Origin of the sequence: Acinetobacter variabilis (assembly GCF_000369625.1) — a bacterium.
GTDB lineage: Bacteria > Pseudomonadota > Gammaproteobacteria > Pseudomonadales > Moraxellaceae > Acinetobacter > Acinetobacter variabilis.
Genome location: NZ_KB850111.1, coordinates 474,065 through 531,069, shown reverse-complemented (window position 1 = coordinate 531,069; position 57,005 = coordinate 474,065). Strand labels below are relative to the sequence as shown.

At 44.1% G+C, this 57,005-nt stretch carries 56 protein-coding genes and 3 pseudogenes (1 of these 59 cut by a window edge); 31 read left to right on the top strand and 28 right to left on the bottom strand.

Annotated elements, in window-relative coordinates; genetic code table 11:
• Positions 1 to 152: the 3' portion of a hypothetical protein gene (locus tag F897_RS02505; RefSeq protein ID WP_034170274.1), read on the top strand. 58 nt of this gene lie to the left of the window's left edge; only the last 152 of its 210 coding nucleotides appear in the window; its start codon lies beyond the left edge, outside the window; the stop codon is at positions 150 to 152.
• A gap of 53 nt (positions 153 to 205) precedes the next feature.
• Here F897_RS02505 and F897_RS17665 read toward each other — a convergent pair whose 3' ends face one another.
• The 5 genes from F897_RS17665 to ubiG form a co-directional block, all read right to left on the bottom strand.
• On the bottom strand, positions 206 to 361 hold the full coding sequence (locus F897_RS17665; protein ID WP_004781372.1) for a hypothetical protein: 156 nt from the start codon (positions 359 to 361) through the stop codon (positions 206 to 208).
• A gap of 183 nt (positions 362 to 544) precedes the next feature.
• Positions 545 to 964, bottom strand: a complete 420-nt coding sequence (locus tag F897_RS02500; RefSeq protein ID WP_004781373.1) for a hypothetical protein — start codon at positions 962 to 964, stop codon at positions 545 to 547.
• 226 nt (positions 965 to 1,190) lie between these two features.
• Positions 1,191 to 1,937 (bottom strand): YciK family oxidoreductase, encoded by a 747-nt coding sequence (locus F897_RS02495; RefSeq protein ID WP_005232812.1) that lies wholly within the window; start codon positions 1,935 to 1,937, stop codon positions 1,191 to 1,193.
• A 49-nt stretch (positions 1,938 to 1,986) separates the two neighbouring features.
• Positions 1,987 to 2,676, bottom strand: a complete 690-nt coding sequence (locus tag F897_RS02490) for an HAD family hydrolase (protein ID WP_005232806.1) — start codon at positions 2,674 to 2,676, stop codon at positions 1,987 to 1,989.
• Positions 2,673 to 3,401 carry a bifunctional 2-polyprenyl-6-hydroxyphenol methylase/3-demethylubiquinol 3-O-methyltransferase UbiG gene (gene ubiG, locus F897_RS02485; RefSeq protein ID WP_005232805.1) on the bottom strand — a complete coding sequence of 243 codons (729 nt, stop codon included), beginning with the start codon at positions 3,399 to 3,401 and terminating at the stop codon, positions 2,673 to 2,675. Before ubiG ends, F897_RS02490 begins: the two co-directional genes overlap by 4 nt.
• Before the next feature lie 226 nt (positions 3,402 to 3,627).
• Here ubiG and F897_RS02480 point away from each other — a divergent pair, with 226 nt between their 5' ends.
• A complete protein-coding gene (locus F897_RS02480) occupies positions 3,628 to 4,245 on the top strand; it encodes a thiol:disulfide interchange protein DsbA/DsbL (RefSeq protein WP_005232804.1) in 618 nt (205 codons plus the stop codon).
• Between the two features lie 99 nt (positions 4,246 to 4,344).
• On the opposite strand, the gene F897_RS02475 is transcribed toward F897_RS02480, so the two are convergent.
• Positions 4,345 to 4,974 carry a TetR family transcriptional regulator gene (locus F897_RS02475; protein WP_005232803.1) on the bottom strand — a complete coding sequence of 210 codons (630 nt, stop codon included), beginning with the start codon at positions 4,972 to 4,974 and terminating at the stop codon, positions 4,345 to 4,347.
• Positions 4,975 to 5,168: 194 nt separating this feature from the next.
• Between F897_RS02475 and rph the strand changes: the two genes are divergently transcribed.
• On the top strand, positions 5,169 to 5,885 hold the full coding sequence (gene rph, locus F897_RS02470) for a ribonuclease PH (protein ID WP_004781384.1): 717 nt from the start codon (positions 5,169 to 5,171) through the stop codon (positions 5,883 to 5,885).
• Between the two features lie 149 nt (positions 5,886 to 6,034).
• Positions 6,035 to 6,157: a hypothetical protein gene (locus tag F897_RS18025; protein WP_005232802.1), complete on the top strand. Its 123-nt coding sequence runs from the start codon at positions 6,035 to 6,037 to the stop codon at positions 6,155 to 6,157.
• An 87-nt stretch (positions 6,158 to 6,244) separates the two neighbouring features.
• Here F897_RS18025 and nadC read toward each other — a convergent pair whose 3' ends face one another.
• Positions 6,245 to 7,090 (bottom strand): carboxylating nicotinate-nucleotide diphosphorylase, encoded by an 846-nt coding sequence (nadC, locus tag F897_RS02465; RefSeq protein ID WP_005232800.1) that lies wholly within the window; start codon positions 7,088 to 7,090, stop codon positions 6,245 to 6,247.
• A gap of 181 nt (positions 7,091 to 7,271) precedes the next feature.
• Here nadC and ampD point away from each other — a divergent pair, with 181 nt between their 5' ends.
• Both ampD and murJ read left to right on the top strand, forming a co-directional pair.
• Positions 7,272 to 7,844: a 1,6-anhydro-N-acetylmuramyl-L-alanine amidase AmpD gene (gene ampD, locus F897_RS02460; protein ID WP_005232799.1), complete on the top strand. Its 573-nt coding sequence runs from the start codon at positions 7,272 to 7,274 to the stop codon at positions 7,842 to 7,844.
• A 77-nt stretch (positions 7,845 to 7,921) separates the two neighbouring features.
• The gene (murJ, locus tag F897_RS02455) at positions 7,922 to 9,472 is read left to right on the top strand and encodes a murein biosynthesis integral membrane protein MurJ (protein ID WP_171065436.1); all 1,551 of its coding nucleotides are present in this window, start codon (positions 7,922 to 7,924) and stop codon (positions 9,470 to 9,472) included.
• 83 nt (positions 9,473 to 9,555) lie between these two features.
• Here the strand turns inward: murJ and F897_RS16850 are convergent, their stop codons facing one another.
• Positions 9,556 to 9,714 carry a DUF1328 domain-containing protein gene (locus F897_RS16850; RefSeq protein ID WP_004647174.1) on the bottom strand — a complete coding sequence of 53 codons (159 nt, stop codon included), beginning with the start codon at positions 9,712 to 9,714 and terminating at the stop codon, positions 9,556 to 9,558.
• A 192-nt stretch (positions 9,715 to 9,906) separates the two neighbouring features.
• Here F897_RS16850 and F897_RS02445 point away from each other — a divergent pair, with 192 nt between their 5' ends.
• Positions 9,907 to 10,359 (top strand): YcgN family cysteine cluster protein, encoded by a 453-nt coding sequence (locus tag F897_RS02445; RefSeq protein ID WP_005232797.1) that lies wholly within the window; start codon positions 9,907 to 9,909, stop codon positions 10,357 to 10,359.
• A gap of 43 nt (positions 10,360 to 10,402) precedes the next feature.
• Here F897_RS02445 and F897_RS02440 read toward each other — a convergent pair whose 3' ends face one another.
• Positions 10,403 to 12,535 carry a putative bifunctional diguanylate cyclase/phosphodiesterase gene (locus F897_RS02440; protein ID WP_171065435.1) on the bottom strand — a complete coding sequence of 711 codons (2,133 nt, stop codon included), beginning with the start codon at positions 12,533 to 12,535 and terminating at the stop codon, positions 10,403 to 10,405.
• A gap of 267 nt (positions 12,536 to 12,802) precedes the next feature.
• Here F897_RS02440 and F897_RS02435 point away from each other — a divergent pair, with 267 nt between their 5' ends.
• Positions 12,803 to 14,077, top strand: a complete 1,275-nt coding sequence (locus F897_RS02435) for a replication-associated recombination protein A (protein ID WP_005232795.1) — start codon at positions 12,803 to 12,805, stop codon at positions 14,075 to 14,077.
• Positions 14,078 to 14,344: 267 nt separating this feature from the next.
• Here the strand turns inward: F897_RS02435 and purC are convergent, their stop codons facing one another.
• Genes purC through dapA form a run of 3 tightly spaced genes read right to left on the bottom strand, consistent with a single transcriptional unit; the run spans position 14,345 to position 16,619 of the window.
• Positions 14,345 to 15,064, bottom strand: a complete 720-nt coding sequence (purC, locus tag F897_RS02430) for a phosphoribosylaminoimidazolesuccinocarboxamide synthase (RefSeq protein WP_004781395.1) — start codon at positions 15,062 to 15,064, stop codon at positions 14,345 to 14,347.
• Positions 15,065 to 15,101: 37 nt separating this feature from the next.
• Positions 15,102 to 15,707, bottom strand: coding sequence for a hypothetical protein (locus tag F897_RS02425; RefSeq protein ID WP_004781397.1), 606 nt, complete (start codon positions 15,705 to 15,707; stop codon positions 15,102 to 15,104).
• 12 nt (positions 15,708 to 15,719) lie between these two features.
• Positions 15,720 to 16,619, bottom strand: coding sequence for a 4-hydroxy-tetrahydrodipicolinate synthase (dapA, locus tag F897_RS02420; RefSeq protein WP_005232794.1), 900 nt, complete (start codon positions 16,617 to 16,619; stop codon positions 15,720 to 15,722).
• Positions 16,620 to 17,348: 729 nt separating this feature from the next.
• Between dapA and mhpT the strand changes: the two are divergent.
• From mhpT to ppk1, 4 genes and pseudogenes are all read left to right on the top strand, one after another.
• Positions 17,349 to 18,533, top strand: a pseudogene (mhpT, locus tag F897_RS02415) (3-(3-hydroxy-phenyl)propionate transporter MhpT).
• 233 nt (positions 18,534 to 18,766) lie between these two features.
• Positions 18,767 to 19,396 carry a bifunctional nicotinamidase/pyrazinamidase gene (pncA, locus tag F897_RS02410; RefSeq protein ID WP_005232771.1) on the top strand — a complete coding sequence of 210 codons (630 nt, stop codon included), beginning with the start codon at positions 18,767 to 18,769 and terminating at the stop codon, positions 19,394 to 19,396.
• A gap of 107 nt (positions 19,397 to 19,503) precedes the next feature.
• Positions 19,504 to 20,451 carry a bile acid:sodium symporter family protein gene (locus F897_RS02405; protein WP_005232770.1) on the top strand — a complete coding sequence of 316 codons (948 nt, stop codon included), beginning with the start codon at positions 19,504 to 19,506 and terminating at the stop codon, positions 20,449 to 20,451.
• A 177-nt stretch (positions 20,452 to 20,628) separates the two neighbouring features.
• Positions 20,629 to 22,692, top strand: coding sequence for a polyphosphate kinase 1 (ppk1, locus tag F897_RS02400; protein WP_005232769.1), 2,064 nt, complete (start codon positions 20,629 to 20,631; stop codon positions 22,690 to 22,692).
• Between the two features lie 95 nt (positions 22,693 to 22,787).
• Here the strand turns inward: ppk1 and F897_RS02395 are convergent, their stop codons facing one another.
• Complete coding sequence (locus tag F897_RS02395; RefSeq protein ID WP_005232768.1) at positions 22,788 to 24,041, bottom strand: hypothetical protein; 1,254 nt, start codon at positions 24,039 to 24,041, stop codon at positions 22,788 to 22,790.
• Between the two features lie 77 nt (positions 24,042 to 24,118).
• Between F897_RS02395 and serB the strand changes: the two genes are divergently transcribed.
• The 3 genes from serB (at position 24,119) to F897_RS02380 (ending at position 26,711) form a co-directional block, all read left to right on the top strand.
• Positions 24,119 to 25,339, top strand: a complete 1,221-nt coding sequence (serB, locus tag F897_RS02390; protein WP_004781413.1) for a phosphoserine phosphatase SerB — start codon at positions 24,119 to 24,121, stop codon at positions 25,337 to 25,339.
• Positions 25,340 to 25,755: 416 nt separating this feature from the next.
• Positions 25,756 to 26,091, top strand: coding sequence for a ciprofloxacin tolerance protein AciT (aciT, locus tag F897_RS02385; RefSeq protein ID WP_005232767.1), 336 nt, complete (start codon positions 25,756 to 25,758; stop codon positions 26,089 to 26,091).
• 140 nt (positions 26,092 to 26,231) lie between these two features.
• Positions 26,232 to 26,711, top strand: coding sequence for an SCP2 sterol-binding domain-containing protein (locus tag F897_RS02380; RefSeq protein WP_005232765.1), 480 nt, complete (start codon positions 26,232 to 26,234; stop codon positions 26,709 to 26,711).
• Between the two features lie 101 nt (positions 26,712 to 26,812).
• Here F897_RS02380 and dtd read toward each other — a convergent pair whose 3' ends face one another.
• A complete protein-coding gene (gene dtd / locus F897_RS02375; RefSeq protein ID WP_005232760.1) occupies positions 26,813 to 27,253 on the bottom strand; it encodes a D-aminoacyl-tRNA deacylase in 441 nt (146 codons plus the stop codon).
• Positions 27,254 to 27,480: 227 nt separating this feature from the next.
• On the opposite strand from dtd, the gene F897_RS02370 reads away from it, so the two are divergent.
• The 5 genes from F897_RS02370 to asd all read left to right on the top strand — a co-directional run bounded on the left by F897_RS02370 (position 27,481) and on the right by asd (position 32,918).
• Positions 27,481 to 28,995, top strand: coding sequence for a catalase (locus tag F897_RS02370; protein ID WP_005232753.1), 1,515 nt, complete (start codon positions 27,481 to 27,483; stop codon positions 28,993 to 28,995).
• Between the two features lie 186 nt (positions 28,996 to 29,181).
• A complete protein-coding gene (locus tag F897_RS02365; protein ID WP_005232750.1) occupies positions 29,182 to 29,709 on the top strand; it encodes an ankyrin repeat domain-containing protein in 528 nt (175 codons plus the stop codon).
• 128 nt (positions 29,710 to 29,837) lie between these two features.
• Positions 29,838 to 31,043 (top strand): nicotinate phosphoribosyltransferase, encoded by a 1,206-nt coding sequence (pncB, locus tag F897_RS02360; protein WP_005232748.1) that lies wholly within the window; start codon positions 29,838 to 29,840, stop codon positions 31,041 to 31,043.
• Between the two features lie 178 nt (positions 31,044 to 31,221).
• Complete coding sequence (locus F897_RS02355) at positions 31,222 to 32,070, top strand: sulfurtransferase (protein WP_034580384.1); 849 nt, start codon at positions 31,222 to 31,224, stop codon at positions 32,068 to 32,070.
• Entirely contained in the window at positions 32,067 to 32,918 is an 852-nt protein-coding gene (gene asd / locus F897_RS02350) for an archaetidylserine decarboxylase (RefSeq protein ID WP_005232744.1), read from the top strand. Before F897_RS02355 ends, asd begins: the two co-directional genes overlap by 4 nt.
• Before the next feature lie 163 nt (positions 32,919 to 33,081).
• Here asd and F897_RS02345 read toward each other — a convergent pair whose 3' ends face one another.
• Entirely contained in the window at positions 33,082 to 33,696 is a 615-nt protein-coding gene (locus F897_RS02345) for an SPOR domain-containing protein (protein WP_005232743.1), read from the bottom strand.
• A 313-nt stretch (positions 33,697 to 34,009) separates the two neighbouring features.
• Complete coding sequence (gene argS, locus F897_RS02340; RefSeq protein ID WP_005232742.1) at positions 34,010 to 35,800, bottom strand: arginine--tRNA ligase; 1,791 nt, start codon at positions 35,798 to 35,800, stop codon at positions 34,010 to 34,012.
• A 253-nt stretch (positions 35,801 to 36,053) separates the two neighbouring features.
• Between argS and F897_RS02335 the strand changes: the two genes are divergently transcribed.
• Complete coding sequence (locus F897_RS02335) at positions 36,054 to 36,341, top strand: DUF2798 domain-containing protein (protein WP_005232741.1); 288 nt, start codon at positions 36,054 to 36,056, stop codon at positions 36,339 to 36,341.
• Positions 36,342 to 36,428: 87 nt separating this feature from the next.
• Here F897_RS02335 and F897_RS02330 read toward each other — a convergent pair whose 3' ends face one another.
• Genes F897_RS02330 through F897_RS02320 form a run of 3 tightly spaced genes read right to left on the bottom strand, consistent with a single transcriptional unit; the run spans position 36,429 to position 38,892 of the window.
• Positions 36,429 to 37,730 (bottom strand): DUF445 domain-containing protein, encoded by a 1,302-nt coding sequence (locus tag F897_RS02330; protein WP_005232740.1) that lies wholly within the window; start codon positions 37,728 to 37,730, stop codon positions 36,429 to 36,431.
• Positions 37,731 to 37,741: 11 nt separating this feature from the next.
• The gene (locus F897_RS02325) at positions 37,742 to 38,311 is read right to left on the bottom strand and encodes a CC0125/CC1285 family lipoprotein (protein ID WP_005232738.1); all 570 of its coding nucleotides are present in this window, start codon (positions 38,309 to 38,311) and stop codon (positions 37,742 to 37,744) included.
• A gap of 41 nt (positions 38,312 to 38,352) precedes the next feature.
• On the bottom strand, positions 38,353 to 38,892 hold the full coding sequence (locus tag F897_RS02320; RefSeq protein ID WP_004781435.1) for a DUF924 family protein: 540 nt from the start codon (positions 38,890 to 38,892) through the stop codon (positions 38,353 to 38,355).
• A gap of 212 nt (positions 38,893 to 39,104) precedes the next feature.
• Between F897_RS02320 and gshA the strand changes: the two genes are divergently transcribed.
• Positions 39,105 to 40,682 (top strand): glutamate--cysteine ligase, encoded by a 1,578-nt coding sequence (gene gshA, locus F897_RS02315; RefSeq protein WP_004781436.1) that lies wholly within the window; start codon positions 39,105 to 39,107, stop codon positions 40,680 to 40,682.
• 18 nt (positions 40,683 to 40,700) lie between these two features.
• Positions 40,701 to 41,228, top strand: a complete 528-nt coding sequence (locus tag F897_RS02310) for a disulfide bond formation protein B (protein WP_004781437.1) — start codon at positions 40,701 to 40,703, stop codon at positions 41,226 to 41,228.
• Between the two features lie 88 nt (positions 41,229 to 41,316).
• Here the strand turns inward: F897_RS02310 and F897_RS02305 are convergent, their stop codons facing one another.
• On the bottom strand, positions 41,317 to 42,648 hold the full coding sequence (locus F897_RS02305) for a PGAP1-like alpha/beta domain-containing protein (RefSeq protein ID WP_005232730.1): 1,332 nt from the start codon (positions 42,646 to 42,648) through the stop codon (positions 41,317 to 41,319).
• Positions 42,649 to 42,895: 247 nt separating this feature from the next.
• Here F897_RS02305 and F897_RS02300 point away from each other — a divergent pair, with 247 nt between their 5' ends.
• Together F897_RS02300 and parE are read left to right on the top strand one after the other, a co-directional pair.
• Positions 42,896 to 43,489, top strand: a complete 594-nt coding sequence (locus F897_RS02300; RefSeq protein WP_005232728.1) for a YqiA/YcfP family alpha/beta fold hydrolase — start codon at positions 42,896 to 42,898, stop codon at positions 43,487 to 43,489.
• Between the two features lies 1 nt (position 43,490).
• The gene (gene parE, locus F897_RS02295) at positions 43,491 to 45,371 is read left to right on the top strand and encodes a DNA topoisomerase IV subunit B (protein ID WP_005232726.1); all 1,881 of its coding nucleotides are present in this window, start codon (positions 43,491 to 43,493) and stop codon (positions 45,369 to 45,371) included.
• Between the two features lie 62 nt (positions 45,372 to 45,433).
• Here parE and F897_RS02290 read toward each other — a convergent pair whose 3' ends face one another.
• From F897_RS02290 to F897_RS17660, 5 genes and pseudogenes are all read right to left on the bottom strand, one after another.
• Positions 45,434 to 46,162: a hypothetical protein gene (locus F897_RS02290; RefSeq protein ID WP_005232724.1), complete on the bottom strand. Its 729-nt coding sequence runs from the start codon at positions 46,160 to 46,162 to the stop codon at positions 45,434 to 45,436.
• A gap of 119 nt (positions 46,163 to 46,281) precedes the next feature.
• Positions 46,282 to 46,785, bottom strand: a complete 504-nt coding sequence (locus F897_RS02285) for a GNAT family N-acetyltransferase (protein ID WP_004781446.1) — start codon at positions 46,783 to 46,785, stop codon at positions 46,282 to 46,284.
• 97 nt (positions 46,786 to 46,882) lie between these two features.
• Positions 46,883 to 47,617, bottom strand: coding sequence for an outer membrane protein OmpK (locus tag F897_RS02280; protein WP_004781448.1), 735 nt, complete (start codon positions 47,615 to 47,617; stop codon positions 46,883 to 46,885).
• A gap of 193 nt (positions 47,618 to 47,810) precedes the next feature.
• Positions 47,811 to 48,631: pseudogene (locus tag F897_RS16845) on the bottom strand (IS5 family transposase).
• 62 nt (positions 48,632 to 48,693) lie between these two features.
• On the bottom strand, positions 48,694 to 48,837 hold the full coding sequence (locus F897_RS17660; RefSeq protein ID WP_155757201.1) for a hypothetical protein: 144 nt from the start codon (positions 48,835 to 48,837) through the stop codon (positions 48,694 to 48,696).
• A gap of 241 nt (positions 48,838 to 49,078) precedes the next feature.
• On the opposite strand from F897_RS17660, the gene F897_RS02265 reads away from it, so the two are divergent.
• The 4 genes from F897_RS02265 to dsbD all read left to right on the top strand — a co-directional run bounded on the left by F897_RS02265 (position 49,079) and on the right by dsbD (position 52,772).
• Positions 49,079 to 49,447: an HPF/RaiA family ribosome-associated protein gene (locus F897_RS02265; RefSeq protein ID WP_005232722.1), complete on the top strand. Its 369-nt coding sequence runs from the start codon at positions 49,079 to 49,081 to the stop codon at positions 49,445 to 49,447.
• A gap of 128 nt (positions 49,448 to 49,575) precedes the next feature.
• A complete protein-coding gene (locus F897_RS02260; RefSeq protein WP_004781453.1) occupies positions 49,576 to 50,118 on the top strand; it encodes an ankyrin repeat domain-containing protein in 543 nt (180 codons plus the stop codon).
• Between the two features lie 24 nt (positions 50,119 to 50,142).
• Positions 50,143 to 50,910, top strand: coding sequence for a transporter (locus tag F897_RS02255; protein ID WP_005232720.1), 768 nt, complete (start codon positions 50,143 to 50,145; stop codon positions 50,908 to 50,910).
• A gap of 17 nt (positions 50,911 to 50,927) precedes the next feature.
• Positions 50,928 to 52,772: a protein-disulfide reductase DsbD gene (gene dsbD / locus F897_RS02250; protein ID WP_004781456.1), complete on the top strand. Its 1,845-nt coding sequence runs from the start codon at positions 50,928 to 50,930 to the stop codon at positions 52,770 to 52,772.
• 55 nt (positions 52,773 to 52,827) lie between these two features.
• Here the strand turns inward: dsbD and F897_RS02245 are convergent.
• Positions 52,828 to 54,017, bottom strand: a pseudogene (locus F897_RS02245) (GGDEF domain-containing protein).
• Positions 54,018 to 54,284: 267 nt separating this feature from the next.
• Between F897_RS02245 and F897_RS02235 the strand changes: the two are divergent.
• Positions 54,285 to 54,854 (top strand): FMN-dependent NADH-azoreductase, encoded by a 570-nt coding sequence (locus tag F897_RS02235; RefSeq protein WP_005232710.1) that lies wholly within the window; start codon positions 54,285 to 54,287, stop codon positions 54,852 to 54,854.
• Between the two features lie 71 nt (positions 54,855 to 54,925).
• Here F897_RS02235 and F897_RS02230 read toward each other — a convergent pair whose 3' ends face one another.
• Entirely contained in the window at positions 54,926 to 55,837 is a 912-nt protein-coding gene (locus tag F897_RS02230; RefSeq protein ID WP_005232708.1) for an alpha/beta hydrolase, read from the bottom strand.
• A gap of 155 nt (positions 55,838 to 55,992) precedes the next feature.
• On the opposite strand from F897_RS02230, the gene F897_RS02225 reads away from it, so the two are divergent.
• Positions 55,993 to 56,430, top strand: a complete 438-nt coding sequence (locus F897_RS02225; RefSeq protein ID WP_004781465.1) for a DUF2147 domain-containing protein — start codon at positions 55,993 to 55,995, stop codon at positions 56,428 to 56,430.
• An 85-nt stretch (positions 56,431 to 56,515) separates the two neighbouring features.
• Here F897_RS02225 and F897_RS02220 read toward each other — a convergent pair whose 3' ends face one another.
• On the bottom strand, positions 56,516 to 56,866 hold the full coding sequence (locus F897_RS02220; protein ID WP_005232706.1) for a Spx/MgsR family RNA polymerase-binding regulatory protein: 351 nt from the start codon (positions 56,864 to 56,866) through the stop codon (positions 56,516 to 56,518).
• Positions 56,867 to 57,005: the final 139 nt, after the last annotated feature.

Below are 57,005 nucleotides of genomic sequence, written 5' to 3'. Positions count from 1 at the left end.
GAAATTATGATTATGCCATGATTTTACATAAGCTTAGGATGCACTTCAGTCAGTTGACCAGTTATGCCCAGCCCCATTGGCATTTCAGCAAAACCGGGATCAAGATGCAAGCGCAATGTCCTGAATTGTGTATCAAAACCGTCTCAAATTAGTGGAAAAAATATTCTTTTTAAACACCGGATCTTGATTTGGTCATTGCAATTTTTCAGTTCCACTGTTCCGTTAAACCCTGTAAGGACTGAATGGCTTCAGCCACAGACTCTGCCTCGACTGCATCTTCTAAAGCCAAAATCAGGGCAGTTGATAACTGCAAGTTTTCAATACGACGAATAGTTTCAGTTTTACGTTTTTGGTCTGCCATTTAATTTTCCTTCGCTTTGATTTAACTTGAAAAGCATTATAAAAATTTTATATTAATTTGGAAAACCGAATAATTTTATATTATTGATTTGTTAAAACGATTTATGTCTGTTTTTTAAAGAATTTAAGGATAAAAAAAGAGCATCATGTGTAAATGTGCTCTTTCGGGATCTAATGAACGATCTTAATAGGCATAGTTCAGATCAGTATAGTCACTTAGGGATTTCTGTACATGTGCCTGAATAAAAGTACGCACATCTTCTGCTGTCATTGCTTTGCCCTGATTGCTGATCACATGTTCAATTTCAGGCTGACCTTCGATCTTGATGCGATAGACAAAGTGTTTCGCTACCTGATAACGATCGTCCAGCTTTTCGATACCCGTCACATAATGATAGGAATGTTCAAAATTCAGATCGGTATGGGAAAAGACAAACTGGTCAAACAGTTTCAGTTTTTGACCATTTTCGAGTGCCTGAATGTCATCGACAATGCTGGCATCAAACTTCATGCCGTATTTTTCAGAGATCGGCTGCTGATCGACCAGCAGAGAGACCATGCCATCTTCCAAAGTCGTCACGGTGATGTTGTTTAAGTCAGTCATGTTGCACTCAAATAAAAATCTGTTGGCGCTAGTATAGGGGAATTTGCAGCGAACTGAATAAAGACAGTATTGTAGAAATAAGAAAGGTCTGGCTGATTCAGTCTGAAATCTGGATGAATGGGGCAGAAGAATAAGCCAGCTTTCAAATGGGTCTTATCTTTATAGAGTTTAAAAAAAACAAAAAGCCAATGCTGACATTGGCTTTTAAATAGGTGTTAATTAAAGATTAGTCCTGCGCATCAATACTTTGACCGTTCATATGCAAGCTATCTTCACCCATCAGGTACAGATAGGCTGGCATGATGGAATCCGGTGCCGGTAAGGTTTTCGGATCTTCATTCGGATAAGCCTTGGCACGCATTGCGGTACGTGTAGCACCCGGATTGATACAGTTAAAGCGGATATTCGAATTGACCCGTTCTTTGGCAAATAACTGGCTCACTGCTTCAATGGCAATTTTTGAAACTGAATAAGCGCCCCAGCATTCCCGGGCTTCGCGCCCTACACCGGAACTGGCAAAGACCACAGAAGCGTGTTTGGATTTTTCCAGCAGGGGTAACAGGGCTTGGGTAATCACAAAAGGCGCACGAAGGTTAACCGCCATGACATCATCCCAGACATTAACCGGATAATCTGCCAGTGGTACTCGCTCGCCTAAAATACCGGCATTATGCAAAATCCCGTCTAAACGGCCAAACTGGCGATCGAGCGTGTCGAGCAATAATTCATAATCACGTTCAGAGGCACTAGATAACTGTAATGGGAGAATGGCGGGTTGCGGCGCACCCAAGCTTTCAATCTCATCATAGATAACTTCAAGCTTGTTTAAGGTACGCCCGTGCAGAACTACAGTTGCTCCATGCAGAGCATAGCTGATTGCTGCTGCACGACCAATGCCATCGCCCGCACCTGTGATCAGGATGATACGATCTTTTAACAGATCGGGGCGAGGTTGATATTCTGAATACTTCATTATCTACCTCCTCATTATTATTGTTAAGTGTCTTCAGTAGTTTCAGGAATCAAGACAGGACACTTGGCTCGCTCAAGACCAGTTTTTGAATGTGCTGGTGTAACTCATTCACTGTATTCACTATATAGTCGGCTTGCCAGGCTGTTAAGTCATCTTTGTATTGCAGTGGTAAATAACCGTATGCTGCCAGTATGGTATACATCTTGGCATTGCGGCCTGCATCAATATCACGTGGATGGTCACCGACATAGATGCAGTCTTCTGCAGCCAGCTGTAACTGCTCGGCAGCCAGATACATTGGCTCCGGATCTGGCTTGGTTCGGGTCACATCTTCCGGACAGACCAGTACGGCACAGCGCTCGGTCAGGTTTAAAGCTTTGAGTAAGGCTTCGCTCAACCAGCGCGGTTTATTGGTCACGATTCCCCAAGGGATATCATTTTCCTCTAATTCTTCAAGTAGAGGATACATTCCGCTGAACAGGTCTGTATCCACAGCAATATCTGCCCCATACATATCCAGAAAACGCTGGCGATGATCCAGAAACACTGGATCTTCCAGTTGCAGTTCCGGATAGACCAATTTGACCATAGCACGTGCACCTTCTGAAACCTGGGTACGGATCAGATCAGCTTCCACCACGTCACGGCCGGCTTCACGGCACATATGCTGGATAATCCGGATAAAGTCAGCTGCGGTATCAATTAAAGTACCATCGAGGTCGAATAGAACCGCCTTCATTGGTCGGCCTCTTGCGTGCTTTCTTTAACGGTGTACACCATATAGTTTACATCGACATTCGGTGCCAGCCAGTAACGCTTGGTCAGCGGGTTATAATGCAGGCCAGTCATATCTTTCAGTTTTAAACCGGCATTACGGATGTCATGCGCCAGTTCAGACGGCTTGATGAATTTGCTGTAATCATGTGTACCTTTGGCCAGCATACGCAAGATATATTCTGCGCCAATGATCGCGAACAGATAAGATTTTGGATTACGGTTAATGGTCGAGAAGAAGACATGACCACCTGGTTTGGCCAGTTTATAACAGGCCTGAATAATAGAGGCTGGATCAGGTACATGTTCCAGCATTTCCATACAGGTCACGACATCGTATTGACCGGCTTGTTCTTCTGCGAGTTGCTCTACTGGAATCTGACGGTATTCAATATTGCTGACACCTTCCTGCTCGGCATGGATGCGTGCCACATTCAGTGGCGCTTCGCCCATATCAATGCCCAGCACCTGAGCACCACGGCGCGCCATGCTTTCTGACAGGATTCCACCGCCACAGCCTACATCCAGCACTTTCTTGCCGCTCAAGCCACCGGCATGTTCATCAATCCAGTTGAGGCGCAGGGGATTGATCATATGCAATGGGCGGAACTCGGAATGCTGATCCCACCATATAGCTGCAAATGCTTCAAACTTGGCAATTTCTTGTGGATCAACATTCAATTGCGACATCGGTGTCACCTCAATCAGTCGTGATTATTTAAAATTTAAGTTCGCCCAGAGGCGGTATAAACAGATTTAACTTCTTGTAAATCAGTAAACTTGTTTAGTGTAGCGATTCTGGAAAAAAAAGCGATAAAAGCTGTAAAAAAGTTCACAGAATAAAAACGAAACCGGCATAATTACTTTATAGTGAAGCCATAAATTAGACATAATGATTTAGAGGACGATAATCCCAATGAAAAAATTTATTTTAGGCACTGTAGCCGCATCTGTTTTGGCATTTTCTGGCAGTGCAATGGCGGCCAACTTTGTAGCAGGTCAAGACTATCAAGTCCTGGCGAATCCAGTAAAAGTTGAAAAGCCGGGGAAAATTGAAGTCCGTGAATTCTTCTGGTATGGCTGTGGTCACTGCTATTCTCTTGAACCACACATGCAAAGCTGGTTAAAAAAATTGCCTAAAGATGTACGTTTTGTACGTACCCCAGCCGCGATGAATCCGCTATGGGAACAGGCAGCTCGTGCGTATTATGTGTCTGAAGCTCTAGGTGTTCGTCAAAAAGCACATTTGCAGCTATTCCATGATATTCATGCGAAGAAACAGCCAATTCTGGAACAGGCTCAATTAGCCAAGTTCTATACCCGTTATGGTATTTCTGAAGCGAAATTTAATACCACTTATAAATCATTCCCGATTTCTTCAAAAATCGCACAGGCCAAAAATCTGGCTGCGACTTATCAGTTAAGCGGTGTACCAGCGGTAACTGTGAACGGTAAGTATGTAGTTCAGGGCGATGGTGCCAAAGTAGTTCAAGTGGTAAATTATCTGGTTGAGAAAGAGCGTAAAGCTAAATAACACCAGATCTGCATGAATCTAAAAACCTGCATCTATATGTGGGTTTTTTTATATCAGGATAAAATTGAACTGCGAAATAGATTTCACTCAGATGAGATCTCAGGCTTGAGATAAAATTCCACGAAATAACAGTTCTAACTGCTTTAGGCTTTGGGCTTTGAAGTCATTTATCCGAGTTTGTCGCAGTTCAAGAGCAGGCTGTGCCTGAAGCTGAATCCAGCCCATAGCCCAGTTTAATGCGAGAGGAACCAGAATCTGTGCCAGTGCAGTTAACTCGGCTGGAGAAGGAGATTGCTGGGTGGCTGGAATCTGTTCCAAGGTATGCCGCAAGTCTTGGGTCAGATAATGAATTTCCCGCTCAATCCCTTGTCTGAGAATATTGGAACCGCCCCAACGTTCGGCACTGACAAATGTCCAGGCTTCGGGATGAGCATCAACTGCCTGAAAAAACAGTTCGATCTTAGATGAAAGCTCATCCAGAGAAAAGTCTGCAGGTCCCAACTGATTCAGCACACCTTTGAGATGAATCGACACCTGATCCAGAAGTTCCAGTCCCAACTGATCCATATTCTGAAAGTGTCGATAAAATGCGGCAGGCACCAGTCCGACTTCATGAGTGATTTCGCGCAGGCTGATGCTGCTAAATGCATGGCCACGGCTGCTCAATGCCAAGGTAGCATCGAGGAGGGCCTGACGGCTTTGTTGCTTGCGTTCTTCACGTAAAGACATAGGGATTTTCCTTCAGCAGATCTGCAGTTTAGCAAAAAACATCTGCCCATCGCAGTAGAGCAGATGGACTGAAAAATCTATACAAGCAAGGCGTGTCCAGTGATTTTGTAAATGATCTGTCCTCTGTCCCAATCTTGGCGGAGGCTTCTGTTATACTGAGCCGCAATTATTTTTAGTCAACAGCAGGACCTATTATGCGTATCGACCAACGAGCATTAGATCAATTACGTGAAGTGAAAATTACCCGTAACTATACACGTTATGCGGAAGGTTCCGTATTGGTTGAATTTGGTCATACCAAAGTGCTGTGTACTGCCAGTGTGGACAGCTCTGTACCACGTTTCCTGAAAGGTCAGGGCCAAGGCTGGGTAACAGCAGAATACGGCATGCTGCCACGTTCAACACATACCCGTAGTGATCGTGAAGCTGCTCGTGGCAAACAAAGTGGCCGTACTCAGGAAATTCAGCGTTTAATCGGTCGTAGCCTACGTTCAATGGTCGATCTGAAAAAACTCGGTGAAAATACCATTACTATTGACTGTGACGTGATCCAGGCAGATGGTGGTACCCGTACTGCATCAATTACGGGTGCTGCAGTAGCATTGATTGATGCCATGAATGTATTGCTTGAGAAAAAGAAAATCAAACAGGACCCACTTAAGGGTCTAGTGGCTGCAATTTCTGTAGGTATCTTTAAAGATGAAGTACTACTAGATCTTTGCTATGAAGAAGATTCAAACTGTCAGACTGACTTAAATGTCGTGATGACTCAGGCAGGTGAATTTATTGAAATTCAGGGGACTGCTGAAGATAAGCCATTTACCCGTGAGCAATGCAATGACATGCTAGCCATGGCTGAAAAAGGGATTCAGGAACTGATCAAGAAACAGCAAGAAGCTTTGGGCTGGTAAGTCTTTCAAGCTGTAAAAAACGCATCTTCGGATGCGTTTTTTATTATAGCTACACATTGCCTGACAAAAAATGAACAGGATCTGTCTACTGTGTAACCCCTGTTTTAAGCGATGATCTTTCAACCAAATCTCATTCAGAAGGTTATAACATGAAAATATGGTTGATGGCATTTTCAGTATTTGCTGTACTGGGTTTAACTGCCTGTGACTCGAATTCTCGTGATGAAAACCGCGATGGTGCAAATATGGAACGAGGAAGTGATACCAATTAACAGAGTAGAGGCCATTCAACCTCTATGATTTATATCCTTGAGAATAAGAAAAAGGGTGCTATGGCACCCTTTTTAAATAATAAGACTTTAACCATTAAAACGCATCGATAGGTCAATAGCCTTCACATCTTTGGTCAATACGCCCATCGAAATATAATCTACGCCTGTACTCGCCACTTCACGTAAGTTATCAATGGTGATATTGCCTGAAGCTTCCAGTTTGCAACGGCCAGCCACATGTTTGACCGCATCAATCATTTGCTGCTGACTGAAATTATCCAGCATCACGATATCAGCCTCGGCTTCTAGGGCCTGATTCAGTTCATCCCAGGTTTCAACTTCCACTTCCACCGGTTTACCCGGTGCAATCTGGTGTGCCTTGGCAATCGCCTGGCGAATGCCACCAGCCGCCATAATATGATTTTCCTTAATCAAGAAAGCATCGAATAGGCCCAGACGGTGATTCTGACCACCACCGATAGCGACTGCATATTTTTGGGCAATACGTAAGCCTGGCAGCGTTTTACGGGTATCTAAGAGCTTGGTATTCAAACCTTCCAGCTCTTTGACATAGTTTGCCGTCTTGGTCGCAACTGCAGACAGCGTCTGTACAAAGTTCAGAGCAGGGCGTTCTACAGTCAGCAAGCTACGTGCAGAACCGGCCAGTTTTAGAAAAGCTTCATTGGCAGCGACATGATCGCCGTCATTTTTTAGCCAGATCACTTCTACACTCGGATCATAGGCCTGAATCAAGGCATCGACCCAAGGCTGACCAGCAAGAACCATTGTTTCACGGCTAATAATCGTGGCAGTCGCCTGTTCATCTTCAGGAGTCAGCAGGGCAGTAATGTCACCATCGCCAATATCTTCGGAGAGTGCCTGTTGAATATTGATCTGAATCGACTGTTCTAGCAAAGCCTGAGATATGCTCATGAGTATTTCCGTATCTTTTTTAGCCGTGAAAAATTGTGCGTTATCTTAACACCGTTACATTAAAATGAGCGATTTTTCATACAGTCTGCCGGGATGAATTGAGATTTGCCTATGAAAGTTTTAGCATTAAGCCGGCTGCAATCCTGATATTGCAGATTTTATTTTTGTACAGGACAGTTTTATGCAACAGGCAGCTGAGTTTCAAATCCGGGACGGGCAATTGCTCGGGGCGCGCCAGATCCCTTCTCCAAATTTTAATCAGCGGCCTGAACATACCGACATCCAGTTACTGGTGATCCATAACATCAGTCTGCCACCGTCACAGTTTGGTGGTGGCTATATTGAACAGTTTTTTCAGAACCAGCTGGACTGGTCAGTGCATCCGTATTTTCAGAGTGTTGAAGGCATGCAGGTATCTGCACATCTGCTGATTTTGCGTTCTGGTGAAGTACTGCAGTTTGTGAATTTCAATGACCGGGCCTGGCATGCAGGTCGTTCCAGCTATCTGGCCAAAAAAGAATGTAATGATTATTCCATCGGGATTGAACTGGAAGGCAGTGATGACCTACCGTTTGAACAGGCACAATATGATGCCTTGGTCAAAGTCACCGCCTGTTTACAAAACTATTATCCAAAAATGCAGCAGCATATTGCCGGACATTCGGACATTGCACCGGGACGTAAAACCGATCCGGGACCGTATTTTGACTGGTGTGCTTTTCGTGCCCAGTTACAAAATTATAAGAACCCATGACCCTTCAGGAAGTCATGTGATTAAGCAATGAACTTCTTTTGCAAGTTTCATTACAATAGGCCCAAATTAATTATTAGGTGAATAGGATGGCGCTTTGGCGTTCGACCGTAATTGTCAGTGCGATGACCATGTTATCGCGGGTTCTGGGATTGGTCCGGGATGTGGTTTTACTGAATGTATTCGGTGCCGGTAAAGATTTCGATACCTTCGTGGTGGCATTTCGTATTCCAAACTTTTTCAGACGGCTATTTGCAGAAGGGGCATTCTCCCAAGCCTTTATTCCGGTACTGACAGAATATAAAACCAACCGTACCCATGCTGAAGTGCAGATCCTGATCAGCCGGGTCTTTGGCTGCCTAGCTACCTTCATGACCACCCTGACCATGATTGCCATCATTGCCGCACCTGTGATCATGTATATCTATGCGCCAGGCTTCCATGGCGATGAAGCAAAGTTTGCGCTGGCCACAGACATGTTCCGTCTGACCATTCCATACCTACTGTTTATGTCATTGACGGCTTTTGCCAGCAGTATTCTGAACAGTTATGGCTCTTTTAGTACGCCAGCCTTTGCTCCAGTTTTATTGAATATTGCCATGATTGCCGGTGCGCTCTGGCTCACGCCTTTTATGGCAGAGCCGATTATGGCGCTAGGCTGGGCAGTCGTGATTGCCGGGATTTTGCAGCTGGCAATCCAAATTCCAGAGTTATGGCGTAAAAACCTGTTGATTCCACCGAAAGTAGACTTCAAGCATGAAGGGGTGGATCGCATCATGAAACTGATGCTACCCGCTTTGTTTGGCGTATCCGTCACCCAGATCAACCTGTTACTGAATACGGTTTGGGCTTCTTTCATGCAGGACGGTTCAGTGTCCTGGCTGTATAGTGCTGAACGGATGACCGAGTTACCATTGGGTCTGATTGGCGTGGCAATTGGTACCGTGATTCTGCCGTCTTTATCCACTCAGCATACAGAAAAGAATCCGGAAAAATTCCGTGGCATGATGGATTGGGCGGCGAAAGTCATCGTACTGGTGGGTTTGCCAGCCAGTATTGCCCTGTTCATGCTGTCAACACCGATTATTCAGGCATTATTTGAACGCGGACAATTCACTTTTGAAGATACCCAGATGACTGCCTTGGCACTGCAATGTATGAGTGGCGGTGTGATTGCCTTTATGCTGATTAAAGTCTTTGCTCCCGGCTTTTATGCCCAGCAGGATACCCGTACACCGGTACGCGTCGGTTTAATGGCAGTAGCAGCCAATGCAATTCTGAACGTGATCTTTATCGGTTTCTTTAAGCTGATTCATTGGGAAGCAGAACATATGGCGCTGGCACTGGCTTCGACTGGCTCAGCCATGGTCAATGCGGGTCTGCTGTATTTTTATCTGCATCAACGCAATATTTTCCGTTTTGGGGCGCACTGGAAAAAAATCTTTGTGCAATTCATGTTTGCCAATGTGGTGATGATTGCAGCTTTGGCCTATGCACTGAGCTGGTACAATGGTGATGTATCACAGTGGATGCGTGTACTGGAAGTGCTGATTTTATGTGTGGTCGGGGTAGTGGCGTATTTGGCCGCATTGGTCGCTGCTGGTTTCAGACCACGCCATATCAAACCGTAATCCATTTTGGGCGCATAAAAAACAAGAGCCAAATGGCTCTTGTTTTTTCTGTAGGAAACTTTTCCTTAAGCAAAACTCAGTCGCTAGACCTTGCCGCGAGAAAGGAAACCAACAATGGCAAGAATAACGGCAATCACCAATAAGATAATCGCGAAATCCTTAGATAAGCCTGCTACTCCACCGAAACCGAGTAGACTGGCGATTAAGGCAATCACAGCAAAAATAATAGCCCAGCGAAACATATCAATTCTCCATGTGTTTTTATTCTCAAATCCAGTATAGGAATATTCAATTTTGGGCACTGTTAGTGTTTTGTTGATGTACTGTCTCTGATTTAACAATAGTTTACGTGATATTAATAAGATTCACGTCCCTACATTTCCTTTGTTGAGACTTGGTATAATAAGCTGATTTTTACCATAGCCGTTTTGATTATGTCTGATGCCTTACGTCCATACTTCTGGAAAAAATATAGTCTCACTGAGCTGACGCCAGAAGAATGGGAAGCACTTTGTGACGGTTGTGGACTTTGCTGCCTGATCAAGCTGGAAGATGAAGACATCCACGAAGTCGCCTATACCAAAGTGGCTTGTAAATTACTGGACTGTAAAACCGCCCGCTGTTCGGATTATCCGAACCGGCTGCAATATGTGCCCGATTGTATCCAGCTAACACCTGAGAAACTGGGCACCATTCACTGGTTACCATCAAGTTGTGCTTATCGCCGAGTTGCTGAAGGGAAAAGCCTGCCATCCTGGCATTATCTGAAGACAGGTTCACGACAAAGCGTAATTCAGGCCAAAAAATCTGCTGCTGGTCGCTGCTTAAGTGAAGTCGATATTGATGAAGATGAAATTGATGAATATATCGTGCGCTGGGTGCGCTAACTGTTAGCGCAATCCAGTCCAATCAAATGATTAAATAAAAAAATTAAGCCGCCTGTTGTAGCAGTTGCTGTGCTGAAGACCCGGACATAGGACGATAAAAATAAAAACCTTGTCCGATCTGGCAATCACAATTAATCAGCGTGTCCAGCTGTTCGGTATTCTCAATACCCTCGACCAATACATCCAGAGAAATACTGGAACCAATCTGGGTAATGGCTTTGACAATGGCCAGCGCAGACGGATCATTATTCATGCGTTCTACAAAATTACGATCAATCTTGATGCAGTCGACTGGATATTCCTGCAAACGGGTCAGGGAAGAATGACCGGTACCGAAGTCATCCAGAGAAATATGAATTCCATGTTTTTTCAGCAGGTTTAGTGCCCGGATCACATAATTGGCTCCGCCTTCGGATAAGCTCTGCTCGGTAATTTCCAGTTCAACCTTATGTGCAGGAATATCGAATCGGGACAGACGAGCCAGGAATTTCTCAGCATAGTCATCGCGCAGGAATTCAACTGGAGCTGCATTGATTGAAATTGGCAGTATATCCAGACCCTCGGCTTGCCAGCGGCTCATATCCTCAAAGACTTTTAGCTGCATGGTTTCACTGATGCGCGAAGCTAAATCATAATCCTGGAAAGCAGAAAAAATATGAGAGGGTAACTGGATTTGATGTTGCTGATCCTGCCAACGCAGTAAGGCTTCGAAACCAATCACCTCACCATCGGAGAGGCGAACCTTAGGCTGATAATAAGGAATAATCTGATCCGCATGAATAATCTTGCGTGCCAGCGTCAGTTGTTTGGTCATGTTTTCCAGTGACCTGAACATCTCCTGATTAAACATGCGAATCCCGCCACGACCACTATTTTTCAGATCATTCAGGGCAATATCGGCACATTTCAGCAGGTTAGAGCTATTCTGGGCATCACGCGGATAAACGGTACAACCAATACTCATACCGATACTCATACGATGGCCGACATAACTCACTGGTTGTTCCAGTTGGGCATAGGCCAGTTGTGCAGTATTAATCAGCTGGGCTTCGTTTTCCAGGTTTTTGACTAAAATAGCAAACTCATCGCCACCCAGACGGGCAACGACTATATTGTTTGAGCCAAAACAGGCCTGAAAACGCTTGCCCAAGACATGCAGCAAATGGTCCCCGGCAATATGACTCAAAGTGTCATTGATATGCCGGAAATAGTCTAAGTCGATCAGGAGCAGGCCAACCATTATTTGCTGTTGCTTGGCTTTTAGCAGTACCTGTTTAAAGGTCTTATAAAAGGCATTGCGGTTATACAGTCCCGTCAGCTCATCACGCTGAATTACGGTTTTTAAACGGCTTTCAGCTATTTTTTGCTGACTGACATTGCGTGAAACACACAGGATATTTTGGGGAATATTATTTTCGTCCAATACTGGAGTTAGTAAATGATCCCAGTATTGTGGGTCCTCATTCTCCGTCTGGGCTTTTTCTACAAAATGGCTATTTAAACCTTGAGCAGCCTGTTTTAAAGCGCGTTGTCCGGTTTTTTTAACTTCAGCGGGTAACAGGCTTAACCATGAATGCGGGGCAGGCTGCTGTTCAGGATCAATCCCTAACTTATGACAGGCTGACTGATTGATATGACGGATTTCGCCTTGTGGAGACATCACTTTAATACAATCGACACTGGCATCCAGCATGTTTTTCTGGGTAGAAATCACCTGAGACAGTTGTTGCTGAATCTCAAAATATTCATGGATATCGGTCAGTGATACTGACCATTGCAGCAGATGTTCTGCTGTATGCTGAAACTTGATGGCCAAGGCACACATACGGTAGCTGGAATCAGCCGATTTAATCCGGCACTGGGTATTAAAGCCTTGTTGCTGATTCAGGGCAGTATGCCATTGCTCAGAAAACGCTGGCTGATCATCTGGATGAATCAGGCTTTGCCATTCTTTAGGGCCATATTCACTTAAATTGGTACCTAAATAATCCGAAAGTGCCTGATTAAAATATTCAATATTATCCTTGCCCAGCACCCAGAGTGGATGCGGCACATCATTGATCAGATCTTGTAATAATCTGGATTTTGCCTGTTGTTCATTAGAAGATTGTATCGAGGTTGAAATAAGCGAATCAGCGCATTCTGCAGTTGTTCGTCTAGATTTATTATGCTTCATGCATCCCCACCGATACCACCCAAAGAGCATCCAATCAGTTGCTCAAGTCCATTCTAATTAATATGAGATAATGTGAAATTTACAAGGTTATTAACCTGTAATTAATCATGTTCTATTTATCTACTTTTCATAAGATTAATCCATTCATTGTAAAAAAAATAGAGATTTCTTACATAAATTAAATTTTTCTCATAAATGTTTGAAATATTGGAATCAAAACTACCAGTGTTAAAATGAAAGCAGAATTTAATTTGAGCCAATAATAAGATGTCAGACAGTCATATCCCGCTTCCAGAACGCTTGCGGCCTCGCGACCTTGCAGAAATTATCGGGCAGGATCACTTGCTTGGAGAGAATGCACCTCTACGTCAGATGATTGACCAGGGACATTTACCATCGATTATCTTCTGGGGTCCACCTGGAGTAGGTAAAACCACGATTGCCTTGCTACTTGCCCAAGCGGTGGACCGGCCATTTATCAGCCTGTCTGCACTCAATACCGGTGTGAAAGAATTGCGTGAAGTCATTGCGGAAAGTGGTGATCTGCTGACGCCTGTAGTGTTTATTGACGAGATTCACCGTTTTAATAAATCCCAGCAGGATGCACTGCTAAATGCCGTCGAAAAAGGCAAAATTACCCTGATTGGCGCGACGACGGAAAATCCATCTTTTGAAGTCAACAGTGCCTTGCTGTCACGTTGTCAGGTCTATACCTTGAATGCGCTGAGTGACGAAGCGATTCAGACTTTACTGACTCAGGCGATTCATACTGACAAATTCCTGCAGGAACGCTATATCCAGATTGAAGAATTTGACGCCTTATTGCAGTTTGCCGCAGGGGATGCGCGTAAGGCACTCAATCTACTAGATCTGATTGCCAGTACTTTTGAGGCTGATCAGGAAAATATCATTACTAATGCGATTGTGGTCAAAGTCGCACAGCAGAATATTGCCCGTTATGACAAGTCTGGCGAGCAGCACTATGATCTGGTTTCGGCCTTCATCAAGTCGATTCGTGGTAGTGATCCGGATGCTGCCCTGTACTGGATGGCACGCATGCTGAAAGGTGGTGAAGATCCGGTCTTTATTGCCCGCCGTATGCTGATTGCGGCATCAGAAGATATTGGCAATTCCAATCCGAATGCTTTGTTGCTAGCGGGTGAATGCTTCCGCTCAGTTCAAGCGATTGGTATGCCGGAATGCCGGATTATTCTGGGACAATGTGCGGTTTACCTGGCGACCAGTGCCAAAAGTAATAGTACCTATCTCGCGATTAACAAGGCGATGGATCTGGCTGAAAAAACGGCCAATTTGCCAGTGCCTTTACATCTGCGTAATGCACCCACCAAGTTGATGAAAGAGCAGGGTTATGGAGTGAATTATCTGTATCCGCATAACTATCCGGAACATTTTGTTTTGCAAGATTACCTGCCGCCTGAGCTGAAAGGCACCAAACTGTACGAATCGGCACGTAATAAGCGTGAAGTGGAAGGCGAACGTCTGCAACAACGTCGCTGGCAGCAGGAACAACAGCAGCAGTAAACAAAAAAAAGCCCAATTCAAGGAGAATTGGGCTGAAATAGGATGTCTTGGGGGAGATACATCCTAGAGGGTAAGAGTATAAATCTGGTCGGCAACATCAGATGGATTGCATCTGCTGAGGATGTTGCCGGAATGGAGTAATATTAAGATATGCATTGAATAATGTAAAAACGATCATTTTTATTAATAAAATTCATTTTTTCGATCATAAGATTAGACAATAAAAAACCAGGCTATTTGCCCGGTTCTTTGAAGCATTATTAGTGCTTAGATATCTTCAAGATTGATACCTAAACGTGCAGCAACCTCTTCGTACGCTTCAACCACGCCGCCTAGGCCTTGACGGAAACGGTCTTTATCCAGTTTTTTCTTGGTGTCTTTATCCCATAGACGGCAGCCGTCTGGAGAGAATTCGTCACCCAGTACGATACGGTCGTGGAACACACCAAATTCAAGTTTAAAGTCAACCAGAAGCATATTACCCGCTTCGAATAATGCTTTAAGCACATCGTTCACTTGGTAAGTCAGTTCTTTCATTTTTGCCAGTTGTTCAGCAGTCGCCCAACCTAAAGCAATCGCTTGAGATTCGTTCACCATTGGATCGCCTAGCGCGTCATCCTTGAAGAACAATTCGAATGTTGGAGGCGTTAACTCTTTACCTTCTTCTACACCCAGACGACGGCATAAAGAACCCGCAGCATAGTTACGTACTACACATTCTACTGGAATCATTTTAAGTTTTTTCACCAGCACTTCAGTCGGTGTCAGCAGTTTCTCAAAATGAGTTTCAATACCAGCAGCAGCCAGCTTTTCCATGATGAAGGCGTTAAAACGGTTATTCACCTTACCTTTACGATCCAGTTGTTCGATTTTTTCGCCATTGAATGCGGACGCATCGTCACGAAAAACTAAAATCAGGTGGTCTTCACTGTCCGTGGTATAGACAGATTTCGCTTTACCAGTATAGAGCAAGGTTTGTTTTAACATGAGGGAACCTTCTACAAAAAAAATGCCTAGAAAATGTCTAGGCTGGCCAATTTTGGTAAATCTGGTTTAACAGTTCTGCTGCTTTTTCGCGGTCGGCAAAACTGTTATCGGGATTAAACACAGCCAGGGTGTTACTCGAACCTGCGGGAGAGAGTCTTAAAACATAGGTTTGCTGATCGACCTGAATCGCTACTTCATAACGATCTTTATTTTGACCAACGATAGAATGGTTAAGGCTGCTAAGCGTGGCAAGAGTGTATTGCCATATTGTAGCAGCATTTCCATCAATTTTGAGCAGTGGATTTTGATTTCCGTCAGTGACTAATTGCGGCTTTCCCGAAAAATTTTCTTGAGTTTCATCTGCTTGAGTTGAATTTACTGGCTGTGCAGTAGGACGTGGCATCGCAAATCGGTTACCACGCTGATTTTCAAGCTTTGGTGCATTTTCCAAGGCAAGCGGATCTACGGTCGGAGCAGGGTACAAAGGCGTTGCAGGACGAACCATTGACCCTTCAGGATATTGTAATGGTTGCAGCGTGGTTGTCTCTTTATAGTCCAAGGTACCGTTTTTAAAGGCCATTGAACTACAACCTGCTAAACTGAATACTGAAAGTGCCAGGGTAAGTCCTAAACGTAATTGCATAATCGTTGCTCTTTATTTAATGACGCTCGCTTCTACAAGTGCCTCATGAAGCGGAGCGCGATATTGTTCTGCAAGTGGTGTTAATGGAAGGCGAATACCTGTACCAATTAAGCCCATATCATGGAGAGCCCATTTCACAGGAATTGGGTTTGATTCGCAAAATAGAATATTGTGTAAATTTGCAACCTGAGCATTCATCTCTTCAGCACCTGCCGCATCTCCTGCAATGGCAGCAGCACATACTTCACTCATGACTTTTGGTGCAACGTTGGCAGTCACAGAAATATTGCCTTTGGCACCATGACCCATTAACTCATAGGCAGTTGCATCATCACCTGAGTAAACAGTCATGTTTTTGCCTGTCAGACCTTCAATCAGGGCAGCACCACGGGCTACATCACCTGTTGCATCTTTAATGCCCACGATCTGTGGGATATCTGCCAGACGGATCACGGTTTCGTTGGCCATATCCACGCCAGTACGACCTGGAACATTATAAAGAATTTGAGGTAGGTCAACCGCTTCAGCAATCGCTTTATAATGCTGGTATAGACCTTCCTGAGTCGGTTTGTTGTAGTAAGGAGTAACCAGCAGGGCAGCATCAGCGCCAAGTTCTTTGGCTTCCTGAGTCAGCTCGATTGCTTCACGAGTCGAGTTTGCGCCTGTACCGGCAATGATAGGAATACGTTTGTTGGCAACACGAATGATTTCTTTGATCACTTGAGTGTGTTCGCTCATGCTGAGCGTTGATGCTTCACCAGTAGTACCAACCGCGACGATACTGTTAGTGCCTTCTGCAATATGCCACTCAACCAGCTTCTCGAGACCCTTCCAATCTACGCTGCCATCTTCAAACATGGGGGTGACGATTGCGACAATGGAACCCTGAATGGTCTGTGCTTGCTGAGTCATTTTAAAAAACTATCCTATTTGTCCATCCGAAGAGAATGAGAAAACATATTTGGGATGGGTTTGTATTTTGATTTGTAGCAAATTCAATAGATTTGCACTGAATTGAATATTGCTTATGCAAATTATGACTGATCAAACGCATAAGAACAATATGCTTTAGTAAAAGCCACTGAATTCTTTATACAAAGCCTCCAGGCAACAATCAAGTTTTAATCGTTATGATTTTTTGCTGTCCAAATCATCCTTTATCCTCCAGCAGTATGAAAGCTAATGAATTCATTTTTTCAGTAAAAAATACATAGAATAAGTCACTTAAGTGAATTAGATAGATTTAGAAAACATTCTTTTAGGGCGTTTTAGGGGAGTATTAATATTTATATTCGATAAATTAAGAGCTAAAATATATCGAATAATAAATCTCATTTATGATGAATAAAAAGCAAAAATGCCTGAACTAATCTTTTTTTTCGTATTGGTGATCGGCACCGAATTTTTCTCACTGTTGAATTTCCGGGTTTGATGTATAAGTCTAAATCCAAAAATACTGGGATTTTAATACTCCTCATTAATTGCTTTTTTGACTTTATCGAACAGCATCTTAAAGTCATTAATTTTCTGGATTTTTCAGTATATCCGAGCCAATTGTTCAACTTATTGGTAGTTAATTCTCTTTAGCGGCTCATAGATGATGGCCTCTCTTTTGAACGCTGATTGAACAGGGATATTCCAATGGAAAAATCAGACAATAAGCACGCGATCATCACGGTAGGGATCTGCTTTCTGATCGCTGTGATTGAAGGCCTAGATATTCAGGCTGCCGGGATTGCCGCTGCTGGTATTCGTGAGCACTTTGGTCTTGATAGCTCACAATTGGGTGTGTTTTTTAGTACAGGGATTCTGGGCTTATTGCCTGGTGCACTGGTCGGTGGTCGATTTGCGGGCCGTATTGGTCAACCGCAATTTTTGCACTATTTACCTTATGTACCGTGTGGGTGAACAGTTTCCACAGTTTGCTGGCAGTTCGTTTTCTGGCGGGTGCGGGTCTTGGCGGTGCAATGCCAATCTTAATCACGCTGGCTTCTGAAGTCGTGGCTCCACAAAACCGTGGACGTGCCGTGGGCCTGATGTACTGTGGTATGCCAGTGGGTGCTGCAATCTTGTCTTTAATCGCAGCAACTGAATTCGGTGCAAACTGGAAAAATGTTTTTTACTTGGGTGGTTTATTGCCCATCATTGTGATTCCTCTGATGATGGTGTGTCTGCCTGAATCTAAAGAATACATAAAGGCACAAAACAAGACAGCCGCAGAACGTGCAGCATCTCCTCAGGGTTCATTCAAGGATTTGTTTAACTCTGACAACCTACTTCGTACGCTGTGTATCTGGGTGAGCTACTTCTTCACCCTGATGGTGATGTACATCATGTTGAGCTGGTTGCCTTCACTCTTTATGGAGCTGGGCTTCACCCGTAAAGATGGTTCAACTGCACAGTTCTATTTCATGGTGACTGCAACGATTGGTACCGTGATTCTGGGTATGCTGACGGATCGTCTGAAAAAAGCGTATGTCATTCTGTTGATGTATGGCGGTATCCTGGCGGGTTTATTAGCGTTGAACGGTGCAAGCTCACTTGAACAGATGTACATGGCCGCAGCATTGGCAGGTGCCTTCGTGATTGGTTGTCAGGGCGTACTCTATGCCTTCGGTAGTATCGTTTACCCGACTGAAGTACGTGGTACAGGGGTAGGTGTTGCTTCTGCAGTTGGTCATATCGGTGCCATGCTTGGCCCTGCAATTGCGGGTCAGCTATTGACAGCAGGCTTCGGTGCAGCAGGGGGTGATCTCGGCAGCGATTCCATGTATCGTAATCTCTGCGGTATGTATGCTGTTCCTGGTCAGCCGTACCAAAGTTTAAAAATAAAAAGATGAATATCCAAAAAGCCTGCACTGATGCAGGCTTTTTATTTTCTAGTATCAGTTCAGCTAAAGACAAATTCTTTCTATGTTTTGCAGAGCAATAGCTTTTACAGTTAACTCATCATACGTTTTATCAGAATGCAGAGTCATTCTATTTTTACCTAAAGGGCTAAAAATTTTCTTTAGTTTTAAGCTATGCTTGGATGCAAACTCAGATTTCAAGGGATGAAAATGATGCAGAATGCGGCGCTGATTGTGGTGGATGTACAAAAAGGATTTACCCCGGGTGGAAATCTGGCTGTTACCAATGCCGATCAGATTATTCCGAATATCAACCGATTGGGGCAGTACTTTCACAATATTGTGCTGACTCAGGATTGGCATCCGGCAGAGCATATTTCCTTTGCAGACAATCATCCTGCCCAAGCAGCCTACGACACGATTCAGCTGGATTATGGTTCTCAAGTCCTCTGGCCGAGTCATTGTGTACAAGGGACTGAGGATGCTGAATTTCATCCGGAGTTGAACCTTCCGCAAGCCCAACTGATTATCCGTAAAGGCTTTCATCAAAATATCGACAGTTACTCTGCCTTTATGGAAGCTGATCAAAAAACCAGTACCGGTCTGGCCGGCTATTTACGTGAGCGTGGCATCGATACCGTGTTTATCGTGGGTATCGCGACCGATTTTTGTGTGGCCTGGACCGCGATGGATGCCTGTAAACTCGGCTTTAAGGCCTATGTCATTGCGGATGCTACCAAAGGCATAGACCTGAATGGTTCGCTACAACATGCCTGGCAGGACATGCTGGCACAGGGCGTAAAACGGATTTATCTGAAAGATATTATTAATGCAGTCTAAGCGCTGACTTAAGGTGATTAGGACCATTTGCCATTATGCAATGGTTGGTTTACTTTGAGGCATCCACAGATGCCTTGATTTCTTTTTCATGACACTTGGATTTCCCCATGTCAGCACTTCTTCAATTTAGCCAGTTTGTCCAAAAGACCTTTGCTCTGTGGGTCATTCTATTTTCAGCCATTGCTCTGATGCTGCCGGATCTTTTCGTCTGGTTACGTGCATACATTCCCTGGATGTTGGGTCTGATCATGTTTGGTATGGGCATGACCATGACGCTAGGCGATTTTAAAAGTATCTTGCAAAGTCCTAAGGCCGTCGCGATTGGGGTCGTGGCTCAGTTTATGGTGATGCCAGGGTTAGCCTTTTTGCTCTGTCAGCTATTCCAGCTTCCGGCTGAAATTGCGATTGGTGTAATTCTGGTGGGCTGCTGTCCAGGCGGCACCGCATCCAATGTGATTACCTATATGGCCAAGGGCAATACAGCCCTTTCTGTGGCGTGTACTTCGGTATCAACTTTATTGGCACCGCTTTTGACTCCGGCAATTTTTTATCTGCTGGCCAGCCAATGGATTGAAATTAATGCCTTGTCCATGCTGATTTCGATTCTGCAAGTGGTGCTGTTTCCAATCATTTTAGGTTTGATTATCCGCGCCCTTCTAAAAACCAAGGTAGAAGGCTATATCCAGGTAATGCCAGTAATTTCAGTGATTGCCATTGTCGCAATTGTGGCGGCAATTATTGCCGGCAGCAAAACCCAGATTCTGGAATCTGGTTTAATGATTTTAGGGCTTGTGGCTTTACACAATGGGATGGGCTATTTACTGGGTTATTGGGCCAGTCGCATATTTCACTTGGCAGAAATTGACTGTCGTGCAGTATCCATTGAAGTGGGGATGCAGAATTCTGGTCTGGGTGTGGCCTTGGCGGCGACCCATTTTGCTGCATCTCCCATTACTGCGGTTCCAAGTGCCATTTTCAGCCTGTGGCATAATATTTCAGGACCTGTTTTAGCCACTTATTGGGCTGGCAGACAAACTGAAAAAACGGACACTTAATTGCAATTTGATGACGGCGCCCAACGAGCCATAGCATGATTTTTTATACGGTGAAAAATTAAAATATTAATTTATATGGATTTATCGAGCTTTGTAACATAAGTGTCATGAAGTCTGCCTAAGATCGCCCCTCAATGATGTGAAACAACAGACTGTAATCAGCAGCATTGAGAGGGCATGGAACAATTTCAGCATTCGTCAGCGACCTATTTTAATCGGGAACTTTCCTTATTTGAATTTCAGCGTCGTGTCTTGGCACAAGCACTCGATCCGAATTTACCGATTTTAGAGCGCTTAAACTTCCTGATTATTTTTTCCCGTAACCTGGATGAGTTTTTTGAAATCAGGATTGCCGGGCTGATGAAACAGCAAGATCTGAATGCGACTACCCGGACGCCTGATGCTGTACCCACCGAGCTGATTCTACAAGAACTGTCCCAGTCCATTCATGCCACAGTGAACAAACAGTATGAGGTTCTGAATCATGCAATTTTGCCTGAACTCCAGGCGCAGGGGATTCAGTTTCTTCAATACCAGGATCTTCTGGAAAAACATAAGGCCTGGATTGCAGCCTTTTTTGCCAAAGAAGTGCAACCGGTACTGACCCCGATCAGTCTGGATCCTTCACATCCTTTTCCACGTTTGGTGAATAAAAGTCTGAACTTTATTATCAGCTTGGAAGGTAAAGATGCCTTTGGCCGTGAAATCGAGATGGCAATTGTGCCGGCACCACGTTCCTTACCCTGCCTGATTAAAATTCCGGAAGATGTCACCGGAAACAATACCACCCAGATCTTTCTGACTGCGATCATCCAGCAGCATATCAGTGATTTGTTTCCCGGCATGAAAGCGACCGGATGTTATGCCTTTCGGGTTACCCGCAATGCCGATCTGGTATTGTCGGAAGATGTCGATGATCTGGCGGTGGCTTTAAAAGATGAACTGTGTTCGCGCCGCTTTGGTCGTGCAGTACGTCTGGAAATTGAAAATGACTCTCCACAGAACATCATCGACTATTTGCTGGATGAATTTGATCTGACGGAACAGGAGCTGTACCGGATTGATGGACCGATCAATTTGTCCCGCCTGAGTACCAGCTTTGAGCGTCCGGAATTAAAGTATCCGCATTTTAGTCCGGTCATTCCGAAAATTTTCCGTAAACAGAAAAGTATTTTTGAAATTTTAAAGGCACAGGATGTGCTGCTGCATCATCCTTTTGATTCATTCCAGCCGGTGATTACTTTACTGCGCGAAGCGGCCAAGGACCCGGCGGTGCTGGCGATCAAGCAGACGCTATATCGCAGTGGTCCGGATTCGGAAATTGTTCAGGTGCTGGCAGAAGCCGCACGGAATGGCAAGGAAGTCACGGCCGTGATTGAATTGCGGGCGCGTTTCGATGAAGAATCCAATATTATGGTGGCCAATATCCTGCAAGAAGCCGGGGCAGTGGTGGTCTATGGCATCGTCGGTTATAAGACCCATGCCAAAATGATTCTGATCGTCCGGCGTGAAAATCAGGAACTACTGCGTTATGCGCATCTAGGTACCGGAAACTATCATGCCGGGAATGCCCGTATGTATACCGATTACGGCCTGATGACCACACAGCCGGATATCTGTGAAGATGTGCACCGCATGTTCCAGGAACTGACCGGCATGGGCAAAATGGCCAAACTGAAGGCCTTGCTGCATGCACCGTTTACCCTGCATAGCGAACTGCTGAAACTGATTGAGCAGGAAAAGGCATTTGCCCTAGCTGGAAAAGCCGCGCATATCATCATCAAAGTGAATGCATTGACTGAACCGCAATTGATTGCTGCCCTCTATCAGGCGTCACAGGCCGGGGTGAAAATTGACCTCATTGTGCGTTCAATCTGCTGCCTGATTCCACAAGTCACCGGCATGTCAGAAAATATCCAGGTCCGTTCAATCGTTGGACGTTTCCTGGAACATACCCGGGTTTATTATTTTGAACATGGCGGCGCCAAGAAACTGTATTGTGCCAGTGCCGACTGGATGGGGCGCAACCTGTTTTCCAGGGTCGAAACCTGTTTCCCGGTGCTGGATCCAGAGCTGAAAAAACGGATTTATAAAGATGGCCTGATCAGCTATTTAAAAGATTGTCAAAATGCATGGGAGTTAGATGCCGAGGGTCAGTGGCATAAAGTCCCCTGTCAGGATCCGGCCCAGCCTTATAATGCCCAGCAATATCTGCTGGAACAAAAACAGTTAAAAATTTAAAGGGTAGTCCAAGACACGCTGGCGTATTTGTTTTGTACCCATCAAAAAGCCGGATATTGGATCCGGCTTTTTTTAATTGCAACATTCAGGGACATTTATGAGGCTTTGGATTGTTTGGATTTTAGAATTTCGGTTCTAAAAGTCTGTGCCAGCTCGGCGCTTTCAGCATCCATCCCATTCACCACAAAAGCATGACGGGTCAGGACATTGGTCGGATTGGGCATGCTGACCAGCTCAAAGTGGTCCGCGATTTGTTTCAACAGGGCATTAGGAACATGCAGTGCACTTTCCTTAGCGACCAGTTGCTGAACCAGACGTTCTGCGGCTTGAACTGAATTAAGCTGCATTTCTTCAACAGCTGAAGAAATCGCACTACGTGTCTGCAGGACAAAACGTTTTTCTTCACGATAACGCTTATACAGGACTTCCGAAAGTAACTGGAATACTGAACTGATCATGGTCAGACAGACGAGGGCATCTGGCTTGTCTGCCGCAATACTGATACTGGCACCTTTTTCATCAAACTTGTGCACGGTACAAATATCCGTGCTGTTCAGTTTGTAGTGCTGGATGCACAGTTCAGTGGCTTTGTTCAGGAAAATCTGGCACAAATTGAAATAAGGAACCGATACCGTTTTATTCACACTATCCAGCAACTGTTTTGGATCATAGAACTGAATGTTCAAGCTCAGGCTATCGGTATCCAGTACCACCGGTTTGCTGTCTTTTTCTTTCGGTTTGTTTTTCAGAGCTTGCTGTGCCTGGGCAATGGCGAGGGCGGCATTATGCTTTTCCTGTTCCAATGCCTGAGTCAAAGTCTGAATCTCGAATTTCAGTCGCGATTCATTATTGATACGTGCCAGATACTCGGTACGGCTTGGACGCGCTACCGCACGATAACCGACCCAAAGCAGACCATGAATAATAAAAGAGAACAGAATGGCAAGCCATTGAGTCCGCAGAATTTCACCAATACTTGGCTCAATCAGGGTGATTTCAATCACACCGACTTTTTTCTCGTTTTGTAGGGCATCACGGACAAAAACTTCCCCATCACGGGTCTTGGTCAGCCCACCAGTGGCTAAAACCTGACCCTTCGTATCCAGGATGCGAATTGAAGCAACGCTTGGGTTAGTCGCATAACGGTTGGCCAGAAGTGCCAGAGAAACGCGGTTCGCCGGTTCAAGCTCCGCCAGGCTGTCTGTGACCAGTTGGCTCGTCATGAGCTGTCCCTGGTTGGCACGGTTATCATTCAGTTGGTGAGTCGTTGCCAATACCAGTAAAAAGGTATGCAGAGCAAAACTTACAATCAGTAGGCTAGCAAATAGCCCTTGTCTAGGCGCATTCAACGTAAACTTCCAAGGCAATTCTGTTCAATTTCGATTATGATTCTAACAATAGTTGTAGCTCAGACCCGAGTCAATTCATGCGAGAAATCATTCTTATATCATTCTTAGGACCCGACCAGCCTAATCAATTTACACGATTAATGCAGGTTTTGTCCGCTCATTCCTTACAGATTCTAGATGTGGGGCAAGCGGTCATTCATAATCAACTGACCTTAGGTATTGTTGTATCGTCTGATGACCAAACTGCAACAGCATTAGCCATGAAGGAAATCCTGATTCTAGCACATGATATCGGGTTAACAGTGCGCTTTAAACCAATCTCTGCTGCTGAATATGAACAGTGGGTAAGAGAAGGTGGCCGCACGCGTTATATCGTAACGGCATTGGCCCCGGAATTAAATGCCTCTCATCTGCAAGCCGTGACCCAGATTGTGTCGAGTCAGGGCTTCAATATTGAAACCGTGACCCGTCTTTCTGGCCGTCCTGAGCTGGATGGTTCCAATACTGGCCCTAAACGTGCCTGTGTACAGTTTGGTCTGAAAGGCCAGATGCTGGATGCAGCAGCCATGCGTGCAGCCTGCTTAAGCCTGTCGAACAACCTGAATGTCGATGTGGCAGTACAAGAAGATAATGCTTACCGCCGTAATCGCCGTCTGGTCTGCTTTGACATGGACTCGACCCTGATCGAGCAGGAAGTGATTGATGAGCTGGCGATCGAAGCAGGTGTGGGTATTCAAGTCTCTGAAATTACTGAACGCGCGATGCAGGGCGAGCTGGACTTCCAGCAAAGTTTCCGTGCTCGTGTTGCTTTATTAAAAGGCATGGATGCATCGGTATTGCCAAAAATTGCAGAACGTCTGACCGTGACTGAAGGTGCAGAACGTCTGATTTCAACCCTGAAAGCACTGGGCTACCGTACTGCGATTCTGTCTGGCGGATTCCAGTATTTTGCAGAATATCTGCAAGCCAAACTAGGAATTGATGAAGTTCATGCCAACATTCTGGATGTGCAGAATGGCGTGGTGACAGGCGAAGTTAAAGGTCATATTGTGGATGGCGCACGCAAGGCTTTATTGCTCCGTGAAATTGCCGACAATATGGGAATTTCTCTGGAGCAGACCATCGCTGTGGGTGATGGTGCCAATGACCTGCCAATGCTTTCAATTGCGGGTCTAGGGGTGGCTTTCCGTGCCAAACCTTTGGTTCGTCAGAATGCCAATCAGGCCATTTCCAGTGTGGGGCTGGATGGCGTGCTCTACCTGCTCGGTGTACATGATAAAGATCTGAGCCGCGCGTAATACATAGCTTTGCGGTAAAATCCAACGCGGCCTTAGGGTCGCGTTTTTTTATATTTTTAGCTTAACTTTTATCGAGGGACGGCGCAGCTTGTCTATAAATACCCCGATCATCTTAAACGGAAAATATTTTTTTAAGTCAATGAAAGGGCATATGATTTTGTAATGACACGCCAACATCGACGCAGCAATTGATCCACAAATACTGTGAAAATAAAAAATGTAATGACAAAATAATATCGCGACAGAGTATGTCGTAAGGGGAGAAAATAGGACTTTTTTTATGCAAAAAACTCAGCATAATGCATGCATAGAGATACAAATCAACACATTTCATTTTATTGATTTAACGAAATTCAATAGGTAGTACAGTTGCAATATCAAGCATACACACTATCCTTTTGGATGGAGGGGTTTATATGGTAACAGCGAATCTAGCAACTCTCGTAGGCTTTAGTTTAGTCGCCGCGGCTGTGCTTGCTGTTTTCTTCTCGCCTTATCGTCGCTGGTTAAGTTTTATGGCTGCGGGAATGCTGGCCTGGGGCCTGATCGAAGTGATTCGAGTAGGTACTCAAGCCTTGTTTGAGCTCCCGATGACATATAGCTATCTGACAGCTTTAACGGCCGTGATAGTCGTAGTGACCTTACTGTTATTGCGTGAAGATCGACGTGCAGAGCGTGCTTTGGCTAAACGCCGTTATATCGAACATACACCAGTGTATGAAGATGACCAGCAGCAGCTATCTAGCCGTTAAGTTCTCTAATATCAGCGAAATAATGCACCTGCGGGTGCATTTTTCGTTTAGAAATATGATACAAAGTCCTGCATCTGCCTAGCTTTGATCTATGCTAGGATATTTGTCAATTTTCGTACAATTAGAATAGGCATAATTTCATGAAACTGTCCTCCATTCCTGTGCTCAAACTTCCTCTGGTTGACCTCAGTACCGATCCACTTGATTTGCTGGTCGCAGGTCTTGCGTTACGTATGAAGCAGTTAGCACGTACTAGCCCGATATTTATTGAATTGGTACATGAACGCCAGTTCCGTATCCAGATCGGAACAGATGAGGGAATGGCACGTCAGATCGTTGTGAATAATGGTCATATCGATACCGTTTCAGGTGATGCAGAGAAAGCTGATTTTGTGCTGCAATTTGCTGATAGTGAACAGGGTGTAAAAACGTTGCTTAAAGGTGATCCGACTGCATTCATGACCGGTATGCAAAGTGGCACGATTAAAATGGAAGGTGATTTTGGTCTGCTAGTCTGGTTTAACCAGGTTGCGAAAATGATTCCGCCTAAACTGCCAAAACCGGTCAAAGATAAAGTTAAAATGGCACGTCAGTTTATTAAAGAGAAAACTGGTAAATAACTGCTAATTCCCCTGCTTTAATTAAAGGAGGGGTTAGGGGAGGATTATCATATAAAAGCCCTCATTTAGAGGGCTTTTTTTCATTCTGAAACAATGACGGTTTATTCAACTTCCAGATTAAACGTTACCGGTCCATCATTGATCAGATGCACTTTCATATCGGCCGCAAAAATACCGGTTTGTACATTTTCGAACTGGCTTTGCGCATATTCAACCAACTGTTCATATAAGGCCTTGGCATCGCTTGGCGGCATGGCTGGACCAAAATCTGGACGTAAGCCTTTTTGGGTTTGCGCCATCAAGGTAAATTGGGACACCAATAGTAAACCGCCACCGGCCTGACTGACATTCCAGCCCATCTTGCCTTGCTCATCATCAAAGAAGCGATATTTCAATATTTTATCAATCAGTTTTTTGCCTTTTTCCAGATTATCTTCTTTAGCTAAGCCCAGAAAAACCAGAATACCTTTGCCAATTTCTCCGGTGGTTTCACCATCGACCACGACTTTGGCTTCGAGTACCCGTTGTAATAATGCACGCATAATCAATTTCAGTCAGATTCAAAATTGCCGCCATTGTAGCAAGATCAGACTCATCTATTATTAAGTTAATGTCTAAAAAATGGGCTTAATTTATTGATTATCATTGATAATATTTTAAGTTATCTAAAAACACGATCATAATAATAAAAATTATCTGTTTTATCTATTTTTTGCTCTCAAGTATCTTAGCTGCATGCAGGAAAGGTATTAAATTGAGAGATTTAGAAATGTTTAAGCACTCATTACTTGTTGCAATGCTTGCAACGGTGACAGCTGCACAAGCTGCGCCATTAACCAAAGATAACGGGGCACCTGTCGGTGATAACCAAAACTCGATCACTGCGGGTCCACAAGGTCCAACTTTGTTGCAAGATGTACAACTGGTTCAAAAACTGCAACGTTTTGGCCGTGAGCGCATTCCTGAACGTGTGGTTCACGCACGTGGTACAGGTGCTTATGGTGAATTCGTTACTACGAAAGATCTGTCTGATTTAACAATTGCTTCTTTATTCAAGGCCGGTACCAAAACTCCAGTTTTTGTGCGCATGTCTACCGTCATTCATGGTAAAGGTTCACCAGAAACCCTACGTGATCCTCACGGTTTTGCCATCAAATTCTATACTCAGGAAGGTAACTGGGACTTAGTCGGTAACCAGACGCCAGTCTTCTTTATCCGTGATGCGATTAAATTCCCGGACTTCATCCATGCGATGAAACCAAGCCCGGTCACAAATGTACAAGATGCCAACCGTGTGTTTGACTTCTTGTCTAGCCAGCCTTGGGCAACCAACATGCTGACTTATGTTTATGGCAAGCAAGGTGTCCCAACCAGCTACCGCGAACAGGACGGTTTCGGTGTACATGCCTACAAACTGTATAACAACAAAGGCGAATACAAGTACGTAAAATTCAACTTCCGCTCTAAACAGGGCGTGAAGGGCCTGAACGTCAAAGAAGCGGCTGTTCAACAAGGTAAAGATTTCAACCACTTGACCAACGATCTTTATAACAACATCTATGCAGGTAATTTCCCGAAATGGGATCTATATATTCAGGTGCTTGATCCTAAAGATCTGAACAGCTTTGATTTCGATCCGCTAGATCCAACCAAAATCTGGCCAACCAATCTGGTTCCAGAAGTAAAAGTCGGTACATTGACGCTGAACCGTATGCCGAAGAACTTCTTCAATGAAACTGAACAGGCTGCATTTGCACCAGGTAATCTGGTACCAGGTATCGAACCCTCTGAAGACCGTTTGCTTCAAGGCCGTATCTTCTCTTATTCAGATACACAAATGTACCGTCTAGGTGTGAACCATCAGCAAATTCCGGTAAACCGTCCTGTGGTGAATGTGAACAACAACAACCAGGAAGGTCACATGAATGTGTCTGAACGTGACTCTGATGTGAACTACGAGCCAAGCCGTAAAGAGCCTAAACCGGCGACTGAAAAAGCGCGTGCAGTTGAAACTCCATTGACTGGTCATGTTCAGCAGATCGGTACCAAAGAGCAAAACTTCAAGCAAGCCGGTGAACTTTACCGCTCTTATACTGCCAAAGAAAAAGATGACCTGATCATGAATCTGGCGGCTGACTTAGGCAATGTCAAAGATTCAGAAACCAAGCACATTATGTTGTCTTACTTCTATAAGGCAGATGCGGACTACGGTATGCGTATGACCAAAGCTGTAAATGGCGACATCGCCATCGTTAAGGTCAAAGCTGCAAAATTAAAAGACTAATTCCGATTGGTCTTGAGGAACTGGTGACTAGGGCATAGCGCATCACCTCCAAAAAGTCCTGTAATACTCCAAACCTTTCCTGCACCCTAGGGGGAGTTTTACAGGCACTCCGTTTTTTATTTCATCTCAGGTCAATTGAGTCTTTCAAGACTTAAATTTTCCTTTCGATTTCTGTTGGAGTTCATCATGAAAGTTCTGCCACACGCATTTTTAGCTAGTATTCTTGCTTTTAGCTCCGCATTCGCAACTGCTGCTGAAGTGAAGAATGTCTCCCCTGCAAAAACTGCGGCAAGCGTTCAGATGACCTCACAACAGGAATTGATTGATCTGTTTTTTGCTGCTGCTAAAATCGGCAATAGCGAAGTGATCAATGAATTTTTAAAACATGGCTTTCCAGTCGATGTACGCAATCAAGATGGTTATACCCCGTTGATGATGGCGACCTATTATGGCCATCAGGGTATCGTGAATACCTTACTGACCAAAGGGGCAGACCGCTGCGCCCGGGACAACCGTGGCAATACGGCTTTGATGGGCGCCTTGTTTAAAATGGAATTCTCCATTGCCAAACAGCTGCGTCAGGTCGACTGTGATGCCCAAGCCAAGAAAACCGGACAAAAAACCACAGCTGAATTTGCCAAGGTGATCGGTCAGGAAAAGCAGCTACAGAAAATTATCAAGGAACAGGAAAATGGGCTGAAAGCAGTCAAATAACCGAGCAGGAAGCAGTTTATTTTCTTGAACTTTTGTCGATAATTCAGCTAGCTGTACGTAAATCCTGCAATATTGCCTAAACTTTTATGCTTTAATGCGGGATAAGCACAGCGATATTTCCCTTAGTTATGGCTCCAATTATCCACTCTTTGTTAGATACTGACTTGTATAAATTCACCATGCTACAAGTGGTATTACACAAGTTTCCACAAACGCATAGTGTCTATCATTTCCGTTGTCGCAACCTGGAAGATACGGAATATCCGCTGACGGATATTCTGGATGATTTGAATCACCAACTGGATTTGCTGTGTCAGCTCAAATTTAAAGAAGACGAATTACAATATTTACGCAGCCTGCGTTTTATCAAAAGCGATTTTGTGGATTATCTGGAACTATTCCAGCTCAAACGCCGTTTTATTAAGGCCACCATCGATAATGAAGGCCGCCTGGATATTACTATTGAAGGCCCCATGGTTCAGGCAATGATGTTTGAAATCTTTGTACTGGCCATTGTGAATGAACTGTATTTTAGCCGCATTCGTACACCCGAAGTCCGGGCTGAAGGTGAGCGCCGTCTTAAGGCCAAAATCGAACTTTTAAAACAGTATGATGCCGCGCAGAATCCGAATGATCCGCCATTCCTGGTCTCGGACTTTGGTACCCGCCGTCGTTATAGTTTTGACTGGCAAAAGCATGTCATCGAAGAATTCAATAAAGCTGCACCACACGTGTTCCGTGGGACCAGTAATGTGTATTTAGCCAAAGAGTTGGGTATTACCCCGATTGGCACCATGGCGCATGAATTTCTGCAAGCCTTTCAGGCGTTAGATGTGCGTCTGCGTAATTTCCAGAAAGCCGCCCTGGAAACCTGGGTGCAAGAATACCGTGGTGACCTTGGAATTGCCTTAACTGATGTAGTCGGTATGGATGCTTTCCTGCGTGACTTTGACCTGTACTTTGCGAAACTGTTTGATGGCTTGCGTCATGACAGTGGTGATCCCTATGAATGGGGTGACAAAGCTTATGCGCATTATAAAAAGCTGAAAATTGACAGCAAAACCAAAATGCTGACTTTTAGTGATGGTCTGAATCTGGAAAAAGCCTGGAAATTGCATCAATACTTTAAAGATCGCTTCCAGGTCAGTTTTGGGATTGGAACCAATCTAACCAATGATATGGGACAGACACCGCTAAATATCGTATTGAAACTGGTGGAATGCAACCGTCAATCCGTGGCGAAAATTTCCGATAGTCCAGGAAAAACCATGACGGATAATGATACCTTCCTGGCATATTTGCGTCAGGTATTCAATATCTCAGAACCTGCCTAAAAATATCTGCTTTATTCAAAAAACCGCTTCAATCATGAGGCGGTTTTTTCTTAGAGGATGGTCTTTCTTGAATTAGCTTTAGCTAAAATTATGCTAAGGATCTAGATAAAAACAACATAATTGAAAAAATGAGCTGTGCTAAGATCAAAAGGATTTAACCGCAATGACAACTACTAAGATGACAGCTTCCGCCTTTGACTTTGGTCTGCTGATTGAAGCAGAAGATTTGGTTCCACATTTGGGACATGAAAAACTTCGAATTGCTGATTTAAGCCGGGCGTCGGTTTATGAACAATTGCATATTCCACATGCCTTACATCTGCAACCCAAGCTGCTGGTTCGTCAGGAGGAAACAGCCATGGGCCTGTTACCGGATGCGGAAGGGCTGGAAGCTTTAATCCGTTATCTGAATATTTCTCCTGAACATCATGTCGTGGCTTATGATGATGAAGGCGGTGCGTGGGCAGGGCGTCTGCTCTGGAACCTGCATTGTTTGGGCTTTGAAAATACCAGTTTACTCAATGGCGGCATTCATGCCTGGCTGGGTGCAGGACTACCGACTTCATCAGATCAGGAAATATTTACACCTGTCGATCATCTGGTTCCAGTCAATCTTGAAAGAAAGGCTGAATTTCAGATCGATTATAATGAACTAAAACAACTCATTGAAAATGAAAATATTCAGGTATGGGATTGCCGTACAGAAGATGAATATACTGGCCTGCGTCTAGCCGCGCGACGCGGTGGTCACATCCCGGGCGCACGTCATTTTGAGTGGAGTACTGCCCTTAACCGGCAAAATCATTTAAAATTACATCCTTTACCACGTACTCAGCAGCGTCTGGAACAACTGGGATTTGATCTGGATCAACCAGTTGTGGTGTATTGTCAGTCCCATCACCGTTCAGGTCTGGCTTATATTCTGGGTCGCTTATTCGGCTGGAAAATTCGAGCCTATGATGGTGCGTGGAGTGAATGGGGCAACCGCCTCGATAGTCCAATCGCTACAGGAGAGGTGCCATCTTGAGCATCACATCGCGTCTAAAACAACAACTGTTTATCCAGGCCCAAAAAGTGGTGCCACAGCATCGCCTGTCCCGTGTGGTGGGAAAAATTGCAGCCAGCGAAAATCCGATTGTAAAAACAGCCGTGATCGCAGCGTTCAAGACCAAATACGGGATTGATATGTCGATTGCCGAGCAGACCAATGCCTTAAAATTCAAATCATTTAATGATTTCTTTACCCGTGGACTAAGAACCGGGGTGCGTGCGGTCGATGCTGATTCAACTGCGATCGTATCTCCGGCAGATGGCGCGATTTCCCAACTGGGTAAAATTGAAAATGGCGATGTGTTCCAAGCCAAAGGTCAGAAGTTTACGGTTGAAAACCTGATTGCTGATCCACAGCTGGCACAGCCATTCAAGAATGGTGAGTTTGCGACAGTGTATCTGTCACCACGTGACTATCACCGTGTCCATATGCCATTTTCCGGGACTCTGACTGAAACTTTATATGTACCGGGTGAACTGTTCTCAGTCAACCAGACCACGGCCGAAAATATTCCGGGCCTGTTTGCCCGTAATGAACGTATGGTATGTCTGTTTGATACCGAACTTGGTCGTATGGCAGTGGTTCTAGTTGGCGCGATGATTGTGGCTGGCATTGAAACTGTAGCGACTGGCAAAGTAAAACCCTCTGGCCGTATTGAGCTAAACCAGCATAATCTTTTCTTAGAAAAAGGTGCCGAGCTGGGCCGTTTTTACCTAGGTTCAACCGCTGTTATTCTGTTTGAAGAAAACAAGATGCAATGGGATGAGAAGTTTAAAGCCAATTCAACCGTATTGATGGGTGAGGCGCTAGGTAACACTATTTAAGTTCCCAAAGCCTCCCTTTTTCAAATGGAGGTTGGAGGGATTAAATATTTGCTGACTCAGAATAAGTAAATTCCCCTCATTCCCCTTTTATTAAAGGGGGAGATTTTCTCTCCTTTTAGGAGAGGGAAAAAAAGCGCCATCTGGCGCTTTTTATATTTAAACCTTATCGTTTGACCACGATCGAATCAATACCACTATGCTGTAAGGTTTGCTGTGCAATAATCGCAGATTCTGCTGAATCATAAGGTCCAGACACGACACGATACCAAACCTTGCCATTTTCCACGCTGCGGACTACATCTGCAGATAAACCGTTGAGAATAATTTCTGCACGGCGGGCATCTGCCTGATCCGGGTCATCAAAACTACGAACTTGTAAAATATAGCTTGCAGAAGCAGGAGTTGGGGCTTCGGTTGCATCCAGACCTGGCTCAGTTGCTGTTTCTGATTCATCAACTTCAGGTCTTGGTGCCTCTACAATCACCACTGCTTCCTGATTTTTTGCTTCAGGAACCGCTTTTTCAGGAATCGGTGTCACTTGCTGCTGTGGCAACAGATCATAAAAACGGTAGTCTTTATTGGTATCTTCTTCTTGAGAATGCTCAGCCGTAGCCTGGTTTTTAGGTTTAACAGGTTCCCATGGCTTCCACAGCATGAGTGCCATTAAAAAACTTAACACGATTAAAATGATCACGAGTGTGCCGAGCCAGGTAGGAATAAGTGGCTTTTTGGGCTTATTCGGTCTTTCAGATACACCGCGCTGCGTTTTTCCAAACACTTGGGATTTCCTCTTATTTATCGGGGCAAATAGAAAAGGCATAACAGCAGTTATGCCCCTACTATAACTTCATCCTATGTAATCATGATAGAAAAGTCATTATCTAGATCACAAATCACACAGAATTTTAATTTATCTACATCTTCAAGCACATAGCTAACGTTACAAAATGTTTATTCAGCAGATAAACGGCAATGACTAGCATGCTTACTTTAAGCACAGCTCTCGCCTTGCGAGCATGCAAAACAGTGTTTTGCTTACATGCTCACTTCGAGCAGAGCTCTTCGTCTTGCGTCAATGTAAAAGCAGTGCTTTACATTGACTCAGGTGCAGATACACCAAGCAGTTCCAGACCGTTACGCAGCACTTGGCGAACATTTACAGATAACAATAAACGTGCCTGAGTTAATTCTGCATCATCGCCCAGAACCTTGTTGTCGTTGTACCAGCCATGGAACAGCGCAGCCAGCTCTTTCAGGTAGTTACCAATCTGATGCGGTTCATAGCTGTTTGCAGCACGAACAACAATCTCTGGATAAGCTGCCAGTTTTGCCAGAATTTCAGTCTCCGCTTCCAGCTCAAGTTTGGCTGCCAGACCACGTGCAGTGGCTGCATCAAAGTTCACACCTGTAGAGGCTGCCTTTTCTAACATACGGCAGATCCGCGCATGCGCATACTGGATGTAATACACGGCATTGTCCTTGCTTTGAGATACGGCAAGATCAAGGTCGAAGTCAATGTGCTGTTCAGATTTACGCATGACATAGTAGAAACGCGCTGCATCATTCCCGACCTCTTTGCGCAGGTCACGTAAAGTCACGAACTGGCCTGAACGAGAGGACATCTGTACCATCTCGCCACCACGCCACAGGCTGACAAACTGAACCAGAAGTACAGTCAGTTTTTTCGAGTCATAGCCCAGAGCATCAATCGCGGCTTTTACACGTGCGATATAACCGTGGTGGTCTGAACCCCAGATATCTATAATATCGGTATAGCCACGTTGTAATTTGTTTAGGTGATACGCAATATCAGAGGCGAAATAAGTGGTTTGACCATTACGGCGTTTAACCACGCGGTCTTTTTCATCACCAAATTCAGTTGACTTGAACCAGATGTTGCCATCTTTTTCATACAGGAAGCCACGCTGATCTAGAGTTTGTAGCGCTTCATCAATTTTTTCAGTTAAAGTCGCTTCACTGAACCATTGATTGAAAGTCACCCCGAATTCACCGAGGTCATCTTTAATATCATCAAGAATGGCTTTTAACGCAGCCTGATGGAAGACGCGGTAACCTTCATTTAATAAAATTTGTGAGTTAAAGATCAGGCCATCAATGTGTTTTTCTTTATCACCTGAAACAACCACTTTATTGCCTTCAGCATCCGATTCGGCAGCATACTGTACGTCTTCAGGGACATCTTTATAAACGTCTGCAACAGGGCGAACATAGATATCGCCGTCTTTATCAATAATGCTTTGTGCGATTTCTTTGACGTAGTCACCTTGATAGGCATTTTTCGGGAACACCAGTTCCTGACCCGTCAACTCTAAATAACGTAAATAAGTTGAAGTCGCCAGAATATCCATCTGACGGCCAGCGTCATTGACATAATATTCACGGTCAACTTTGGCACCTGTCGCTTCAAGCAGATTTGCAACAGTCATACCATAAGCAGCGCCACGACCATGACCTACATGCAGGCTAGAAGTCGGGTTCGCAGAAACAAATTCAACCTGAACGCGTTTTTCCGCATTGGCCTGGGTACGACCATACGTTGCCTGTTGAGCCTGAATCTGATCCAGCACAGCAAAACGCTGGTCTGCATTTAAAAAGAAGTTAATAAAGCCTGGGCCTGCAATTTCTGCCTTGCTGATATCCGCCACTTCAGGCAGGGCAGCAAGGATTTTTTCTGCTAAATCACGCGGTTTCATACCCGCAGCTTTAGACGCGATCATGGCAATATTTGATGCAAAGTCACCGTGGCTGCGGTCTTTGGTACGCGTCAAATTACTTGTATTGTTCCAGTCAGATGGGAGTACGTTTTGTGCCTGTAAAGTTTGCACTGCATGATCGAGAGCTGCTTGGATTGCCGTATTCATAATCAGTCGAAAATAGATATCGCAGAAAAACAGCAAATATAGCAAATTTCCGACTCTTTAGGTAAAACCATTTATGGGGAATAAAAAATATACGATTAACAGCCTATGGTTTCTATCCATCGGTCGGTCATCAATGAAGGATCACATGAGAAAGAGCAGAATAAATAAGTTGCAAACTTTGCTATAAAAAATGAATCATCCAGCAATCAAAATGGCCTATATTAGCCTGATTGAAACAATAAAAAGAGTCAGCATGGATTCAAAACAGCACCCGACCATCATCGGCAATATTCCCAAACTTCCAGCCAAATGGGCCTTGGTCATTGTGCCTTTTATCTTGTCCTGTCTGATGAGTGGGATTATTTCCATGATCAACATGCTGCGCAATCTGGGCTGGATTGAAGGCTTCATGGCGCTCTGGTTTCATAACTGGATGATTTCCTGGGCAATTGCTTTTCCAATTGTGGTAACGCTTTTGCCTTTTGTACGCAAATTTGCCGGATTGCTGGTCGATATGTCAGGAAATCAGCCACCCAAATAATTGTTTTCTATCAATGAGAATTAAGAAAGAAGTTTTAGAAGGTAAAAAACATTCGCTAACAGATGGGATCTCTAGCTAAAACACCAATTAAATCAGATGCTCGACTGCAGCGCGGATGATCCCAAGGATCAGACCAATACAGGCTCCGACCACGACACCATTGACCCGGATCATATGTAGGTCACCACCGACTTCGTTTTCAATCTTGTCGATCATCTCGGTCGAATCCCATTCATGAATACGTTCACTGATAAAACGAATCACTTTCTCACTGTACTGGTCACTTAAGTCTACAGCGATACCACTGAGACGTTTATTCAGTAACTCACGCACTGAGGTATTTGAAATAATATTCTCACCGACTTGCTGAATGGCAACTCGCAGATTCTCTGCAATCCCTGAATCCGACTTTTGCAAATCCGCCTTGATGGCATCGCATAAAATGACCACTGCACCACTGATAAAATTCAGCACTTGTGGACTGTCGAGCAGGGCATCTTTGGTTTCATTAAGTCGCTGGCTGGCCATACTTTCAGAATCTGCCAATTGCTGCATCAGTTCTTGAGCAGTTTCTTCAATTTTAAGCCGCCAAGGATGGTCGGGATCTGCCAACATGGCTTCCACCCGCTGAATCACGGAATCGATACTGCGCTGCTGCACATCAATGCCGATCCAGCTGGCGCCTTTGGCCAGTCTCCAGACCCCCATTTCCTTGAATAAAGTGCGGGTCAGCTCACGAGTCTGTTCGGGATGTGAGGTCATCCAGGCATGCACCACATCCAGGCCGCGTTGCAGCACATCCTGATGGAAATCATTTTTTAAAACAGCGCGTAACATTTCGCTGGCCAAGGTATTGATCTGGGTATTTTTGACCCATTGCACACTGTTGCTCTGAATAAATCCGGCGATCTGTTCCTGCCCGACAAATTCAAATACTTTAGGTACAGTCTGCTGAATCACTTGTGTGACTTGAGCATTATTCTGTGGATTGGCCAGCCAGCGGCCGGCAGCCAGACTTAAATCGGTACTGGCCAGGCTGCGCTGCACGATTTGCGGAGAAAGGAAATTTTCCTGCACAAAACGACCCATAGATTCGGCAATCCGGGCTTTATTGCGTGGAATAATTTCAGTATGGTCACGTAAAAATTTTGGAATCGGCAGCCGGCCAAAAGGATTACGGAACAGTACGGTAATTGCATACCAGTCTGCCAGACCACCGACCACACCCGCCTCAGCAGAGAGCATCAGGATATGAATCAGCCAGACATATTCAGGCAGCAGTTTGGCAGTAATCATCAGCGCCAGCCAAGCCAGTACTGCAACGACCAGTGCAATGGTCGCGAAGCGTTTACTGCGTTGTAAGCTTGATGACGGCTGCTCTTTCTGCATAAATCATCCTGTTATTGAGGCGTGGCCGGCTGTGGTTGTAGTACTTGGCCGGATGGACTTACTCCATATTTAGCGCCAAGTGATTGTAAAATCAAGCGGGCATCAAAGGCATCTTTCGGTTCCTGACCGGCTTTAAAGCACTCAATGGTATAAGCCACTTGAGCAGGATCTAAAGTAACAGTATAGGGCTGATCATAGAATGGATCAGGCCAGAATCCCGGATAGCGTCGGGAATAACCATAAGGACGATAATAGCCGTATGGATAGATGCTAGGCGCCGGATAGACAATTGCCTGACGCGGTGGTTGCTGGGTACGGTTACTAGGATCGTTCAATACCTGGAAAAACTGGAAGCCATTTTGTACCGTAGTTTGAGCGGCTTTCAGCAGGGTGATTTCTTCGGCCGTACCGAAACTCATATTAGGTCGCGCCTGAAAACTGATGCGGTAGGTGTTGGCGTTCAGTGGGGTGGTGCTGTACTGGCCGAGCTGGTCAAAGGTCAGCGGCTTAGACGGAGTCGTTGCACAGCCAGAAAGCAGGGCTGCCGTCGCAAGGGTCAGGGCAATGACAGTTTTTTTCATCTTCGTTCTCCTGATAGGATGATCCAGCGAATTACAGACCTTTAGAAGCTGCTATCTGGCTGGGTCAGGAAACTCAATTCTTCCTCGGTGGATTCACGACCCAGAATCTGGTTGCGATGTGGGTAGCGTCCGAAACGGTCAATAATGATTTTATGCTTAATTTCATATTCGAGGTTTTCTGGATTGCCGAGGCGCTGAAATAATTTTAGCGCAAATTCATGGATTAATTTAGATTCGCTATGCATGAAAGGCATATAAAGGAAGGAACGTTGCTCCGGGCTCAGCTGCTTGTCCAGATCCTGGCTGATGGCTTCCTGAGCCAGTGCCAAAGCCAGACTGTCTTGGGCAAAAGCACCCGGCGTATCCCGAAAAATATTCCGTGAAAACTGGTCCAGAACAAGGATTTCTGCTAACCGGCCGTCAGCATTCTTACGCCATGACCATAGTTCAGCCTTACTCGCCTGTTCCAGAATATCGCCAAATTTTTCCTTCAAACTTTGGTCGAACTGGTCACTTTTGGCAAACCAGTTGGGTTGAGTCTCAGGACTAAACCAGAAATCTAAAATATCTTGATAATTCATAATGTTTACAATTTATTAGCATTTATTTGTCAATAAAATCACAAATTTCACATGTCTTATAGAGAAACTTTGTGTTAAAAATTTGCCTAACTAAAAATCAATGGTTTGCTTGAAAACTAGGCAGGGCAGCATGTGCTGTCTGGAAATCGCGGTATACTAAGCTAAACCGATGATTCTATTTTAATAGTTACCCCCCATTAAGCGAGATTGTAATGAGTCAACCTGAATCGACTGCCCATGATGTATTACCGGAATGGGTAGATTCGTCGCTCATCAAAGGAATGCTGCGCGGTATCGAGCGTGAGAGCTTGCGTATGCAAAGCAATGGTTTCCTGTCACAGGAACCGCATCCTCATGCCTTAGGTTCAGCTCTGACACATCCGCATATTACGACCGATTATTCTGAAGCCTTGATGGAGTTTATTACTCCACCGAAAGAGAGTATTACTGAAGCCCTCAACTATCTGACTGACATTCATGCCTTTGTACACCGTCATCTGAAAAATGATGAAAAGCTCTGGCCGATGTCTATGCCGTGCATGCTCGACAGTAAGGATGAAAATATCCCGCTGGCGCAATATGGCAGCTCCAATATTGGCTTATTTAAAACGCTGTATCGTCATGGTTTAGGCGTGCGTTATGGTCGCCGTATGCAGACCATTTCCGGGGTTCACTATAATCTGTCTTTCCCGGATCATTTCTTTATAGCGCTACAAGAACAGGAAACTGATGAAGAGCTGCGCGCTTTAAGCTTGCAGGATTATCGCAGCCATCGCTATATGGGGCTGATCCGTAACTTTATTCGTTTAACCCCGTTGGTGATTTTCCTGGTCGGCGCCAGTCCAGCAGTTTGCCAGTGTTTTATGACTGGACGCGATCACCATTTATTCCCGCTGGTACGCGGTACTTTATATACGCCTTATTCGACTGCATTACGGATGGGACGTTTTGGCTACCAGAATTCAGCACAGAAACAGCTGGGTATTCACTACAATAATCTGCAGGATTATCTGGAAGGTCTGCAAAAAGCGGTTAAAACACCGTACAAACAGTTTACCCGTCTGGGTCTGGATGATGCCAATGGTCAGCCAATTCAGATCAATGACCATGTGCTACAGATTGAAAATGAATACTACAGTCTGGTGCGTCCAAAGCAGGTACCTCAAGAAGGCGAAACTCCATCACAAGCCTTGCAAAATCGCGGGATTGGCTATGTCGAGCTGCGTGCTGTCGATGTCAATCCGTATAGCGCGATCGGGATCAATGAAGATACTGCCGGCTTCCTGGAAGTAGTGGCACTGTACTGCTTATTGCAAGACAGCCCGGCGCTGTTGGATGCCGAACAGGAAATCATTGACCAGAATCAGGCTGAAGTGGTCAACCGTGGTCGTGCCTATAACGCTGCGATTATGGAAAATGGCCAGCGCTATATGATTGAAGACTGGTGTAATCTGCATTTGCAACGTATGCAGCCACTGGCTCAATTGCTCGATCAGGCTTATGAAACTAATCTATATAACAATGCTATGCAAGCCATGCAGATCCGTGTTGATGAAGTTGATGCGACCTTGTCAGCCCTGATTGTCGGAGATATCCGTAGTCACAGCAGCATGTGGCAATTTGGCCAGCATTTGGCCCATCAGCATAGCAATCTCTATGAATCACATCGATTAAGCAAAGAAACACTTAAATATTTCAATGAATTGTCACAAAAGTCATTGCAGCAACAACAGCAGCTCGAGCAAGATAACACGATCAGTTTTACTGAATATTTAGCCCAATATCGATAATAAATAAGAGGATTAACCATGCAATGGGGTTATCGCTTCGTGAGTGGTGTGTTGTTTTTGGCATCTGTTGCCGGGATGGCATTTGCTTTGTATCTTGAGCATGGACAGGGGCTGAATCCTTGCCCATTGTGTGTGTTTCAACGAATCGGATTAATCGGACTGGGGATTATCTCCCTGATTGCTTTGCTGCATAATCCGAAATCCAATGCCATGAAGCGTGGTTATGCTTTCTTAGGCTCGCTCAGTATCTTATGGTCAGTCGGTGTCGCTGCACGGCATGTCTGGTTACAGAATCTGCCCCCAGATCGAGTGCCGAGCTGTGGCCCAGGTCTGGATTACTGGCTGGAAACTTTGCCGATGAAATCGGTATTACAGCAGGTACTGAATGGGTCAGGTGAATGTGCTGCCATTGACTGGACGTTCCTGGGGCAATCTTTACCGGTCTGGTCATTGGTGTTCTTCAGTATCTTATTGCTGATCAGCCTGTGGCAATTATTCCGCAAATATCAGACTGCGCCCGTCAAACGTCTAAGAGATAAATACTGATTTTCAAAATCTGAATCAAAAAAAGCCAGTCTACAGACTGGCTTTTTTTATTACTCTCTTAGAGGCGAACCAAATTTTTTACCTTCGATCAGGTCAGGGCAATGCCTTCAATACTGTCCAGATCGGTCACATATTCATGAATTTGCGTATAGGCTTCATCTTCCACACCTGGATAGAACCAGCGCACAATCTGTTCAGCTACCAGTGGATGATACTGAATTTCAAAATGATTTAGGCCATAGAAAATCGCCTTATGGGCATCAGGTACTTTCAGGTCAAAACGCGGATGGGAATGTTCGCCCAAGGCACTTTTGACACTGACCAGATAATCGCCGATCACATTAAGCGTTTTGTTGGTATGGTGTTCAAACTCGATCGTACCTGCCACCAGATAGGCATTGATATGCGCAGGAATCGGTGCAGGTTTACGGTTATCGTCCATAAAGCCAATCCGTACCGGATTATATTCCCAGTCATCATCCCGAACACTGCCATGACGTAAGTCCAGAATCCCGTTACTGCGAATATTCACCACATGTCCCACAATTTTCACTAAAGGAAAATGTCCAATTTTTTCCTGCAAGCTAAAACCAAAACGTTCCAATACCGCACCATGATGCGGTGAACCTAGACAGACCAGATTTTCCACCATCGGAATCCAGTCATAGACATTCTGTTTGCCATAGAATAGGGCACTGCGTGACACCAGACCGCCCATACTGTGTCCGATCAGATCAATACTGGTAATTCCCGGATTACGTTTGACCAGATCTTGCAAGGTATTGGCCAGACTGCGGCCATTGGCTGAAATGCGGCGTCCGGTATTATAGTTCAGGTACAGCATGGTATTATGGTCGCGCTGAGCCAGCAATTTTTCCCCAATACCCGGGTATTTACGAGTTGACCAGTCCAGATGGTTCATGCACAGACCATGCACAAATAGGGTAATGCGTCCGGTTAGCTCACCTTGTTGCAGAGAACCATAATGATCGTAAATAAGCATCGGCAAGGCGAGAGGATTCTGATATTTCAGCAGATAATCGCCAATAATCCCGTTCAGGGCACTGACCATAAAATGCATGGTCGGGGTCAGGGGTTTATTATGTAATTTGGGAAATCTTTCAATAATGCGGCGCAGTCCAGGCGCGATCAGGGTATTGCCATAATGAAAGATCATGTCATAAGACATTTGATACAGACGTACGATATAAGGAATATTCTGGAAAGTTTTGGAATTTTTTTCACTCAGCCCGAATACGCTCATTAAAATTTCACGCTGAATCGATTTAATCAGCTCCTGTACTATATCACTAAAGCGCATGGTGACCAATTGTGCCAGGCCTTCCAGGACATCTGCCTGGCTAAGCGGAGTTCGGTCCCATCGACAATAGGTTTCATGCAATGGCGTTAAACTTGGCATTTGATCCTATCCTTTATATGAGCCGTAGACATCTTTCTTTTTTGAGCACTTCACGGTATAAATTCTTTTTTCAGTATTCTTGATTCTCAATTTATTCGGAATACTCTTAAAATAGCGAGAATTGCATAACATTAAAGGCTTTTTTGTCAGACAATTTAAGCAATTAAGTTAAGCGGTTATAAAATGAAGTGTATTTCACACTTTTAAATTAAATTTTGACATTTTGTTTGTTTTTTATTTATTGCCGATGAATATCATTTACCTGCATGGGTTCAAGAGTAGTAGCAGCTCGATTAAAGGCCAGTTATTGGAACAATACTGTGCCAAGTACCCGGATATTCAGGTGCATTTACCCGATTTGAACATGCCGCCGATGGCTGCAATTCAGAAGATTTCTAAATTGATCCAGTCGATGGATCAGGTGGCATTGGTCGGCAGTAGTCTTGGGGGATTCTATGCGACATATCTGGTCGCTCAAGCGCATGTGCCGGCTGTACTGATCAATCCGGCAATGCGACCATGGCAACTGTTTCGTGAACTGTTTGATGATGAATTGCCCCTGCAGGTTCATCCGAACTGGTGCCTGAATGACGCAGATCTTGGCCAGCTCGAAGCCATGGCACTACCAACTGCGCAAGATGCAGACAAAATATTAGTGCTGTTACAACAAGGCGATGAAGTTTTGGATTATCGTGAAGCACATCGCTATTATAGTTCAGCTCGTCCACCTGCACTGCTAATGACCGAGGCCAATGGCAGCCATGGCATGGATGATTTTGCGGAGAAAATTCCGCTGCTCTTACAGTTTTTATCCGACTGCATAAAAAAGGAAACCGAATAACGTGTCTAAATATACGGCTCAATCTCTTGAAGTTTTATCTGGTCTAGATCCGGTGCGTCGTCGTCCGGGCATGTATACCGATACCTCTCGTCCAAACCACTTGGCGCAGGAAGTGATTGATAATGCGGTCGATGAGGCACTCGCGGGACATGCCAATAAAGTCACGGTCACGGTGTATAAGGATGGTTCATTATCAGTTGAAGATAATGGCCGTGGTATGCCTGTCGATATTCACCCAGAATATGGTCAGAGCGGGATTGAAATTATCCTGACCAAACTGCATGCCGGTGGTAAGTTCAGTACCGATAATTATCAATTTTCTGGCGGTCTGCACGGGGTGGGGATCTCGGTCGTCAACGCGCTTTCTAGCCGCGTAGAAGTTGAAGTTCAGCGTCACGGCAACCTGTATAAAATGGCCTTTGAAAATGGTGAACCGACTGCACCGTTAGAAGTGTTAGAAGGTAAGGCACCGAAACGTGCCACAGGGACAACTGTTCATTTCTGGCCGGAAACCAAATATTTCGATTCTCCAAAATTCGCGCTTAAAGCCCTAAAACATAACTTAAAAGCTAAAGCGGTATTGGCTGCTGGTCTGCAAATTAACTATATCGACCAGATCAATGATGAAAAGATCACCTGGCAGTTTGAAAATGGTCTGGTCGACTATTTGATGGATGAGCTGGAAGACCGTGAAATCATTCCGGCTCCTGCTTTTGTGGCGACAGGTGACGCTGAGCGTGCCAGTGCAGAATTTGCCATCTGCTGGAATGTGGAAGGTGGAGAAAGTATTCAGGAATCCTACGTCAACCTGATTCCAACCGCACAAGGTGGTACTCACGTGAATGGCTTACGTTCTGGCGTGACCGATGCCATGCGTGAGTTCTGCGAACTGCGTAACCTGTTGCCACGGAATATGAAACTGTCTGCAGAAGATGTCTGGGACGGGGTGAACTACATCCTGTCACTGAAATTCCAGGAGCCACAATTCTCTGGTCAGACCAAGGAACGTTTATCCAGCCGTGAAGCTTCAGGCATTGTACAGAATATTGCCAAAGATGCGTTTGCACTGTGGCTGAACCAGAATTCAGACATCGCTATGCAACTGGCAGAAATGGCGATTTCCAAAGCAGGTCGCCGTCTAAAAGCGGCCAAGAAAGTTGAGCGTAAGAAAATTGTCGCTGGTCCAACTTTACCTGGGAAATTGTCAGATTGCGTCGGACATGATCTGGATCAGTCTGAACTGTTTATTGTGGAAGGGGACTCTGCGGGTGGTTCAGCCAAGCAGGCACGGGACAAGAATTTCCAGGCGATTATGCCGATTCGCGGAAAAATTTTAAATACCTGGGAAGTCTCTTCGGATGAAGTGCTGGCCTCTCAGGAAGTTCATAACATTGCAATCGCGATTGGCGTCGATCCAGGTTCAGATGACCTGTCTGAACTGCGTTATGGCAAGATCTGTATTCTTGCCGATGCCGACTCGGATGGCTTGCATATTGCGACTTTGTTATGTGCACTGTTCGTAAAACACTTCCCGATTCTGGTCGAAGAAGGGCATCTGTTTGTGGCGATGCCACCCTTATTCCGTATCGATGATGCTAAAGATGTGCACTATGCGCTGGATGAAGATGAACTGGAAGGCATCCTGAAAAAATGTAAAAGCAAGAACCCGCAAATCACCCGATTCAAAGGTTTAGGTGAAATGAATGCCAGCCAGCTTCGCGAAACGACTTTAGATCCAAATACTCGTCGTCTGGTGCAACTGGATCTGGATGATGTGCACCTGACTTCAGGTTTACTGGATAAACTGCTAGCAAAAAAACGCGCCAGTGACCGTAAAGACTGGTTGGAACAGAAAGGTAATCTGGCAGATATCGTTGTGTAAACTGATTTGCTGCTAATACCTATTAAAAAGCCCGCAATCGCGGGCTTTTTTAACAACTCCATTTAGGACTCAACTTTTAAATAATGCCCATCTGCATAGACATTATGTCCAAAGCCACAACCTGAACTGCCACTGTCCTGTTTTAAAATCACCTGCTGCCCCTGTTTAGGATCAAAAGCAAAATTGAGGTTAATTTTGCAATCATCTGATCGATAGGCCGTTTGATTTTTATTAACAGGCATTGTGGTTTTAAATTCACCTATATTTGGACCATAAATCATGCTATTTAGTCCCATATATAACCCATTAAAATGAATCTGATAAGAATTTTTAATCCGTTTGACTTGAATGGTATTCCAGTGACCAAAGCCAGCATGCTGTATATAGATGCCAGCCAAGTTTTGAGTTTTTTGCGGGGGAGGAAGCTGTTTTAAATTAAATTGACTGCTTTTGGCCTGAGGAAAGACTGAAAACCAGGCCCGTGCCCATTGTGGCTTTCCTGATTTAAAATAGCTTAAGCCGACATTATTAAAAGCAGTGGTAATGGCATTTTCGGAAAAAGATACATCGCTATTTTCACTATGCATTGCACAAAAGGCAGACCAGGAAGCTTGCTGTTGAAATTGTCCTAGCGCATTTTGATACTGTTTCTGATCATAAAATTTTCTTCCCGAGTTGGCATAGCTTTTCACCTTGGCACATTCGGATCGGAGTTCAGTTTCAAAGTCTGAATTGGCGAAACTAAAACTACTCAGAGGGAGAATACTGATAAAGATAAGCCATTTATTCATAATTTTACTCAACTGACATTATTCTGGTTTTAATAGAAAATTTTATCTATCCGCAATTTTTCTAACAGATTATTGACCTGTTTATATTAAGTTTTACATAAAAAATAAAATATTTTGGTTTAGTTCAGGTTGAGTTGCATTAATACCAGATCGCGCCATTGTCCAAATTTCTGTCCAACTTCCGGCATATAACCGGTTTGTTTAAAGCCTAATTTCTCATGTAAGGCAATCGATGCCTGATTTTCATGGTCAATGGCACCGACCATAACATGGATTGCATTTTGCTGGGCATGTTCAATCAGCTTGAGCATCAGGGCTTTGCCCAGACCTTGCCCAATAAAATCTGCATGAAGAAAGACAGAATGTTCAACAGTGTGTTTAAAGCCCTGGATGGGCCGAAAAGTAGAATAATCCGCATAACCTGCAATTTGCTTGGATGCTGAATGTTCAGCCACCAATAAAGGAAATTGCTGAGCACTTAATTCACTTAGCATGTTCTGAAAATCCTGAATTGTCTTTGGCGTGCTATTCCAGGTTGAGGTTCCGTATAAGATTTCAGCATTGTAGATCGGGAGTAGATGTTCCAGATCTTGAATTTGAGCAGGACGAATAATAAAGCTCATAAGCAGATGCCAAAAAAGAAAGAGAATATCTAACCATAACCTGAATTTAGGCAATAAAAAAGCAGAACCGAAGTCCTGCTTTATTCATTCTAAAAACTTAGAAGTGGTATTTAACCAATGCGCTGACATCGTGTTGATCAACGTCAGTACCAAATTTGTTATTCCAAATAGAATGTTCAATACCGAGGTAAAGTTTAGTCTCAGGAGAGATATGCTTACCAACGTTCCATTTGTATTGTGAAGTCCAGTTCAATTCGCTTTTGTGATCAGGACCTTCAGCGGTTGACCAGTCCAGGAAAGCATCTGCCAGGAATTCTTCGCCACCAATTTTAAATGGAACTGCATAAGTGATCGTCATTTGATAATCATCTTTTTGCAGGTCATTGTCAGCTTTGTAGAAGTTAATATTTGCATAGCTAGTATATGGAATATTAAGTGCAAAACCGATCCCGTATAGGTAGTTATTAAAGTCACTCGCACCGCTATTGCCCTCCCAAGTAGTGGCAATAAGTACGTCTTTAATTGGGCCAAGTTCAAGCTTTTGACCAGTGACTGCACCTAAACTTAAACGCGGTGCAACTTCGAAGTAAGTTTCATTACCGAAGTCATTATTGGTACGGTCAGCAAAGGCGAAGATATCACCATATTTTAAACCAGCTGCATATTCAGCAGTAATGGTTGATTGATCAATTTTTTCATTACCCGCTGCAAATGGTGCTTTATAGTTTTCACCATATAAAGCTGACAAACTAAAATCTTGCCAAACTGCTGCCTGAGTGAAAGCTGCTGTTGAAGCTAATGCACAAAGTGCCGCGATTTGTGTAAATTTCATTTAAATATCTCCCCCGAGAAAGCAGCTTAAGGATACAGATTAATAAGTAAAAATAAAGTCAAAATTGATCGCTGACAGAAATATTTCATCGTCTTGAGCTGATGATAATTTGAGATATTGGGAGAAGAAGGTTTATAGGATATTTAAATGAAGTTAAGTTTTTATATTTAAATTAGATCTCTTGCGAAAGTCATTATTGCAAGTTTATCCGGTTTACGAGTGCAGCAATTAAGTTAATGCGTAAACCGAATCTTTTCCGTCTATTTTGATGGCGTTCACTTAATATTCTAAATGTTTTCAATTGACTATTGATGTGTTCGATCACAACTCGTATTTTTTCCAAGCATTTTATTGTACTTTTTCTCAGCATCAAATAAAGGTAACTTCTTCTTTTTCTTGATTGGCATCAATAACTTAAATCCCTCTTGTTCTAATCCATAGTACCCTAAATCCGTCAGAACATATTCACAATGTTTAAACTTCTTAACCGTTTTTCTTGCCAGTTTAATATCATGCTGACTGCCATTTGATACATCGATCCCTATGATTTGTTTGCTCTGCGGATGATAAATCACTTGGGTTTTTAGTGTATGTTTCTTCTTTTTACCACTGTAGAACTTATTCTGGTTTTTTTTCGGGCGTTCTATTGAACATTCTGTCGCATCAATAATGACCCAGTTAAAGTGTTCGTCTGCTGTGGTAATACTTCGTTTTGGCAGTAAAACATCTCGATTTCATCAAAGCATCTTCAACCTTTTTAATGGTTCGACTCACATTACTTTCAGCGATATGGTAGTATGCCGCCAATTCTAGTTGAGTGCTGTAGTTGCGTAAGTAATTGAGCGTTAATAACAACTGATCCTCTATAGCTAAAGTATGAGGACGACCTGATTTCTTTTTAAGTGATTCTGCTTTTTCTAAAACATCGACCATTTCAGTAAAAACTTATCGAGGTACGCCAACCAAGCGTTTGAATTCAGAATCTGAAAAACGATTTAATTTCTGATATCTCATGAAATTTATATTGAGGTGGTTTTTACTTTCGCAAGAGGTCTATTAATTTTAAGAATAGAAACTCAATTTTGAAGCTGGTTAAAGTAAAGACATAGATCCTCTATGAACAGGGCAAAGACTGCTTTAATTTTGGGAAAGTCATGTGAATAGTATTTCGATTGTCCCAAATCTGGAAGGTCAATCATGATCCGGTAAGCAGTTGTCACGATCGGTTGTCCTTTTGCTAAAAAAATCAAAATATCACTTGCATATTTTCAACAGAGGACCGATATTCGAAGTAATAGGAACACGGTTCTGCAGACTCAAAAATGTGTTCATCATTCAATCTGGAGGGTTTTATCCAAAGCGATTTGAAGATGTGAAATGCAATATAAAACAGCAAGCTATACACGTGCCAAGATAAAAATTCTGCACTAAAAAGTTAAAATGATTTGAGGATGGTATTTTATGAACATTGAACTCCGTACCGATAAAAACATTCGCAATAGTGATCGTCTAATTACTTACGTTCGTACCGAATTAAATCAGGAATTCCAGCGCCACAGTGAGCGTATTACCCATTTCTCAGTGCATCTTAGCGATGAAAATGCCGCCAAAGGAGGCGATGACGATATTCGCTGCATGATCGAAGCACGTCCTGCCGGCTTGAAGCCAATTGTCGTGAACCATCATGGTCATAATGTTGATACTGCCATTCATGGTGCTATTGACCGTTTAAAACGCAGTCTGGAACATGTGATTGAGAAAAAAGATAACGTACGTAGCACTCCGCTAAAACTTGCGGAAGAAGATACAGGTACAGATCTAGAACAATAAATAATTCGCAGATGAAAAAGGCCCTACGGGGCTTTTTTCAATTTTAGATAAAATAAACGAATGAGAACAAAACAAATCCTGCTTTATTCGGCATAATAGTGAAAAACGAATTTGAAGTGAGCTTCATCATGTTAACTGCGCAACAACAGCTTTTTGTGCAAGCACTCGAAGAACTTAATCTGGGTCAGGTCAAACAGCTTTTGGCAGATGGACTTAACCCGAATTTTATTGATCTGGAAAAAGGCCCAGTCATTTCCATCTGGTCGGATGGTCTGTTCAAATGGTGGGAAGAAGTGTGCGAAGCTTATGAAGCGGGTAGTCCATTAACTGCCGAAGAAAAACAGCAACGTCTGGACGTACATTTACAGATTCTGGAAGCACTGATCCAGGCCAAAGTCAATTTGCATCTCTGGGATGCTGAAGAAGTTTATGGCCCACTTTGGGATGCGGCCAGTGCAGCCTGTGTACCTGCAGTGCAGCGCCTATTAGAAGAAAAAGTCAATCCAAACAGCAAGGATGAAGAAGGATTAACCATTCTGTCATCGATTAGTGATTTATTCTTTGATTGTGATTTTGATGAAATTAACTGGGCAGAAGCACTGGAAGAAGAAAAACAGACCCTAGAATTATTGCGTAGTCATGGCGCAAAAATGACCAAGGAATTACATTAAATTTTAAGAAAGAGCTCCAGCAAGATGAAGACAACTTTAAGAATATTGGGTTTGATGGCACTGATGGGTGTGAGTGCACAGCTTTGTGCAGCAGTAGAGTTTGACCGACCAGGTGAAGGTCTGGGCACCAGTACAGTTCCAGTGGGTCAGTTAGCTTGGGAACAGGGTTTACCGAGTTTCTCTTATAGCGAAGCGACTGTGGATGGAAGCAAGCTGAAACAAACCACTTTAAATGCCGATGTCTTGTTGCGTACCGGTTTGACTGATGATCTGGAATTACGTTTAGGCTGGGCCGGTCCGGCTTGGTCACAAACCAAGTTCAATGGCCAGACTGAAGAGGATGATGGCCTGGGCGATGTCAGTATTGGCCTGAAAAAAGCCATTGATCTGGATGATGAAAAACTCAGTATGGCGCTGATGGCTGAAGCCATTATTGCCACAGGTAATGCTAATTTTAGCAATGAAGAAGATATTTACAGTCTGAGCTCAGCAGTTGCTTATCAATATAATGATTTGGTGAATACTGCACTGACCATGCGTTATGAATGGCAGGATAGCAACTGGGCGATTACTGCGATTCCGACTTTAGGCTATCAGATTGCTGATCGCTGGTCAGGTTATTCAGAACTGATCTATCGCAAAGCCGAAAGTCAGGATAATGAATATGCGCTAGGCACTGGCGTCATGTATGCATTGAATGATCAGGTACAACTTGATGCCAGTGTCGGGGTGGATCTGGAAGGTCAAAATAAAGGTTACTTCTCAGGCTTGGGCGTATCGTTCCTATTCTAAGCTGCTCTTATTTCGATATGACCAAAGTACTACGGTTTAAGATCGGGAGAAAAGTATTTTCTCCAGTCTTATTGGGCACAGTGTTGCTTAGCAATATTGCTCAGGCAGAAGCACCTTTGCTTTCGCCTGAGCAGGCTTTCCCTCTGAGTATCAGTTCAGTCACTCAGCAACAGGCTGAACTTAGCTGGGAAATTCCGCAAAACTATTATCTTTATCAGCATAAGGTAGAGCTAAAGCAGGGAAGTCAGCCGATGACCTTGCAATTACCACCCGCTGAAGATCTATATGATGAAAACTATGGTCATACCCAGGTTTATTATCAGCAATTAAAAGTTCAGATTCCGACACAGGCGGGTCAAACTTATCAGGTCAGCTGGCAAGGCTGTGCCAAAGACAGGCTTTGTTATCCTCCTCAAACCATTGAATTCAAGACTGACTTATCCGGTCTGGTGCAATCTGAATCTACTAGCTCGGGTAATAAAAGGTTACTAGATCTAAGCAGCTCTTCCTCGCAACACAACCGGATTATGGCAAATTCTGCTGATGATCTAGAATCAGGAAATACAGACAGCAAAATCGTCGAAGTCATTTCTACACGATCCAGCAGCGACTCGGCACAAGATCAGCAATGGTCTGCACGTCTCGCTGAAAGTTCGCTAGCTTATGGATTACTATTGTTTTTTGGCTTGGGCATTTTGCTGGCATTTACGCCATGCTCTTTGCCGATGCTGCCAATTCTGACTTCACTGATTGTTCGTGATAGCAAAGGCATCAAGGCTTGGATGATTGCCCTAAGCTTTGTAAGCAGTATGGCCACAGTCTATGCGGTACTGGGCTTGATCGCGTCTTCAGCCGGACTCAACTTTCAGCGCTGGTTACAGCAACCTGCCACCCTGATGGCATTTAGTGCACTATTTGTGGTATTTGCCCTCAACCTGTTTGGCCTGTTTGAAATTAAAATGCCACAGCGTTTGACACAGCGTCTGGACCGGGTTCAGGCGATGCAGCAAGGGGGAACTCTGGTCAGCGCTGCGGTCATGGGATCTGTTTCTGCCTTGCTGGTCGGGCCTTGTATGACGGCACCATTAGCCGGTGCATTATTATTTATTTCCCAGACCCAGAACCAATGGCAAGGCGCAGTGCTCCTATTTACTTTAGGTTTCGGTATGGGTACCCCGTTGCTGCTGGCCAGTATTATGGGGGCACGCATTCTACCCCGAGCCGGGCACTGGATGAATCAGGTGAAAGTGCTTTTTGCTTTCATCATGCTGGCTCTGGCCTTGTATTTTATCCGTCCGTTGATTTCAGAAGCTGCATTGCAGTGGCTGTCGCTAGGGCTGGGCTTAAGCTTTGTTGCCTATGTTCTAGCACGATTATTCTGGAAAAATACCGGACTGCGCTGGCTTTATATCATCTGTTTGGCTATCGCCGTGCCTTATATTACATATAGTCAGTATCAACATAGTCAGCGCTTTTTTGTTGAAACTGCCCAACAACAGGCGAGTTGGCATATAGCAAAAACAGCTACTGAATTTGAACAGTTACTGGCTACAGTACCGAAAGGGCAGAAGGTCATTATTGATGTCTATGCTGATTGGTGTGTGGCCTGTCAGCCGATTGAACATAAAGTATTAAAGGCAGCTGCTGTTCAGCAGGCCTTAGCCCCTTATTTTCTGATCAAGCTTGATCTTAGTCAGTATGATACTACCCATCAGACTTTACTTAACCGATGGGAAATTCTGGGACCACCGACTTATTTATTTCTCGATACTAAGCAGCAGGAGATTCGCAGCTTACGTTTGACCGGCGCATTTAATGAAGCAGAATTGTTGGCACAGCTACAGCGTTTAGAGCAGCTCTAGCATTCACTTTAAAGCTTTTCGGGTACATGCTTTAAAGTGAATAAAGCCGAAAATATCAGGCTGGTTGAACTTTCAAAGGTTCCAGATAAGATTTTACCTGATTCCGTCCATTGGCTTTGGCCTGATAAAGGGCCTGATCGGCCTGGCTCAGGAGTTGCTGCGGGCGTAATTCTGGTTTTGAAATAGCAATACCAAAGCTGGCAGTCACCGGAATTAACTGTCCTTCATCACTAAAAATCTGTAGTTGCTGGATCGCGCTTCGGCAACGCTCTGCAACCTGCTGAGCTTTTTCCAGGCTGGAATTATTCAGGACCAGAATAAATTCTTCACCACCGAACCGGCCCACCACATCACTTTCACGTAATTGCTGGTTCAGTACCGCACTGACTTGTACCAGTGTTTCATCGCCCTTGTGATGTCCATAGTAGTCATTGATCTTTTTAAAATGATCCAGATCCAGCAGCACCAGGGCATAGTTAAAAGTCGCAGTACTATTTAACTGATCCAGAAACTGATTAATGCTGCAGCGATTAAACAAGTTGGTCAAGGGATCAATCTGGCTGAGATGGTTAATCAGCTGTTCACGATAGCGCCATTGACTGAGTAAAATCTCAAATAAAATCATACAGACAGCAAGAATCGGCAGGATAAAATACAGCATTGATAATAGCCAGAAGCTATTATGGAAAAACTGGTCCTGAATATTAAAGAGTGGTGAATAAGGCAGTTGTTGGTTAAAGCTTAAATAGGCACAAGTCACCAGAAACAGTGAGGCCGGAATCAGCATGCTATAGATCAGTCTCCGGTGAAACAGGACCAGTCCTACCGTCATCAGGCAGACATAGGCAATTGTGGCTCCGGACTAATCATGCCTACGATATACGCATCCCGACACAGGGAAACCACAAAGATACCCACTGCCAGATAGGGAAAATATCGTTCTATTAGCGCATTGCCCTGAAATTTATAACAGGGATAAATCAAAAGAACCAGCGCCAGTAAAAACAGGCCATTCATGTGAACCTGGGAACGAACAACGTCAATATGGACATGCTGCCAGTATTGTGGATGTGACAGGACAAACAGATCCCAACTTAGCCAGCTTATATGTATGCCACAGCCAAGTGCCAGCATCAGGATACACTTTTTCAAAATCCCCCAGTTCATCACTACTTCATCTTCGATCAGATATTTCTTGAGTCGATGATTCTGGAATTTTTGTAATATTGCTGACATTCGCTTCATACAACAGGTCTGACCTTTATTGTTATTGCTAAGTTTTTAAAAGATAGAAAAAAAATATTGCTTTAATTATTTACAGAAATACAACATAAAATTAATTCATTGATAATCAGTAATATTTATCAAAAATTAAAAAAAAGGAGAAAAATTAAGTTGGGAATTTATTGTTCTAAATACGCAATGAAGTGTTTTATTTAAACCCATTATTTCATTATTTAAAATTTATTAAGCTATGTCTATTCCCGAACAATGAACGGACCAAATTAAGCAATGAAAATTTTACAGATCGATTCCAGTATTTTAGGTGATGCCTCTATTTCCCGTCAGTTGACTCAAGCTATTGTGGGACAGCTTCAACAGAAACATGGTGAAGCAGTTGAGCTCGAATATCTGGACTTGGCTGCACAGCCGATTCCACATTTAACTGCTGAAATTTTGATGGGTCAGAATCTTGAGCAGGCGGCTTTAGGTGAACAGATTTTACAGCAGTACTTACAGGCGGATATCGTGGTAGTTGGGGCCGCTATGTATAACTTCGGCCTACCTTCTACCTTAAAAGCCTGGATTGACCGCATTAGTGTGGCAGGGCGTACTTTTAAATATACAGAAAATGGCCCAGTGGGTCTGGCAGGTGAAAAGAAAGTCTATATTGCCAGTAGCCGTGGTGGTGTTTATGGCGAACAAAGCCCAGTCGATTTCCAGGAAGCTTTCCTGAAAACTGTATTTAACTTTACTGGCGTAACTGATGTGCACGTGATTCGTGCTGAAGGCGTCAATATGGGCGATGCTGCGAAAAAGCAGGCAATTGAAACTGCGATGGCGCAGGTAAGCCAGATCTAAAAAGCGATAGATAATCAATGAACAGAAAAGGTCAGCAATCGCTGACCTTTTTTATGGCTTCTTTTAAATTTCTAGTCTTGATCTAGACGATGGGCAAATTCCGAAAGATCCGCCAGCGCTTGTCGGGCCTCTTCAAACCAGGCACTAAACATCTGAAAATTATGCCACATGCCGGTATATAACTTGAATTCAACCTCGACACCCGCCTGTTCCGCTTTTTCCTTGAAGCGTGTGGCATCATCCAGCAGAATCTCTTTAGATCCCACCTGTATATGTATCGGCGGCAAACCACTGAGATCGGCAAAAAATGGGGAAATCTCTGGATCACCACGATCCATTGCACTCGGTACATAATACTGAATCCCGGTTTTCAGGGTTTCAATCGACAGCAGGGCATCATGTTTCTGATTATAGCGTAGTGATTCACTGGTCAGGGTCAGATCAAGGAAAGGGGAAAGTAGAATTAGCCCACTCACTTGGGGCAGGCCTTCCTGCTGTAATTTGAGTGCCAATGCCAACGCCAGATTAGCACCACACGAATCTCCGGACAGAATAATATCCTTAGCCTGAATGCCCTGATCTAATAACAGATTATAGACATCAAATAGGGCCTCCAAAGGTTCAGGATAAGCAGATTCAGGAGCCAGAGGATAATCAATATGCAGTACCTGCATCTGGGTGCGAGCGGCAATCTGGGTCATAAAGGCACGATGGGTATTTAAGGAACCGAGATAAAAAGCACCACCATGAATATGGAAAATCAGCTGGCTGGATTCCTGCTGTGGTTTGATTTCCTCGGCATGTACACCTGCCAGCCGGAGCGAACGGATTTGTACGGATTTATCTTGCGGAAAAATCTTGCACATCTGCTCCAGTGCGACCCGTAAGGAGCTTGGAGGAAGATTGAACCGACTAGGCGCGCGGATGGTCGCTTTTAAAAGACTTTCTGTAATTAATTGTTTCGTCACGGGGCTCATCTTCATCTTCTTTCCATCTTTTTCTGCTTTTATTGACTATGTTGATTATTTACCAACAATATTTACAAGGTTACACTAAATAGTCACAGGTAAAAATTGCAAAAATGTTGTGACTTTTTAATACTACATCGGTCTATCTCAGACTAGGGAAATGAAGAAAAATGAAAAAAATTACGCTAATGTTAGGACTACTCGGCTTATCTGCGCTGGCCAATGCTGCAGATCCTTTAAATGGTACCGTTTGGAAAACGATTGACGACGAAACCAAGCAACCAAAGGCTATAGTAAAATTTACTGAGCAAAAAAATGGGACATTATCTGCAAGCATCCAATCGGTATTAACACCGGGTGAAGAAAATGCTTGTACAAAATGTGAAGGTCCGTATCACAATAAATCGCTGAAAGGTTTGACGATTGTGAAAGGCCTGAAAAATACAGGCGGAACCAGCTATGACAGTGGTTCGATCCTAGATCCAAAATCTGGTAAAACTTACAAATTGAAAGGCAACCTGACAGATGGTGGTAAGAAGCTTGAGCTACGCGGTTATATCGGCGTGTCTGCTTTAGGTCGTAACCAGACCTGGATTCGTGCCAAATAATGGATCAGAACCGTTCTCTAAAAACTACCATAAAAAAAGCCTGACCTCTGTCAGGCTTTTTTTATTCTTCCCATTTATCGAACGATTAGTCTTTTAACTCCCGATAAGCGGCTTCGTCAAAACCAGCGATAAAACCAGTTGCGGTCTGTAATACCGGACGTTTGATTAAGCTGGTATGAGTAGTTAAAGTGGTAATCAGATTATTTTCATTGGCAAGCGCATTTTCCTGCTCTTCAGTAGTAAGTTTACGCCAGGTAGTGCCTTTCTTATTCAGGACTACATCCTGACCCAAGGCATCCAGCCAGGTTTTGATGGTTTCTGCATCGATGCCCTGTTTTTTATAATCATGAAATTCATAACTCAGACCTTGCTCAGTCAGCAGATCAAAGGCTTTCTTCATCGAACTACAATTTTTAATTCCGTAAATTTTTAACATAGCTGCCATCTAAAAAATTTAAATCATGAACTAGCTTAACCAAATTGGCAGCAGCAGACCATGCAAAAGCAAATGAAAAAAAGGAAAAAATTTTAAATAGCAGAAAAGTCATGTCATCAAAATGACATCAAGCAGCTTT

What these genes read in the sequence shown, in the direction of transcription:
- pncB (WP_005232748.1), top strand. Translation starts at nt 29,838, where the DNA reads ATGGCTCCAATTATCCACTCTTTGTTAGATACTGACTTGTATAAATTC.
- F897_RS02255 (WP_005232720.1), top strand. Translation starts at nt 50,143, where the DNA reads ATGAAGACAACTTTAAGAATATTGGGTTTGATGGCACTGATGGGTGTG.
- ubiG (WP_005232805.1), bottom strand. Translation starts at nt 3,401, where the DNA reads ATGTCGCAATTGAATGTTGATCCACAAGAAATTGCCAAGTTTGAAGCA.
- F897_RS02305 (WP_005232730.1), bottom strand. Translation starts at nt 42,648, where the DNA reads ATGCCAAGTTTAACGCCATTGCATGAAACCTATTGTCGATGGGACCGA.
- F897_RS02425 (WP_004781397.1), bottom strand. Translation starts at nt 15,707, where the DNA reads ATGCAATTACGTTTAGGACTTACCCTGGCACTTTCAGTATTCAGTTTA.
- F897_RS02330 (WP_005232740.1), bottom strand. Translation starts at nt 37,730, where the DNA reads ATGCAGAAAGAGCAGCCGTCATCAAGCTTACAACGCAGTAAACGCTTC.
- F897_RS02225 (WP_004781465.1), top strand. Translation starts at nt 55,993, where the DNA reads ATGAAAAAAATTACGCTAATGTTAGGACTACTCGGCTTATCTGCGCTG.
- gshA (WP_004781436.1), top strand. Translation starts at nt 39,105, where the DNA reads ATGAGTCAACCTGAATCGACTGCCCATGATGTATTACCGGAATGGGTA.
- aciT (WP_005232767.1), top strand. Translation starts at nt 25,756, where the DNA reads ATGGTAACAGCGAATCTAGCAACTCTCGTAGGCTTTAGTTTAGTCGCC.
- F897_RS02220 (WP_005232706.1), bottom strand. Translation starts at nt 56,866, where the DNA reads ATGTTAAAAATTTACGGAATTAAAAATTGTAGTTCGATGAAGAAAGCC.
- ampD (WP_005232799.1), top strand. Translation starts at nt 7,272, where the DNA reads ATGCAACAGGCAGCTGAGTTTCAAATCCGGGACGGGCAATTGCTCGGG.
- F897_RS02285 (WP_004781446.1), bottom strand. Translation starts at nt 46,785, where the DNA reads ATGAGCTTTATTATTCGTCCTGCTCAAATTCAAGATCTGGAACATCTA.
- F897_RS02325 (WP_005232738.1), bottom strand. Translation starts at nt 38,311, where the DNA reads ATGAAAAAAACTGTCATTGCCCTGACCCTTGCGACGGCAGCCCTGCTT.
- F897_RS02355 (WP_034580384.1), top strand. Translation starts at nt 31,222, where the DNA reads ATGACAGCTTCCGCCTTTGACTTTGGTCTGCTGATTGAAGCAGAAGAT.
- F897_RS02475 (WP_005232803.1), bottom strand. Translation starts at nt 4,974, where the DNA reads ATGTCTTTACGTGAAGAACGCAAGCAACAAAGCCGTCAGGCCCTCCTC.
- dtd (WP_005232760.1), bottom strand. Translation starts at nt 27,253, where the DNA reads ATGCGTGCATTATTACAACGGGTACTCGAAGCCAAAGTCGTGGTCGAT.
- F897_RS16850 (WP_004647174.1), bottom strand. Translation starts at nt 9,714, where the DNA reads ATGTTTCGCTGGGCTATTATTTTTGCTGTGATTGCCTTAATCGCCAGT.
- F897_RS02335 (WP_005232741.1), top strand. Translation starts at nt 36,054, where the DNA reads ATGGATTCAAAACAGCACCCGACCATCATCGGCAATATTCCCAAACTT.
- argS (WP_005232742.1), bottom strand. Translation starts at nt 35,800, where the DNA reads ATGAATACGGCAATCCAAGCAGCTCTCGATCATGCAGTGCAAACTTTA.
- F897_RS02280 (WP_004781448.1), bottom strand. Translation starts at nt 47,617, where the DNA reads ATGAAATTTACACAAATCGCGGCACTTTGTGCATTAGCTTCAACAGCA.
- rph (WP_004781384.1), top strand. Translation starts at nt 5,169, where the DNA reads ATGCGTATCGACCAACGAGCATTAGATCAATTACGTGAAGTGAAAATT.
- F897_RS02265 (WP_005232722.1), top strand. Translation starts at nt 49,079, where the DNA reads ATGAACATTGAACTCCGTACCGATAAAAACATTCGCAATAGTGATCGT.
- nadC (WP_005232800.1), bottom strand. Translation starts at nt 7,090, where the DNA reads ATGAGCATATCTCAGGCTTTGCTAGAACAGTCGATTCAGATCAATATT.
- ppk1 (WP_005232769.1), top strand. Translation starts at nt 20,629, where the DNA reads ATGGAACAATTTCAGCATTCGTCAGCGACCTATTTTAATCGGGAACTT.
- F897_RS02435 (WP_005232795.1), top strand. Translation starts at nt 12,803, where the DNA reads ATGTCAGACAGTCATATCCCGCTTCCAGAACGCTTGCGGCCTCGCGAC.
- F897_RS02405 (WP_005232770.1), top strand. Translation starts at nt 19,504, where the DNA reads ATGTCAGCACTTCTTCAATTTAGCCAGTTTGTCCAAAAGACCTTTGCT.
- F897_RS02380 (WP_005232765.1), top strand. Translation starts at nt 26,232, where the DNA reads ATGAAACTGTCCTCCATTCCTGTGCTCAAACTTCCTCTGGTTGACCTC.
- F897_RS02300 (WP_005232728.1), top strand. Translation starts at nt 42,896, where the DNA reads ATGAATATCATTTACCTGCATGGGTTCAAGAGTAGTAGCAGCTCGATT.
- F897_RS02370 (WP_005232753.1), top strand. Translation starts at nt 27,481, where the DNA reads ATGTTTAAGCACTCATTACTTGTTGCAATGCTTGCAACGGTGACAGCT.
- F897_RS02495 (WP_005232812.1), bottom strand. Translation starts at nt 1,937, where the DNA reads ATGAAGTATTCAGAATATCAACCTCGCCCCGATCTGTTAAAAGATCGT.
- F897_RS17665 (WP_004781372.1), bottom strand. Translation starts at nt 361, where the DNA reads ATGGCAGACCAAAAACGTAAAACTGAAACTATTCGTCGTATTGAAAAC.
- F897_RS02365 (WP_005232750.1), top strand. Translation starts at nt 29,182, where the DNA reads ATGAAAGTTCTGCCACACGCATTTTTAGCTAGTATTCTTGCTTTTAGC.
- dsbD (WP_004781456.1), top strand. Translation starts at nt 50,928, where the DNA reads ATGACCAAAGTACTACGGTTTAAGATCGGGAGAAAAGTATTTTCTCCA.
- F897_RS02440 (WP_171065435.1), bottom strand. Translation starts at nt 12,535, where the DNA reads ATGAAGCATAATAAATCTAGACGAACAACTGCAGAATGCGCTGATTCG.
- F897_RS02490 (WP_005232806.1), bottom strand. Translation starts at nt 2,676, where the DNA reads ATGAAGGCGGTTCTATTCGACCTCGATGGTACTTTAATTGATACCGCA.
- F897_RS02290 (WP_005232724.1), bottom strand. Translation starts at nt 46,162, where the DNA reads ATGAATAAATGGCTTATCTTTATCAGTATTCTCCCTCTGAGTAGTTTT.
- purC (WP_004781395.1), bottom strand. Translation starts at nt 15,064, where the DNA reads ATGTTAAAACAAACCTTGCTCTATACTGGTAAAGCGAAATCTGTCTAT.
- F897_RS02445 (WP_005232797.1), top strand. Translation starts at nt 9,907, where the DNA reads ATGTCTGATGCCTTACGTCCATACTTCTGGAAAAAATATAGTCTCACT.
- F897_RS18025 (WP_005232802.1), top strand. Translation starts at nt 6,035, where the DNA reads ATGAAAATATGGTTGATGGCATTTTCAGTATTTGCTGTACTGGGTTTA.
- F897_RS02310 (WP_004781437.1), top strand. Translation starts at nt 40,701, where the DNA reads ATGCAATGGGGTTATCGCTTCGTGAGTGGTGTGTTGTTTTTGGCATCT.
- pncA (WP_005232771.1), top strand. Translation starts at nt 18,767, where the DNA reads ATGATGCAGAATGCGGCGCTGATTGTGGTGGATGTACAAAAAGGATTT.
- dapA (WP_005232794.1), bottom strand. Translation starts at nt 16,619, where the DNA reads ATGACTCAGCAAGCACAGACCATTCAGGGTTCCATTGTCGCAATCGTC.
- F897_RS02235 (WP_005232710.1), top strand. Translation starts at nt 54,285, where the DNA reads ATGAAAATTTTACAGATCGATTCCAGTATTTTAGGTGATGCCTCTATT.
- F897_RS02260 (WP_004781453.1), top strand. Translation starts at nt 49,576, where the DNA reads ATGTTAACTGCGCAACAACAGCTTTTTGTGCAAGCACTCGAAGAACTT.
- F897_RS02320 (WP_004781435.1), bottom strand. Translation starts at nt 38,892, where the DNA reads ATGAATTATCAAGATATTTTAGATTTCTGGTTTAGTCCTGAGACTCAA.
- F897_RS02230 (WP_005232708.1), bottom strand. Translation starts at nt 55,837, where the DNA reads ATGAAGATGAGCCCCGTGACGAAACAATTAATTACAGAAAGTCTTTTA.
- F897_RS02480 (WP_005232804.1), top strand. Translation starts at nt 3,628, where the DNA reads ATGAAAAAATTTATTTTAGGCACTGTAGCCGCATCTGTTTTGGCATTT.
- serB (WP_004781413.1), top strand. Translation starts at nt 24,119, where the DNA reads ATGCGAGAAATCATTCTTATATCATTCTTAGGACCCGACCAGCCTAAT.
- F897_RS02500 (WP_004781373.1), bottom strand. Translation starts at nt 964, where the DNA reads ATGACTGACTTAAACAACATCACCGTGACGACTTTGGAAGATGGCATG.